The following is a 57671-nucleotide window of genomic DNA, read 5'->3' as shown; positions in this document are numbered from 1 at the left end:
CGGGAGCGACCCTGCATACGGGCGCGGGTTTCACGCAGTAACGCTTTCGCTTTGCGTCTGGCGACATCTGCCTCATCTTTCGCATCTGATCCCCAGGACTTCAGAACATCTTCCAGCGTGTCGGCTAATTTGCTGACATCGTTATGAATATCCTGAACGCCGTCATCCACATCATTTCGGTTTGATCTGTTAAACATACATTCCTCCCTTGAATTTGCGGTATTAAAGAGTTTAGTCCAGCTTTTTAATATCTGAAGTCTGTCACGGCATAATTGGCCGTTTATGGAATTTTCTGAAAGCACTGCTATTGCTGATTACGGTAAGGTTGCCGGGCAGGAAAAGATAATGAGGATTAAATATGTATTTACGACCTGATGAGGTTGCGCGCGTTCTTGAAAAAGCCGGATTTACTATGGATGCGGTAACGCAAAAAGCGTACGGCTATCGCCGTGGTGAAAATTATGTCTATGTAAACCGGGAAGCGCGTATGGGACGCACGGCGCTGATCATCCATCCAACGCTTAAAGACAAAAGTTTGTCTTATGCGGAACCTGCCTCAGAGATAAAAACCTGCGATCAGTATCAGCAATTTCCCCTCTATCTAGGCGGGGAAAGGCATGAACATTATGGTATTCCGCACGGGTTCAGCTCCCGGATGGCGCTGGAACGTTTTCTGACAGGTCTGTTCGGCGAACCGCAATAAAATCGCGACTGGCATCAGCCAGTCGCTGCATCCTGCGCTTTTACCGGGCTATACGGGCTGACCCGGAACAGGCGGCGGCAATAATCGAGAAAATAACCGTAAGCCGCACCCATCAGCATTGAAACCACAATATTTGAACTGACCGCGGCAGCAATCTGGTGCCAGTCAGCGCCCACCGTGAGCAAAATAGCGACATACACCGGCGACTGAAAGGTCACATAGGCCAGTACATCTGCCAGATTTTTCATCCAGCCCGTTGGGCTTACGCGGCGCGCATAGCGCATAATGGCATCGCGGTAAAAACCGTAAGGCCATGCAATAAGTATATTGACCGGCACCGCCACCAGCCTGGAAGAAAGCGACTGTTCAAAGCTCATCCCGGAGAGAAAGATCTCGATCAGCATGTTCACAACCGAACAGTAGACAACCATCGCAAAGGTGTCTGCTACCGCATGGCGCAGGCGAGACTGTCGAGAGAACATGTCAGAACTCCTTGGAAAGAGGGCTAAGAAGACGTCAAAGCAATGTTGCACGGTGCTTTAAGTTGCATTATTTTTCGCGTATAGATTATATCTCTGCCTGTTAACTCACAATTAGTGATTAATTTTTATTTGTTACGCTTTTGGCAACAAAATTCTCTAAAATTGGCGATTTTTGAACCTGGTCGTTATTTTGTCTCCTGCTGCTTATTTTGTTCTTTTAAAACAATAAGATAATCTTTAGCTTGCTGTGGGCTGACAATTGGCGTAGGCCCCATTAAACGGGATACGCTTTTCTGGTATGCAGGAGGGGGCGTCTGCGTGGATTGTTTCTGATAAGTGGAATAATAAGTAGGATATGCTGCCTGTAAGAAATGTATTTTATGCAGATAATCTGAATAGATATTCCATGGCGCGCTGTTTACTATATTTAACATTAATAAATAAGATATAAACCAGGTCGACAAATAAAGGACTAATGGTGGCGAAATACCCTGCCTATATTTTATTATCGGCAGGGTAGGCGGCATTAATTATAATTTCGTGCGCTATAATCTGGATGTTCAAAAGCAAATAGATTACTATCGGACGGTAAATGATATTTAAACGATTAGAAAAGGTCTTCATATTATATGACTTCGTTGTTACAGAATTTGAATAATATCCGTACGCTGCGCGCGATGGCTCGTGATTTCTCTCTCGAGGTACTGGAAGACATGCAGGAAAAGCTGCGTATTGTTATCGAAGAGAAGCGTGTTGAGCAGCTTGAAGCTGAGCAGCAGCGTGCTGAACAGCAGCAAAAAATAGCTGCTTTGCTGGAGCGTATGAAAGCAGACGGTATTTCCGCCGAAGATCTGCTGGGCTCTGAAGCCGCTATTGGCGCAGCACAGCCGAAAAAACGTAAAGTTCGTGCGCCAAAATACCGTTTTACTGATGCCGATGGTCAGGAAAAAACCTGGACCGGCCAGGGACGTACGCCTAAGCCTATTTCCGTCGCACTGGCGAACGGTAAATCGCTGGATGATTTTCTGATCTAATTCGTGCGCACCGGGCGGCACTCACCGCCCGGTAGCGTCTGCTTAGCAGACGCCGAAATCCCCTTCTTCCTGATACGGCGTCAGGTCTGCCGCTTTTACGGTAAAGCGCTCGCCCGCTTCGTTACTGGCTTGCACCACAACCACCTGATCTTCATTCACTTCTAAGACTTTCAGTTTTGGACCGCCCATACGCGGTTGCACAAGATCGCCGACAGAAAACATACTTACCTCCTCATTGTTATCGTGACCCTAACATTAGCCCAGCCGCCGTCAGGGGTACAGTCTAACCTTTGATCTGGCTTTAAATGGCCAGCATCAGTCAGTGTAAAGAGGGTAAAGGAGGGTAAAAGCGGGCGTCAAAAATGGCGATGCGCAGTAAACTCGCTACGCTTAGAGATAAATCTCTTTTTTTACAATGACCTGATTGCTTGCATGGAGAAATTATGGGTTTCTGGCGTATTGTTATCACCATTCTGTTACCGCCGCTGGGCGTGTTGCTTGGCAAAGGTTTCGGCTGGGCATTTATCATCAACATCGTGCTGACGCTGCTGGGTTACATCCCGGGCCTGATTCACGCCTTCTGGGTGCAGAGCCGCAGCTAGTCCCGCCACAGTAAATCGTTATAAATCCCGGTCAGCACCCCCTGGGGCTTAAACTGCTCTTTAATCCAGCGGGTCACCTGGCCGGTGGCCGCATGTTGCGTGGCCAGCAGCATGCGTGAGTCCTGGCGCGGATTATTAATCTTCCGCGTCACCAACAGGCCATCTCCTACCGCTTCGCGCGCCATGTATTCCGGTAAAAATCCAATCCCCTCACCCAAAATCTGACACTGGCACTTGGTATTGAAATCGGGAACCAGAATGGCTTCCTGCCCGTGCAACAGCCAGCCAACTTTTTTGTTGATGGTATGGGCGGTATCTTCCACCATGATGTTGGGATAGAGCCGTAGCTGACTTTCGGCAAGCGGCTCGGGGGCAAAGGCCAGTGGATGCGTGGGGGCGATGGCAAAGACCCAGCGAATCGCACCGATTTCGGTGTAATCAATGCCACCGCCGTCGAGCAGGGTGTCCGGCGCGCCGATGGCGATATTGGCCTGATTATTAATAATCGAATCCCAGACGCCGTTGTAGACTTCAGTCGTGACCGTAATCTGCGTCGTGGGGAATTGCTTTTTCAAGACCTGGAGAAGGCGAGCCGTGTGCCGTGGGGTATACAGCAGCTGATTAATGCAGATCCGCACCCGGGCTTCAATGCCCTGCGAGATAGTGTCGATGCTGCGCTTGATGGCATGAAAGTCATTTAGCAGATCGGTAGCTTTGCGGTAGAAATAGAAGCCCGATTCCGTCAGTTCAATACTGCGGGTGTTGCGCACAAACAGCACCACGTCCAGCCCGGTCTCCATTCGCTTGATGGTGTAGCTAATGGCAGATGTCGTCACCCCCAGCTCGTCTGCCGCCTTACTGAAGCTGCTAAAACGGGCGGCGGTAGTAAATGCCAGTAAGTTCTCTTCGGTAAAAATAGAATTCATCGCTCACCTTTCGGGCTTTTCGCATCGGTTGAATCTATTTATAAACCGCGTCAGCGGCAACCAGTTTTGAACAATATTTAACACTGCGCTTACAACTCATTTGAAGCAAATCACACTTCTGCGAATTTGTTGCGAGCCCCGCAGTGCAAGGGCTGACGAGATATAAGCAGAATGCTGTTTTAAGGCAGAAAAGGGCAGTAAACATAAGAAAAAGATTGCACAGACGCACATTATCACCGGATTGTTGAACGTTGTTTAATAATCACTCTCCTTACGATGAATGCTTTTTAAGCGGATTCTTTTCCGGGATCGCTGTTGCTATTCTCAACGCATCAGAAAGGAAAACCAGGAGTGTGAATATGTCTGCGAATGAACTCGTCACGGAATTTCTCGTTGCCGCTGAACAAGGTGATACCGAGGGGCTTAAAGCCTGTCTGGCGAAAGGGGTAGATATCAATGCCATTAATCGTCAAAAACGCACCGCCATTATCATTGCCAGTCTGAATAAGCATTATCCCTGCGTTGAACTCTTAATTGCTGCCGGTGCGAATATCGACCAGCAGGATCACACCTGCTTCAACCCCTTTTTAATTAGCTGCCTGACTAACGATTTAACCCTGCTGCGAATCGTACTGCCCGCAAACCCGGATCTGGATCGCCTCACCCGCTTTGGCGGCGTGGGCATTACGCCGGCCAGCGAAAAAGGGCATGTAGAGATTGTGCGCGAGCTGTTGGCGAAAACGGATATCAACGTTAACCATACTAATTTCGTGGGCTGGACGCCGTTGCTGGAAGCCATCGTGCTTAACGATGGCGGGGCGAAACAGCAAGAGATCGTCAAACTCCTGCTTGATCATGGCGCGAACCCTCACATGACCGATAAATACGGTAAGTTTCCGCTCGAACTGGCGCGCGAAAAAGGCTTTAACGAAATCGCCGAACTGCTGATCGCCGCAGGCGCGTAATTCAGCGCGGCCAGCTGTCCGGCTGGCCTGAAATAACAGAACCCTTTTTACCATCATGCCAAATGGCAGGATGGCGGCCACCCTTTTGCCCGAATTCGGGAGGAAATCATGCCAACCAAAATCGTTGTGAAAAAGAACAGTTATTTCGACTCTGTCTCGTTGATGTCGGTTTCAACAAAAGCCAATAAATTACCGGGCGTAGAGCAGGCCTTTGTCGCCATGGCGACTGAAATGAATAAAGGGGTATTACGCAATCTCGGCTTACTGACCCCGGAATTAGAGGCGGCCAAAAACGGCGATCTGATGATTGTCATTAAAGGCGATGCCTCCAACGACGACACCCTGGCCGCCATCGAAGCCCTCTTCGTCCGTAAAGAGAGCGCGGGCGCTCACGAAGCGCGCTATGCGACGCTAACCAGCGCCAAAAAACACCGTCCGGAAGCAAACCTTGCCGTGATCTCGGTAAATGGCACCTTTGCCGCCCGCGAAGCGCGCCAGGCCCTGGAAAACGACCTGAACGTAATGCTCTTTTCCGACAATGTGTCGCTCGACGACGAGCTGGCGCTGAAGCAGCTGGCGCACCAGAAAGGGCTGCTGATGATGGGGCCGGACTGCGGCACCGCCATCATCAACGGCGCGGGGCTCTGCTTCGCCAACGCGGTACGCCGTGGGCCAATCGGTATTGTGGGCGCCTCCGGCACCGGCAGCCAGGAGCTGAGCGTGCGCATCCACGAATTTGGCGGCGGCGTCTCGCAGCTGATTGGCACCGGCGGGCGCGATCTGAGCGAAAAAATTGGCGGCCTGATGATGCTCGATGCCATCGACATGCTGGAGGCGGATGAGGGTACCCAGACGATCGCGCTGATCTCCAAGCCGCCCGCCCCGGCGGTCGCGGAAAAAGTGCTGGCCCGCGCACGCGCCTGCCGCAAGCCGGTGGTGGTCTGTTTCCTCGGGCGCAACGATCCCCCGGCCGATGAAGATGGGCTGCAGTTTGCCCGCGGCACGAAAGAGGCGGCATTAAAAGCGGTACTGCTTACGGGTATTAAAAAAGAGTCTCTGGATCTGCATCCGCTCAACTGGCCGCTGATTGAAGAGGTGCGCGCCCGCCTGACGCCGCAGCAAAAATACATTCGCGGCCTGTTCTGCGGCGGCACCCTGTGTGATGAAGCGATGTTCGCCGCGCTGGAGAAATTTGACGACGTCTACAGCAACATTCAGCCGGATACGACAAAACGCCTGCGCGACATTAACGTCAGCCAGGCACACACCTTCCTCGACTTTGGTGACGACGACTTCACCAACGGCAAACCCCACCCGATGATCGATCCCACCAACCGTATCAGTCGCCTGCTGCAGGAAGCGCGCGATCCGGAGGTAGGGGTGATCGTGATGGACTTCGTCCTCGGCTTTGGGGCGCATGAGGATCCGGTCGGCGTGATGCTCGACGCCATCAAAGAGGCGCAGGCGATCGCCAAAGCCGACCATCGCCCACTGGTGATCCTGGGCTATGTACTGGGCACCGATCAGGATCCGCAGTCCCTGGCGCAGCAGTGCCAGTTACTCACGGACGCGGGCGTGATCTGGGCCAGCAGCAGTACCAACACCGGATTACTGGCGCGTGAATTTGTCTGCAAAGGGGAGAACGCATAATGACCACCTTATTCAACCAGCCGCTGAACGTGATCAACGTTGGCATTGCGATGTTCAGCGACGATCTTAAAAAGCAGCACATCCCCGTGACCCAGCTCGACTGGACGCCGCCGGGGCAGGGCAACATGCAGGTGGTGGAGGCGCTCGATCAGCTGGCGGATAAGCCGCTGGCCGAGAAGATCGCTGCCGCCAATAAAGTGGCCCTTGAGCGCATCATTCAATCTCATCCGGTGCTGGTGGGCTACGACCAGGCCATCAATGTGGTGCCGGGGATGACCCGCACCACCATTCTTCATGCGGGCCCGCCTGTAACCTGGGAAAACATGTGCGGTGCGATGAAGGGGGCGGTGACCGGGGCGCTGGTCTTCGAGGGGCTGGCGAAAGATATTGAGGACGCAGCGCGCGTCGCGGCTTCCGGCGACATCACCTTCTCGCCGTGCCATGAGCACGACTGTGTCGGCTCCATGGCGGGCGTCACCTCTGCCTCAATGTTTATGCACATTGTGGAAAACAAAACCTACGGCAACCGCGCCTTTACCAACCTCAGCGAGCAGATGGCGAAGATCCTGCGCATGGGGGCCAATGACCAGAGCGTGATCGATCGCCTGAACTGGATGCGCGACGTGCTCGGCCCGATGCTGCGCGATGCCATGAACATTATCGGTGAGATCGACCTGCGCTTAATGCTGGCGCAGGCGCTGCATATGGGCGACGAGTGCCACAACCGCAACAACGCAGGCACCACGCTGCTGATTCAGGCCCTGACGCCGGGGCTGATTCAGGCAGGTTATCCGGTTGAGCAGCAGCGGCAGGTGTTCAAGTTTGTCGCCAGCAGCGACTACTTCTCCGGCCCGACGTGGATGGCGATGTGTAAAGCCGCCATGGATGCCGCCCACGGTATCGAATACAGCACCGTGGTCACCACCATGGCGCGTAACGGCTACGAGTTCGGGCTGCGCATCTCTGGCCTGCCGGGGCAGTGGTTTACCGGCCCGGCACAGCAGGTAATTGGCCCCATGTTCGCCGGGTACAAGCCGGAAGACTCCGGACTGGATATTGGCGACAGCGCCATCACCGAAACCTACGGCATCGGCGGCTTCGCCATGGCCACGGCGCCGGCGATTGTGGCGCTGGTGGGCGGCACGGTGGAGGAGGCGATCGACTTCTCCCGCCAGATGCGCGAAATCACCCTCGGGGAAAACCCCAACGTCACTATTCCGCTGCTGTCGTTTATGGGGATTCCGACCGCCATCGACATTACCAAAGTGGCGGGAAGCGGCATTCTGCCGGTGATCAATACCGCCATTGCCCACAAAGACGCCGGTATCGGCATGATTGGGGCGGGCATCGTTCACCCGCCGTTTAGCTGTTTTGAAAAGGCGCTGTTGACCTTCCGCGATCGCTACATCCTATAAGGTAAGCATCCATGAAAAGCATGAAACTGGAGTGGAAAAGAGGTGACTGGGCGGCATATTTCGGGTTGATGACCAACAACCTGACCAATCTGCTGACCATGATGGGGCTGCTCATTTTTGTCGTCGGCATCCCGAAGGAGATTGTTTATGGACGCATTGCGCCAGCCTTCGGGCTGGCGGTACTGGTAGCGAGTGTCTGCTACACCTGGTTTGGCCTTCAAATGGCGCGCCAGACCGGACGTAACGACGTCACCGCGCTACCGTCTGGCCCGAGCGCACCGTCGATCTTCACCGTGACCTTTCTGGTGTTGATGCCGGTCTATCAGCAGACCGGCGATGCAGATTTCGCCATCCAGATTGGCCTGGTGTGGTGCTTCGTTGAGGCGCTGATCCTCGCGGGCGGTTCCTTCCTCGGGGAGACCATCCGCAGGATGATCCCGCGCACCGTGCTGCTGTCGTGCTTGTCCGGTCTGGGTCTGCTGCTGCTGGCGATGAACCCGATGCTGCAGGCCTTCGAAGCGCCGACTGTGTCGTTCATCGTACTGCTGCTGATCTTCATCAACTGGTTTGGCAAAAAGCCGATCTTTGCCCGTATTCCGACCGGCCTGCTGCTGTTGATCGCCGGTACGGTGCTGGCGTGGATCTCCGGCCTGCAAAGCCCGGAGGCGATCAGGGCCTCGATGTCGTCGTTCGGCTTTAACCCGCCGTCCGTCCATATCGACGGCTTTATGCAGGGCCTGCCGCACGCGCTGCCGTATCTGGCCTCCGCCGTGCCGCTGGGGCTGGCGAACTACATCTTTGACCTGGAGAACATCGAGAGCGCCCATGCGGCGGGAGATGAATACCCGACGCGTAAAGTGATGCTGGCCAACGGCCTGGCGTCGATGCTCGGCTGTCTGATGGGTAACCCTTTCCCGGTGACGGTCTACGTCGGCCACGCGGGCTGGAAGGCGATGGGAGCCAGCATCGGCTACACCCTGGCCTCCGGTGTGACCATGTTCATCGTGCCGCTGTTCGGGCTGGGAGCCTTTATGCTCGCCATCATTCCGATGACCGCCATCGTGCCGATTCTGGTCTTTATTGGCGTGGTCACCGCCAACCAGGTGGTGAGGGAGACGCCGAAAGTGGAGGTGCCCGTGATCTTCATCTGCCTGTTCCCGTGGATCGCCAACTGGGCGCTGACCATGATGAACAGCGTGATGGGGGCGGCGGGGACAAACGCAGCGAAAATTGGCACCGACGTGCTGCACAGCAAAGGGATCTATTACGAAGGTTTAGTCCATCTGGGCAGCGGCGCGCCGCTCGCCAGTATGCTCTGGGGCTGTATCGCTATCTTCGCCATCATCAACAAACCTTTGCGCGGCGCCGTTGCGGCGGCGGGTGGGGCGCTACTGGCACTATTCGGGGTGATCCACGCGCCGGTGGTCGGCTTCGCCGAAGGCAGTTCGCTGCTGTTCGTTACGGCCTACCTGATGATGGGCGGTATGTTCGTGGTGAAGCATGTGCTGGATAGCCGGGAAGCGGCAAGCGCGGCGGCACCGGTTTCTGAGTCCTGATAATGCCTGATGCCCTCACCCTAACCCTCTCCCACAGGGAGAGGGGACATGAACTCCCTCGCCCCCTTGGGGAGAGGGTAGGGGTGAGGGGAAAATATCGCACCGTTGCGAAGGAAAACAAATGAAAGAGCTCATGGTTGTCGCCATCGGCGGCAACAGCATTATCAAAGATAACGCCAGCCAGTCGGTGGAACATCAGGCCCAGGCGGTGAAAGCGGTGGCGGAGTCGGTGCTGGAGATGCTGGCCTCCGACTATGACATCGTCCTCACCCACGGTAACGGCCCGCAGGTGGGGCTGGATCTCCGGCGCGCTGAAATTGCTCACGAGCGGGAAGGGCTGCCCCTCACCCCGCTGGCCAACTGCGTGGCAGACACCCAGGGCGGTATCGGCTACCTCATCCAGCAGGCGCTGAACAACCGCCTGGCGGCGCGCGGCGAGCAAAAAGCGGTCACCGTCGTTACGCAGGTAGAAGTGGATAAAAACGATCCTGGCTTTACCCATCCCAGCAAACCGATTGGCGCGTTCTTCAGTGAATCCCAGCGTGATGAACTGCAGCAGACGCACCCCGACTGGCATTTTGTCGAGGATGCTGGCCGCGGCTATCGCCGGGTAGTGGCGTCACCCCTGCCGGTGCGCATTGTGGAGGCCGATGCCATTAAGGCGCTGACGCAAAAAGGCTTTGTTGTAATCGGCGCGGGCGGCGGCGGTATCCCGGTGATCCGCACCGAGGAGGGGGATTACCAGAGCGTGGATGCGGTGATCGACAAAGATCTCTCCACCGCGCTGCTGGCCCGTGAGATCCACGCCGACGTCCTGGTGATTACCACCGGCGTCGAGAAAGTCTGCATACATTTCGGCAAGCCCAACCAGCAAGCGCTGGAGAGGGTTAACGTGGCGCAGATGATGCGCTATATGGAAGAGGGCCATTTCCCGGCCGGCAGTATGCTCCCCAAAATTGTCGCCAGCCTGGCGTTCCTGCAGCAGGGTGGCAAACGGGTGGTGATCACCTCACCGGATTCCCTGCCTGCGGCGCTGCGCGGCGAGACCGGTACCCACATCGTGAAAGCGTAAGTAAAAGGAAAAAGACAATGAATGAGAATAAAAGCCGCCGTGAGTTTATTAGCCAGAGCGGCAAAATGGTCACTGCCTGCGCCCTGTTCGGGGCTACCGGCTCCGTCGCGTATGCTGCCGATACCGCCGCACCCACCTGTGAGACGGGCAAACCCATGAACATCACCGCCAGCCACTATTATCTGGATAACGTCCTACTGGAAGCGGGCTTCCAGTTTGACAATAACGTGGCTCTCAGCACCCGTACCGAGCTAAAAACGCTGGAGATCAAAGACGGCAACATAGCCGCACTGCGCGATAACAAAAGCCATGCGGATGCAGCCCTGCCGCACTACGATGCGGGCGGAAAATTGTTGCTGCCCGCGATGCGCGACATGCACATTCATCTGGACAAGACCTTCTATGGCGGCCCATGGCGTTCGCTGAATCGCCCGGCGGGGACCACCATCCAGGACATGATCCGACTGGAACAAAAAATGTTGCCAGAACTGCAGCCTTACACGCAAGAACGTGCGGAAAAGCTCATCGATCTGCTCCAGTCAAAAGGCTCCACCGTCGCCCGCAGCCATTGCAACATTGAACCGACCTCCGGCCTGAAGAATCTGGAAAACCTGCAGGCGGTCCTGGCGCGCCGACGTGCCGGGTTTGATTGCGAGATCGTGGCCTTCCCACAGCACGGTTTATTGTTTTCAAAATCGGAATCATTAATGCGAGAGGCGATGCAGGCCGGGGCGCACTACGTGGGCGGACTGGACCCCACCAATGTCGACGGCGCTATGGAAAAATCTCTCGATCTGATGTTCCAGATAGCGCTCGATTACGACAAAGGGGTGGATATTCACCTGCATGAAACCAGCCCTGCGGGCATTGCAGCGGTGAACTACATGGTAGAAACCGTGGAGAAAACGCCGGAACTGAAGGGCAAACTGACCATCAGCCACGCCTTTGCGCTGGCGATGATGGATGAAAAACAGGTGGATGCTATTGCTACGCGCATGGCAGCGCAGCAGATAACCATTGCCTCTACCGTGCCCATCGGTACCCTGCATATGCCGCTGAAACAGCTGCAGGATAAAGGCGTGTTTGTTATGACCGGTACCGACAGCGTGATTGACCACTGGTCGCCGTATGGCCTGGGGGACATGCTGGAAAAAGCCAACCTCTACGCGCAGCTCTATATCCGTCCCAACGAGCAGACGCTCTCCCGGGCACTGGCTATCGCCACTGGCAATGTGTTGCCGCTAAATGATAAAGGCGAGCGGGTATGGCCGAAAGCTCAGGACGAGGCCAGCTTTGTGCTGGTGGATGCCTCCTGCTCCGCCGAAGCGGTGGCGCGCATTTCACCGCGTAGCGCCACCTTCCACAAGGGCAACCTCGTCTGGGGCACCGTGGGCTGAAGTGCCTCTCTCCCTCTCCCACAGGGAGAGGGCTGGGGTGAGGGCAACAGGCCGCACTGACTTCATTAATACCCCACCTGATAGATCCGTCCGCTTTGCACCCCTTCTACGCTACGGCGATAGGCTTGCGCCACCTTCGCGGCGGGCACGCTTTCAAACCCCGGAAAGAAGCCGTCATAGGCCTCTGCGGATTCAGTGAGCACCGTGGGGCTAATCAGGTTAATGCGAATACCGTGCGGCAGTTCGCAGGCGGCGGCGCGGACAAAGCCCTCCAGCGCCGCATTGACCGTGGTGGCATTCACCCCCTGCGCAATAGGCTCGTGGGCGATAATGCCGCTAATCAACGTAATGGAGCCCCCTTCATTCAGATAGTGCTGGCCGGTCAGCGCCAGGCGCACCTGACCGAGCAGCTTATCCTGCAAACCCTGATTGAAATCGCTCGCTTTCATGGTGGCGAGCGGGCCAAAGTGCACGCCACCGCTGGCGGAGACAATCGCATCCACCTTACCGATAGTGTCGAACAGGGCCTGGACGCTCTCCTGCGAAGTGATATCCACCTGATAATCCCCCTGCGTGCGCCCCACGCGAATCACCTCATGGCGATCGCTTAACGCCTCAGTTACCGCACGACCCACCGTACCGCTGGCACCAATAATTACGATTTTCATAGCCGACTCCTCTTGTTGTGTGTCTCCATTCTTTAATAAATAAAAAGTCGGATAAACTGGGTTAAAGTTAGATGATTACTAACCAGAGGTTTGCAATATGGATAAGCTTCGCGGCATGGAGACCTTTATCGCGGTGGTGGAGAGCGGCAGTTTTATTGGCGCTGCAACGCGTCTGGAGATGTCGGCGGTAATGGTGGGCAAATACATTGCCCAGCTAGAAGCGCGTCTCGGTACACGTCTGCTGGAGCGAAACACACGCCGCCAGAGTCTCACCGACGCCGGACGCGTTTATTACGACGAGGCGAAACGCGTCATTGAACAACTCGGCATCGCCGAGAGCGCCGTCGAGCGCCTGCGCACCGCGCCGGCGGGCACGCTGCGGGTCAGTGCGCCCACCTCGTTTGGCGGTTGCGTTATTGCCCCGCTGGCGGCCACTTTTCTGCAAAGCTGGCCAGAGGTACGGGTAGAGCTGGATCTGACCAACCGGCTGGTCGATCTGGTGGAGGAGGGGATTGACCTGGCGATCCGCATCGGCGAGATCCATCAGCAGGATCTGGTGGCGCGATACCTCTGCGCCTACCGGATGGTGATCTGCGCCGCGCCGGACTATCTGGCGCGTCATGGCACACCGCAAACCCCGGCCGATCTGGTGGATCATCTCTGCCTGTCGCACACGGTCTGGACTGCCCGCAACGAGTGGCGCTTACCGGGTGTGGAAGGGGAGGTGCGCTGGAAGCGTGACGCCATTTTGCGCTGTAACGACGGATATGGATTACGGATGGCCGCGTGTGCCGGAGCCGGGCTACTGCTACAGCCAGAGGTGCTGGTGGAAGAGGAACTTAAAAACGGTAAGTTGATCAGGGTGCTGGAGTCGTTTACCCCGGCACCCAGGCCGGTTCACCTGCTCTGGCGGCAAGATTTGCGTCCGCTGCCGAAGCTGACGCAATTTATCGCCCATCTCACCGCCCAGGCGGGGGAACCGAATTAGAAGCGGTAACCTACGGTCAGGTTCCAGCCGTTGATGCCGTAGTCGTCGCCCAGGTCTGCATTGGTGCCTTCGTAGCCCACGCCAATCGCCAACTCCGGCGTTGGGTTAAACTGCACGCCCGCGCCGTAAGCGAAGGAGGTCGATTTTTCAGAGATGCTATCGCGCTGGGTGTAATTATCGCCGCCGTTAACCCAGGTGGTATGACCGTCGGCTTTCACACGCGCCACGCCGCCCAGCGCATACAGAGATACGTAGTCGTTAATACGGTAAGCCGGGCCAACCAGCAGAGAGTAATATTTCGCTTCAATATGGTTTTTTACGGAGTCAGAGAACAGATAATAATGTTCATCTTCGTCGCCGCTCATATAGGTGAATGAGCCCATCAGGCTGACCGGAGAGTCCCACTCATAGCGATACTGAACGTTTACGCCGCGGATATTTTTAAAGTCTTCGACTTTACTCTGCGCATAACCGACAGAAACGGTTTGGTTATCTGCCAGAGCCGCGCCACTTGCCAGACCCGCCGCAACCAATACCGCCAGAGATAGCTTTTTCATTTTCCGTAATCCTTGTTGTCGTTTTTTATGTGTAATGCCATATCTCCCCACCCGTCGGGCTGGAGATATTCCACTGCAAATTAAGGCGGTAGAATTGTTGGTTTTTTTACTGGGGGATAAAATAGGGAATAATCTTAAAGGCCGGAATAGTCCTGGAATTAGCCCCCCCTGTATTGGTAGGGGAGCACGTTTACTCATCATAACCATTGGTCATATTATTCTGGGTGTAATAATGCCGCAGATTAACTAAAAGGAGACGTAAAGGGTAACTGGCGAGCAAGGATTTTTTTCGCATCAGCAGGATCGGCATTAACCAATAATTGACCGATTCTGTTGTGCAGCTCGTCTAACTCGCTCAATTATTTATCCTGAGATTTCATGTAGTAGGTGAGTAGTGTCTGCTAATCAGAATATTTAAAATCAATAGTGATGTTGAGCTTTTCAACATCGGCCTTTATTTCACAGGCGTGCCAGAAAGAGGGCCGATGTGATGAGACGTTTTCCACAAAAATCTCCTCAGCTCAACCAGGAGATCCAGCAAATCTGCATTGGCTTGTGCGCCAGCAGTGAACCAGTTTGTCTCACCTGAGGTGCTGTCCACATAATCAAACTCACATTTGCAGTGGTCGCCTTCAGGCGACAGCTCAGCGCGCGCAATGATTTTTGCGGCACTATTGGGCGCTGCGGCTATTAAGATCGAGCCAATGTCATTATAAATATCCTGGGATTGACGCATCATTTTTCCTGACAGATAAATTAGTTCAAATGAGGCAATTTTTATGCCCGTAATCATCATATACCAGCCAGGCTAAAATTTGATAAAAAGCGTTGTAAATTATGCCGTTATGATTTTTCCATCAACGTTGCGTGGCACAGGTGATTATGCTCCGTATACTGAAGATGTATTGAGTGGTTCCCATATTCGTATTTTGACCATTCATTGATCCAGTCAAGGAGCATGTCGACTTTGCCTTCGCCAGACAAAGTGGGTTTTCCGAGCAATTTTATAATGAATGTCCTGTCCATCCCGCCTTTAATTCCCGGGATAAAATTGCCTGTAAAAGGTGAATACCCAGCTTCATTGCCAAAGTAAAAATGAAGATGACTTAAACAGTCTTTCCGAAACCCCATCTCGATACCAGAGTGGTAAAATTTATAGTACTTCGTTTTCCCACCAGAATCGTTATATTCGTCAGCATCAGCTGATATAACCGGGGATTCACCAATAGCCTGACACAGGTTAATAACTTCAACAGAATCTTCCCTTTTACCAAGGATATCTATAAAACTAGCCCATTCCACTGTCATTTTATAACTCCCCTCTGGCGTGTATTTCTTAACAATAATATCTTGTTTGTTAAAGCACAAATTCATAGCAAAAAAATTCCGCTAACCGAGTTCCAGGCAATTGTTAATTATCATAACAGGCTCTTCCCTGAGCTTGGTGTTCCACTTAGCACCAGACACGGCATAAATCTCATCAATGGCCTGGTTAATCAGCTTAGATGCTGCTTCCAGATCGCCTGCTTTGAGCGCCTTTTCCGCACCCTTAAAGGCTTTGCCCGCAACATCCCCTGCGCCATGAATGATGTCAATCGTCTCAGCCAGATAATCAAGCGCACTGTGAGCTTCCGCGAAGCTCTTGTTATCACTAAGACCGGGGCAAAATCTACGCCAAACAACGCCATCTCTTTCAGCGCTCATTCCGGCACAGTTTTCGCGCTTATAGCGTTCATTTTCGGCCTTCACCTGCTCTTCGGCCACTTACTTTGTAATTTTACCCTGCGCCAGCATCGCTGCGATGTTGCCCTCAATTATGTATAGAGGCTATCGTCGTAAGGCGCTTCAGCCAGAATTTTTTGAATGTCAACTCGCGCCTCCGACTCCCAGGCTGGGTTCATATTCGCCATTATTTCAATAAATTTTGGAAAAGCGATGCGCCGTCCATCCCTTCCTTCAACCCTGTGTTCTAACTCATACTGGTAGGCAATCTGATAGGCGAATTCGGACATTATCCAATAAAGCAGCGTATTCAAAGAGTGAGTGACTTTTCGGGAAAACTCATACCCTCTTTCTGAGTAAATATAATTATATGAATCTTTTTCGAATGAAATATAGGGAGTGCCGTCGCCATAGGGAGCAGAACACAGATTCACTGAATGTTTTGGAAAGCCAGCTCGTAAAATCATCTCATCAGCTTGTCTTTGTATTTCATCAATATTTACTAACATATTAGCGAACCTCGCGAATAGACTTATTCTTCAAAAGTCATTCTACACAGACGGATTGCCACTGGAACACTAACGTAATCCCAGCGTATCGGGAAGGGCTTTGACAAAGTCGGATTCATCCCCCCGATAGGCTTTCGCAATTTCTGCAAAGGAATCGATAATGCTCCCTTTCTCATCGTCCGTTAATAGCTTAAGCTCGGCGGCAATATGTTCCAGCATTTCCACAGCGGCATCTGGATTGAGCGAATTTTCGCCAGTAAATTCAAGGAAAATGGCCATATCGGCAATAACTTTAATTAAATGATGTGATTGTGTCATAGATTCTTTCCCCATAATAAAGTCAATTCTGCGTATCGGAAAGTGTTTTAACAAAGTCATTATAGGCTTATGAAGATGATAAAAATAAGCATCGGGCTCATCCTTAACAACCTCAAATCGTGCTAACAATTTAGTGAATAGCCCTTCGGGAACGGGATAATGTGTGGCTTCGTTTCTATCACAATAAGAATAAAAAAACGCCTTTTCAAGTTCCGGAATAGAAAGTCTTTCCGCCTGGCTATAAAGATACTGATACGCGAAACTCCATTCACTGGACAGTAGTAAGAAATCCAGTGCGGCTGATTTTAGTTCATCATTGACCTGGGACTGCTGCAAAAATCTCTGGCAATATTTTAGCGCCGTGGGTTGATCTTCCACGAGTGGCATGCCCAGATATTCCAGAGCATCATCATTCGGATCGTTAAATGAATCTGATTCGACATAGCCGTTTAATAGGTAGAGATCTAATCCTGTCTGTAGTTGATCAACTGATTTGGTTGTCATTTACAGGCTCCTGTCTTCACCGAAGATAATTGTTTCGTTTCATCTCCCGCCAGCAGGGACGGGAGGTGATTCACATTGCAACCTGTCCAGGTCTTTTACCGGTGATAAAAAAACCAGATGATCAAACCTGCAGGCAGCCCCAGCCAGGTTAACTCAAGACATATCAACACGTCTTTGAAAGAGAAGGGGAAATCCTCCTTCACATTCCATGCTAATCCCGCACCGACTAAACGGCCAAGGAGCGTCAGAATGAACACGGCCAGACCTGTCGCGCAGCACAGGTAAACAAGGTTAATAAAAGATTTAGTGCTGTTTTTCATTCTTGAGATTCCCATCTGCGAAAGCGGATTATTGTTCAGGAAAGAAGGTTAAACAGGTCGCGTCTGAGTTGATCGAATTCATCGTTTTCACTCATCAAAACCTTTCCGTTTCTATACAATACGAGATCGCTTAGTGACCCCATTCCGCTATACGTCTGTCAGCATGCTCCCGGCACAAAGGTCGGGGTTTGTCTATTTATTAAACAAATCAGGATTATACAGTGATGATGCCTGCATTTTGGGCTTTATTTCATCATGCCAGATGCCAATTGCCCACTGCCGCGATTTCCCGTTAATAATCGGAACCACCGCAAGATCAGTTTCAAAAGATTTTAATAACTGGCTGTAACAATGCATATAATCTTTTGATGATAAAGCGGAAAAATCTAATGTATCATCGAAGAGGTCATAGGTTTCATAAACTTTTTCCATAACCTCTGTACTTACTCCGGCAATATAAGGCCGCAGATAAGAAGCGATAAAATCAATCGCGGAAGATCCCAATGAGACACCATCTTGTCCTCCAAAATACAACCATCCAGCCATAACCACCTCATAAGGTTAACAATACTTCCTGATTTTATTGTAACCAAAAAGGTTCATCATTTGGACCTAATGCATTGTATTGCTCTGATGTTCTATTAATATCATCAATATAATGCGGCGCGTCGGTGAACCCCACTCTTACAGGTATATACTCATTAAAGCTTTGATAGTAAACCTCTGTACATTCTAATGCTTCATCAAAAGCTTTAAAGAATCGCTCAAAGACAGACAACAAACTCCTTCCTTCAAAATTTAATCGGGAGTGATTTTTATCTATCCCAAATGACGACCACTGAATATTATCAGGTAATATTGCTGAAAATTCATTTTTAATGGAGTCCAGCTCGTTTTTGACTTTGTAAAGATCATCATAAGCTAAAGACCCACGATAAAGCTTTTCCATTACCCAAGGATATTTGCTGCCGTTGGTGCCGTTTTCTAATAAAGAAAACACCACATTAAAAAAACCTTTCACATCAGACGCTGGCCCAACTTCTGCAAGAGTCATCGCTGCAAGTATTCCTACATTTTTCATTGTGTTTTAAACCTGATTGAGGAAGGAACAATTGCACCATTTTATTTTTCTACAATGCCTTTTACAATTGTCATTCTATCTACGGCTGTTACACTCTGCCCACGAATATCAATCACTACTTGCTGTTGCATTCCTTCAGGTAAATTCTTCTGTCGCTCAACAACCTGTTGTGCAACATTGTTAATCAATCCATTTTTGTTAGTCGTAATATTATAGTTTTTTACTTCAACACTACAAACATATCCTTGGCACCAGTCAGGACGAACTCCGCCTTTCGTACCATAAGGAACCTCTTTGCCGTCTTTGAAACTGACTTGTTCACGCCGTCCGTCACCGAGATCTTTACCTACATCTATTTCTGATTGCCTGCGGCTGGGACGTGAAGCAGTGGCTATCTCATCGTTGGCTTAGACGCTTTAACAACATCACCTTTAGCCAGTGCCTTCTCTGCTACTTTGAGCACGCCTGCAGCAACACGTCCTCCTGGAATTAAGGAAGTGGCTGCATTGATATAATCCAGTGCTGACTGTGCCTCCGCTACACTTTTTATAGTACCCACTACCGGAACAAAATCCGCTCCGAGCGAGGCCATCTCTTTCAGCGCTTCCCGACGCTTAGTGTACATTTTAATCGAGCAGGCTTCGGCGCTCATCCCACCACAGTTTTCGCGCTTATAGCGTTCATTTTCGGCTTTCACCTACTCTTCGGCCACTCAGGATGTGCGAGAGATTTAGAGAGTACTTGAGGGGGAGAGCCGAATTACGGCTACACTGAAAGGACAGCTTTGATAAGGTTAATAAACGATTTAGTGCTGTTTTTAATTTGGCTAAATGTTTGAAAAATACTCATAGCCCGATGCAAATGATCGGGCTGTTCTTTACCTGAAACGGGACATTCTGGCGTGCCGACACAGATTTCAGGATTTTTACTTTTTATACTCCACAAACTTTTCTTCTAAATAATTCACCCAGTTCTCCATTAAATGATTCATATTTTCCGTCTGAGAATGCGTGGATGGATCATATCCATCAGCAGGAGGCATATATTTAACAAAACCCTCTATTTCAGCGGGGTAGTCAAAATCTGCATAAATAATTTCAACTTCAGATAATGGATCTGAAAAACTAGCACGATTGTTCCAAAGCCAGCTTAGAACAATAAATAACCATTTTTGCCTGATCGTCGAGTCATTGTCTTGCTCAAACCCTGTGCACAACTTCTCTAAAAAGAGAGACACCTCATTTGAACTCTCAGGCATAAGGAATGATAATTCAAGTTCAGAATCAGTATAACTTCCCGTTAAGACTATTTGTTCCGCCATCTTTATGGGCACGTCTGATGCAATGAGATTATTTTCATAACCCCACTTCACATCACACCATGAAAGATGAGTATTTTTAACAATAAAATCATAGGGTACCGGGTATAACGTCATGTCACTTATCCTTCGGTGGCCGTTGATTAGGAAGACCGGTAATATTACCACCTTCAATAAATCTTTGGTGTGTAACGTTCCCTTGCTTATCATAGATATACTCGTATATACCTTTCTTATCATTAAAGGAACCTTCAGCCTGAAGAAGTTTTCTTTCTACACCATCACCCCCTTTGAGAGTGAAAACTTTCCCCTCCATCAATTGCTCCCGGCTCAGATAACTCGCCCCCCGATGAGTTGGGTCAGGTTTTAAACCACTACCAATTCTGTCTGCTTTAAGAATTTTATTAACAACCGAAGATTTTAATGCTGTTTCGACCATAGTCGTGGTTTTCACAACAATCTTCTCCGTGAGAACGACGCCGTTTTTTACCACGCCTGCACCACCAGCAAGCAGTCCAGCTATATCGGTAACCAGCTTGCCACCTTCGACCCCCGCATTAAACGAACCACTGGCACCAGCTTTCTGATACTCCGCCTCCATATGGTCAATACGATCTATATAGGACTGCTTTATCGCATCTGAAACGTTACCTAACACATCGCCACTGTTAAACAGTGATTTCAGCGCTTCGTAAGTTTGCTGCGGATTTGCCCCGACCTTCACGATACCGTCAATGGCATCATACAGTCCTGCCGGCACGCCTGCGATCATCCCTGCTGCAAAGCTGCCATCCTGTCCAAGGTCAATTGCAGTCCATTTAGCCTGTGCGCCTGCCTTACACGCTAAAGTCTGACATTCGGCAATTTCTTTATCTCTCTGAGCCTGTTGTTTCTGGCTTAGATAGTTATTCTCCACCGTCGTCTTACCCGCCTGCGCTCCCGCCACAGCGGAGGCAGAGCTGTCGCCCACCAGTCCACCGGACAGTCCCGCCGCCAGCGTCGCCAGGGCAGAGACCGTCTGCTTCTGGGTTTCGTCCAGCTCGTCGGCAGATTTCCCGTACATCTCGGTGGCGATCATCCCCACCAGCTCGCCCGTGGCGGCACCGGCGGCGCCCGCCAGCGCGTTTTGCCCCTGGGCGGCGGCCAGCGCGGCGTTGACCACCGCGTGCGCGGCCACTTTGCCCGCGTCGTTCAGGCCGCTGTAGTGACCAATCACCTCCGCCACGTACGGCGCAGCACCGCCAGCAAGGGCCGCGCTGAGATCGCTCCCGGCCAGGCCCTGAACCGCCGCCGTCGCCGCCTGAATCGCCTGCTGATACTGACCGCCGGTGCCAAAGCCCGAGGCGCTGAGCGCGTCGTTGTAGGCCGTCTGGTAGATCTGGCCGTTAATATCTTCCAGCGTCGCGGTTTTGCCCGGGTTGGCTTTTTCCCACGCGGCTTTCGCCTCCTGCAGATCCTGTGCGTTGACGTGATTCAGCTTCTCTTTCGCGGCGTTAGTGGCCCGGATGCTGCCTTCGGTGCGGGCAATATCCGCCACCTGATTACCAATCTCGCCGATCAGCTGTGCCTGCTGGAGTCGCTCCTGCTCTTTCTCTTTGTCGAAGATAGGGGAGAGCGTCTGGTTGGCATGTTCCACGTCGCGGCTGAGCTGGTTGATATCCTGCGTCTGACGAGTCGGGTCGCGGACGATCAGCGTACCGTCAGATACCGCCGCGTGCGTGGTGCTGCTGTCATGCCCGTCGCGGTTCGCGCCCACCAGCAGGCCGTTAGCCATGTTGCCAGCAAACTGGCTGCCGATGCTGCCCCCGGTGCTCATGCCCACGCTCTGGTGTTCCACTTCGAAATCTGCGCGGTTTTCAATATCGCTAAAGCCGATGGTGCCGGTATCGAGACGGTTTTTATCGGCGGTTGCCGTCGAGCCAATCACCGCCCCGTTGAGCTGGGTATGCTCGCCCACGGTCACGTCGTAGCCGCCTTTGCCCGCGAAGATCCCGGTCTGTTCCACCACCGAGTCGTAGTTGCTGTGCATCTTGTCGCGGCTGACGTTGACGCTGGCCGAGCCGGTCATGGAGCCGATGCTGAAGCTCCCGCCCGCGCTGGCGTTCTGCTGTTTCGAGTCGTAGCGATCGCTGTCCTGCTCGGAGGTGAGCGTCAGGTTGCGGCCAATATCCGCTTTCACGGTTTCGCCGCTCACCTGCGCCCCGGTCAGGGTGGCGTCACGTCCGGTCAGGAGATTCACCTGGCGGCCCGCGTCCACGGTAGTCTCGCTGTGGGTGGTGCCGTTGCCGCTCTCGTTGCCTTTGCCGCGGTTGACGCTGGCGGAGATGTTAAGGCCAAAGCCGCCGGAGCCCACGCCGATGCCAACCCCGACGCTGCCGCCCTTGCTCTCATTTTTGCCGTCCAGCAGCTGGGTGTTTTGCGCCGAGCGCAGGTACAGATCGCGGTTGGCGGCAAGGGTGATATCGTTGCCCGCCTTCAGCTGGCTGCCTTCTACGGTCAGATCTCCGTCCGCGCCGCGCGTGCCGCTGCCGGTAGCGATCACGCTGAGATCGCGCCCGGCGTTAAGGGTGCTGCCTTGAGCGGTGTTCTGCTCGCTGTACTGGGTCGATTTTGACGACTGGCTGCCGTAAGAGAGGCTAATACCCACCGTGTTGGTGTTAGAGGCATCCGCGCCCAGGGCCTGATCCATGCGCGCAGCCTGCGCGGCCTGCACGCCGGAGAGCGCCGCTTTCACGCCCTGCAATGCCTGCAGGCGGCTGCTGCCGGAGGATTTAGCCTGCTGGGAGGCCTCGACGGCGCTGTTCAGCGCGCTGCCGACGGTGCCGGAGAGCGCCAGCGTCAGCCCGGAGGTTTTTTGCTCCACCTCATGGGTCTGCTGGCTGCGGTTGTTCACCGCCGTGATATCGACGTTTTTACCGCTGAGGGCCATATCCTGACCGGCCACCAAATCGGAGCCGCTCACCGTCAGGCGATCGCCCGCCCGCAGGCTCAGGTCGCCATTGACGCTGCCCACCGTGCTGCCCGCCTGGGTGGCGTCCGCGCCGGTGTCGGTGGTTTTGATGCTCTGGGTGCCGACGCTAAAGCCGATCCCGCCCGAGCTTAACAGCCCCGATTTTTTCTCCTGCTTCTGGTGCAGTTCGTTATTACGTTCGGCCTGGGTCTCGACGGTCAGGTTGTTGCCTGCCAGCAGGGCGACATCGCCCGTACCCGCCACGTTGCTGCCGCGCACGGTGAGATCGTTTCCTGCGGTCAGGTTAACGGTGTCGCCGTTCAGCTCGCTGCTCTGCACCGTCTGGCGGTCAATCTGGTCGCGGGTGGTGGTGGTGGTTTTCGACAGGAAGCCGTTACCGCCCACCACTTTATGCCGTTCGTCCAGATCCTGCGTATTCTCGCCCGCCGTCAGGGTCAGGTTATTCCCGGCGCTGACGTTCAGCGCCTGGCCAGCGGAGAGGGCGGCTGCGCGGGCGTTGAGATCGTTCCCGGCGGCCAGAGTGACGTCACCTTTACCCGTCACTTCGCTGCCGATGCTGTTGGTCTGCCCCTGTTTCAGGCTGTTATCGCCATCCCACACCAGATTATCGCGGCTGGCGGTTTCCACCGTATTCAGGGTCATATCCCGCCCGGCCACCAGCTGCGCTTTGCCGTTCTCGCCGCTGGCGATCACCTGCGCCCCGGTCAGGGTGATATCCCGCCCGGACTGCAACGCCAGCTTGCCGTCGTCGCCCTGCACGTAAATGCCGGAGACGCTGTTGATAGTGGTGCGGGCAAAGCTGTTGTCACCGTTCACGCTGGAGGCGCTGGTGGTGGTACTGGTGAGGGTGATGTCACGTCCGGCGCGGGCCAGCACGCTGCTGTCGCCCACGATGGCGCCACCAATATTGTTGATATCGGTGCGGGCGTTCAGGTTGACGTCTGCCCCCTGAATGGTGCCGGTCTGGTTGGTGATGTTGTCGGCATCAAGCTGCAACACATTGCGCCCAGCAATCGTCCCGCGGTTAAACAGGTCGCCGTTGAGCTTAATGGAGACGTTGTTCCCGGCAATCAGCGCCCCGGAGCCGTCGATATCTCCCGGTTTCACTTTGGCGTAGACCTGCGGGACCAGTACGTTTTCCATTGAGCCGTTCGGCATCTTCACCTGGGTGTTAACCAGCCAGACGATATCCCCGGTCAGGAGCGCCATCTGCTCCGGCGTCAGCGCCACGCCGAGCTTCAGGTCATACTGCTTGCCGAAGGTAATGCCGCGATCCATGAGCGCTTTGTACTGCTCTTCGTCGTTGTTGTAGCCGTCGAGATAGCGCTGGCCGGTAATGCCAATCACCTGCTCGCGGATCAGGCGCTGCTCGTAGTAGCCATCCCCCAGCCGTTTCTGGGTGTTGTCGCCGTTAGCGGTAAAGGCGTCCTGCATATAGTCGCTGCCGAGCCACTGGCGCTCGTTGGTAAAGCGCGGATCGGTCTCCACCAGATACGGCACCTCCGCCGACGGATTCACCTTGAACAGGCTGTTATCCGGCAGGGTGGTATTCGGGCCGATAATGCGGATCGCGCCGTCGGCTGGGGTCACTTCAAACTGCTGCCCGGCAGGTGGAGTCACCGGCTCGCCCGGCGAAACGGTCTGCTGCGGCGTGGGTTTCACGCCCGCAGCCTGCCCAATCGCCACGTCCGTTCCCTGCAACACCAGCGGAGTGATACTGAGATTGCTCCCCTCGACGCTGCCGTTGCTGACCAGTTGGCCCGGTTTCAGGGCGATATCCTGAATGGTGGTTGGCGGGGTGTAGGCCGAGCGATCCCGCCCCTGCTCGTCGTCGCCTTTGTGGCGAATACGGTAGTAGTGGGTGACGGTACCCTCATCGGTGGTAAAGCGCTGGCCGGGCACGTCCTCGTTCTTCACGCTGCCCATCTGGTCAATCCCCAGGGTGCCGCCCGCGATCACCTGGCTCTTGTCGTTAAACAGTTTGTCGCCGGTCAGGAGCAGGTTGCCCCCGGCGAGGATCTTCGCCGGGTCGCTCTCTTTGATCCGGGTTTCGTCGATCGTGCGGGTGTAGTTGTACTGGTTGAAATTATCGTTGCCGTGGCCGGATCGCTCTGGGGTGTTGAGGTTTTTCAGGCCATCGGAGGAGTTGTCATCCACCCACACGCCTTGCTCAGTCGAACTCCAGCGGTTGGTTGAACCCGTGTGCTGGTAGTCGGTCAGATCCTCCTGCGACACTCGCACCACCTCGGTGGAGAAGTGGTCGTTGATGTTGTTGATCTGCCCGGCGGCAATCGCCATATCCCCGGCGGACTCGATGGTCGAGCTGTGGTTGTTAATGGTTCCCGCGCGGCCGGTGACGGCGCCGTTGTTGTCCAGCGCGCCGCCGATGATCATGCTGCCTGCGCTGTAGATCAAACCGTGGTCGGCGTTGTTCAGGGTCTGCACGCCGAGGTTCACACGCTCGCGCCCGGCCAGCGTCGCCGCGGTGCCGTTTTCGGCGAGGTTGTTGAAGGTATCCACATTGATCCCCACCGCATCACCGTAGATCCGCCCGGTGCCGATGTTGGTCAGGGTGTTCGCGTTGATGCGGGTGGCGATCCCGTCGATCAGACCGGTATTGCGTACCGTGCCGGTGGCCGTCAGGGTGGTGCTCCCGGCGTTGATTTCGCCGCTGGCGAGGTTGGTCAGGTTGGCGCTCTGCACATTGAGGGCGCTGCCCGCCATCAGCTGGCCGCTGTTGGTGAGATCCCCGTCGGTGGTGAAGGTCAGGTTGCCGTTGGCGATGGTGGTGCCGGTGTTGTTCACGCCGTTAGCGCTGTGGAGATCCATCTCCCCCAGCGACAGCAGCTGGCCGCTGGCATCCAGCGACGCCGCGTCTACGTTCAGGGTTTTACCCGCTTTCAGGGTGCCGCCTGCGTTGGTGAGCGCCAGGCCGCTACCGCTAAGATCCAGGGTGTCGCCCGAGGCCAGCGCCCCGGCGCTGTTGTTCAGCACGCCGCTGTTATCGATGCTCAGCGTGTTATTCGCCAGAATGCTGCCGCGCTGGTTATCCAGGGCACCTGTATTGAGCGTCAGGCTCTGGCCCTCCAGCCCCTGGTTTTCACCGAGGGTATCCTGGTTAACAAAGTTCAGGGCGTTGAGGGTCACGCTTTTGCCGCTGCGGATCAGCCCGGAAGCGTTATCCACCACGCCCCGGGCGCCGTCGAGGAGCAGTTCGCCCACCGACTGGATCTGCCCCCCGCCGTTTTGCAGATTCTGGCTGTGCAGGGCGGTATCGGCTTCGCCAATCACCCGCCCGCCGCTGCGGTTATCAAGATCCGTGGCTGCAATATCTGCCGCACCGCTGGCGGCCAGCGTGCCCGCCTGGTTATTGAGGCTGTCCGCCGAGAGGGCCAGCGCCCCCAGGCTATTAAGGGTGCCGTCGCGGTTATCGAGTGCACTTGAGGTGACGTTCACGCCGTCGCCCTGCAGCACGCCTCTGTTATTGATAATCTGCGTGGTAGCCAACGACAGGCCCTTTGCCGCCGCCAGCTGTCCGGCGGTATTGTTCAGCGTGCCGCCGTTAAAGGCGAGGCTCTCCCCGGAGAAGGTGGTGCCCTGGCTGTTATCCAGCAGGCCGCCGTTGAGGGTCATGGCCCCGACCGATTTCAGCGCGCCGCCGCTGTTGCTGAGCCTGTCGAAACCGGCGGTCAACGTGCTATTAGCGCCAATCTGGCCGTCGGTGTTGTCGACAGCGCCCGCGCTCAGGCTGAAGTCGCCGTCACTTGCCAGGAAGCCGCTCTGGTTGTGCAGCGCGCCGCTCTCAAGGCTGAGGGAACCCTGAGAGAGCAGGGAGCCGGCACGGTTATCAAACGCGCCGCCATTCAGGGCCAGGGTTGCCCCGTCGGCGATAATCACCCCCTGCTGGTTGTCGAGGCTTCCGGCGCTGATGCGCTGGGTTTTCGCCGCCTCGATACGGCCTCTGGCGTTGTTCACCGCCTGCTGGCTGGTAATTTCGCCGTCGCCTGCAGCGGCAGAGATCAGCCCTTGCTGGTTGTTTACCGTCCCGGCCTCCAGCCGGGTGTTACCCGTCACCGCCACGATCTGCCCGGCGGTGTTGTCGAGAGTGCCAGCCCTGAGCTGTACGCCGTTCGCCGCGCCAATCTGCCCCTGCTGGTTATCGAGGGTGCCCGGCAGATCCACTGCCAGGGTGCCGCTGCCGCTGTGGGCGATTTTGCCTTTCTGGTTGCTGAGATCGTGGGCGCTGACAGTCATCGTCTCCGCGCTCAGCGTGCCCCCGGCGTTATTGAGTAATTTCCCGGTGCGCAGGGTCATTTCGCTGGCGTTGACCTTCGCGCTGGCGGTGTTGAGATCCCCCGCGCCGCCGTCGAGCAGGAGGCGTTTGCCCTGGGTCTGGCTGCCGCTGAGGTCCACCCCCTGGCCGCGGGCGCTGAGGTTGCCGCCTGCCAGATTTTGCCCGTGGGCGCTGAGCTGGCCGCGGGTGCTGAGTTCCAGATCTCCCGCGTCGGCGAGCTTGCCGTCGCTTTTCACCCCGGCGGCCAGCACGTTCTGCTGGCTCCCGGTGAGGCTTGCCGCGCTCACCCGGACGTCTCTGGCGGCGGTGATCGCGCCGCTGTTGTTGAGTTCGCTGGCGGTTTGCAGGCTGGCGTTGTCGCTGGCACGCAGGGTGCCGCTGTTTTCAATGCGTCCGTCGGCGGAAAGGGTCACGCTGCCCGCCTGGGCGCCGATGGCCCCGGCGTTACGCACCCCGACGCCGCTCTCGGTGCCGACCATGCGGATCTTACCGGCATACATGCCACCGAGGCTGGCCACGTCCACCGCCAGCTGCGGGCGGGTGGCAGGGTCGTCGCTGCCTTTTTCGATCACCTCGTGGGCAGCATCCACCCTGTTGCGCCCGGTGGTGACCTTCAGGTCTTTAGCCCACAGCCCGGCGTTAACCTTGACCGAGCGGGCGATAATATCGGTGTAATCGGCGCCGGAGGTGTCCATCCCGGCCCCTTCGACCACCACTTCACCGCGATCCACTTTGAAACCGGTGAGGTTGCCATCTTTCATCTGCGCCTGACCGGTGGTCAGGGTAGCGCGGTTGGCGTTGATAAAGCCGCAGCCACTACAGGTGATGCCCGCCGGGTTGGCAATCACCACCTGCGCTTTTTGCCCGGCGACCTCAATCATGCCGTTCAGCTTGCTCGGATCGCGGGCGCTGACCTCGTTCAGGATCACTTTGGCTTCGCCGCGCGCCAGCCATGGATTGCCCGCCACCATGCCGCCCAGATTGGTCTGCACGTTTTTGTGGGAGTTATTGAGGATGGCCCCTTTTTTATCCACATCAAACTGGGTGTAACTGTTGCGTGAAACGCCTGCTTTCGATGGCGTCTGGATATTCACCTGCGGCGTGCCGTTGGCGCTGTTAATCACCGTCGGCTGTTGATTTTTTGGCGCGCCGGTATTGGCCACGATGTTGGCCTGTGCAGGCTGAATCGCCCCTATCGCCAGCCAGAGCCCAAAGCTGATGGCACTGACTTTGCCAATCAGTCGGCTATGGGTATGACCAATACCGGAAGCGCGGGACGAACCGGCGCGGCCAGAGCGGGCGATATCCGCCACCACCATCAGCATGCCGCGCGCTTTGTTAAAGACAATTCGGTAGAGGTTCTTATTCATGGTTCGTTCCTTTAAACGCTTCCGGCAGGTTAACGGCGAGCGGGTGTTGCTGTTGCCAGACTCTTGCTTGTTCCCGGCTGACGCGATCGCCGTGGAACGTCATCACGCGCTTGCCGCGCTCGGCGCCTCGGTGATAAAGCGCGCGCAAGACGTGATCGGGAAAAATATCGCGGCGGATCAGGGCTGACATCGCGGCGGTGTGCCCAAAGGGGGCAATCCAGTCGCAAAACCAGATTCGGTCGCCGCTATCCCAGTCCTCCTCCGGCATCTCAATGGAAGCGCGCGTCAGATAGCGCGCCTCTGACTCCTCGTTCAGCCACGCCCAACTGAGGAAGAAAACCGGCCGATCCCCTTCGGCGATCAGCACATACTGACGGCGCTTGATAATGGGTAAGAGCAACGTCGGCAGGGCATGCAGCGGGGCATCCCGGTGCATCGGGGAGTGCATCCACAGCCAGACGGTGGCCCCCAGCACTTCGGCTTCACTCTCTTCCCCGCCGAGGATCAGCGGCGCTTTGATCTCCAGGTTTCCGATGCGCATCACCAGCTCCAGTTGAGGTTAAAGCCGAGCGTGAGATCGCTGGTTTCAAAGCCGTCCGGCTTCGAGAACGGCGTACCGGCGAAGAAATCGTAACCGGTGTTAAACGCGCTCCCGCGCAGGCCGACGACGCCGCCCGCCAGATGGCGGCCAACCGGAATATCTGCGCTGTAACCGCCCACTTCGCCGTAGTCTGCGCCAAGATAGAGCTCCTGATTCGGCAGCGGCGTGCGCCAGGCCAGATCGTTACGCACGTACCAGCCGTGGCTGGCGCTCAGGGTGCGCTCACCGTCGAAGCCGCGCACGGTCCAGCGGTTACCGATGGAGAACTGATCCTGCGGCGTCAGCGGGGTGTTGCTCATCTGGCGCAGATACTGCACGTTGTAGCGGAAGTTTTGCGTTCCTATCTCAAAGGGCAGATCGAGCTGAGCGTTGAGCTGCGTGATTTTGCTGAGGGCGGTCGCCACGCGCCAGTACTCTTCTGGTGCCGGCTGGGCACCAAACCAGCGGGTACCGCGTTGATAGCTGATGCCCGCATCCAGCGTCGCCTGGCCGATGTAATGGCGATGATCCAGCCCTACGCGCCATGCCGCCGTCTGGCGGCGCTGGACGCCGACTTCGGTATCGTCGATAAAGTTGCGGGTTTCACGGGTCATCACATCGTATGTGAAGGTGGTTTTTTGTGAGCCGCTGCGGTGCAGCACGCGGCTGAGCTGTACGTCGAGGTTTTTACTTTTGCCGCTGTAGCGGTAATCGCCATTCAACCCGGCCACGGTCTGGTGGTAGTCATAGTCGCTACCGGTTACGCCCAGCATCCAGTAGCCAAAAGGCACCGAGTAGTGGGCGGTGTAGTTTTTACTGCCTTTGCCGCTCTTGTCATTGAGATCGTGGCTGGCAGAAAAATAGAGCAGGTCGCTAAGGGAGAAAGGGTTGTCCAGCGACAGGGTCACGCCGCCCTGGTAGCGGCCGGTGGTTTCGGTACCGGCATCGTCCAGCGACAGGCCCAGACGCCACATTTTGCGCTGCTTACGGGTAATCACAATATCGCTCTCGCCGGGTTTCTCCCCGGGCAGCAGCTCCATATTGGCTTCCACCGTCGGCAAGCGCTGTAAATTTTCCAGCCCCTGCTCAATGTCACGCAGATCCAGCAGATTGCCTTCGTGAGCCGGGAAGGCGCTGTAAAGCTGGATGTAGTCGTCGCTCTCGTCAGTGAGTTTCACGTGTCGCACATAGCCCGGCACGATCGTAAGTTTTAAGGTGCCGCTTTTCAGATCCTGCGAAGGGGCGAGCACGCGGGTCGTTATCCAGCCGTGGTCGACAATGCGGTTTTGCAGGGTACTCATCAGCAGGTTTATCCCTTTGCCACCAATACAGCGACCTTGCGCCTGACTGGCGATGCGCTGCAGCGGTAACCAGTGCGGCAGAGCCTCCTGGCCGCTTAGCGCTACGCGTTTAATCTCAAAGCAGGGCGTTTCGATGGGAAAGTCGATGCGGCCAAAGCCCGACGACGGCTCAGACAGGCGAACATCCGGTACCGGCGGCGTTAATTGTTGTTCTAATGCTCTCTGACGTTGCTGCTGAATAATGAATTGGTTTTCGGGGTCTGCCGCATGGGCAGGGAGCATTAAAGACAGGCCAGTGGCTGTCGTTATTATCAACGCGAGACTGTGTCGGGCTATCATGGGAAATCCGTGCCGTGTAAGGAAAAAGAATGCAATGTGAATTTGTGTAAAATTGTTTAAGGAAAGGGAGTCGAATGAAAGGGGGATTAATCCTAAAGCCCGGAATATTCCGAGTTTTAATCTCCTTAAATCTGGTAGGTAGAGAGCGGGAAGAATATATTCAACAGTAATTAGCGGGTATGGGAGAAATACCCGCGCAAGACTTAAGTGAAATTTGGCTTATTTCTGGATGTGGTCCACACGCACCACTGGCGGGTTCATTTTTTTATCCAGACTGCCGTTAATACTGATCATGTGATCGGGTTTTACCGTGCGTCCATCAAATACGGCTTGCGGAATAATGGTATCAATGGTGCCCGTTTTATCGCGGAATTTAAATTTATCGCCGCCTGAGCCATCAATCAAATTCCCGCGCAGCGAGATAGTGGCACCATCATGCATCTCTTTGGCCTGCGTAACGGTCATGATGCGGGCATCCTCTGTGCCACGATAGCCTTCATCCAGCGAGTGGGGCGCCGGGGGAGCAGCATCTTTCTTCAGTCCACCATTATCATCGGCCCAGGCCGCCGGGATTAAAAAACAACACAATAAGGGTGCGACGGATAATTTCATACTGCCTCCTTGGTTTAACCTTGCTTGACTTATTAAGTCTGGTTGCTATTTTTTATTTTGCAAACAAGAACAGTCTTAATCCAAATTATCTATAAAAATCATCTGGCTGCATAATTTTAATAAACGAGACGGTGAGGTGATAAATGACGAAAATAAAAGAAACTTCATCCCCCCTCCCCGGGGTTGATGAGGACCGCTTTGCGCTCCAGTTTGAGTCACTGTGTCACCGCTTCGGTTTAATTTTTTTGTTAATTATCGTTGTCGCCGCACTGGCCGGTTTTTTTTCCAACGGCTATTTTAGCGAAACGATACAAAAATCACCGAATAATATATTGCAGGTGCACTACGAACGTTTTGGTCGATTGCAAACCCCGGTACAGGTGAAAATTTCCCTGCATCTTCAAAATAACCAGCGCCTGACCCTCCGGCTGGGGCAGGATTATATGACCCATTTTGAAACCGAAAATATCTGGCCGCAGCCTGACGAAATGCGTAGTGACGGGACAGATATCGTGCTGGTCTATAACGAAGTCACCCCCCAGCAGCCCTTTACCGTCTGGCTCTACACCACGCCAGACCAGCCAGGAAAAGCCGTTACCACCGTCAGCGTTAATAACGAGCCAGGCATTCGCTTCTGGCAGTTTATCTATCCGTAGGGGGCCGAAATGGAGATGATTCTGAGGGCGGTGGCGATCTATCTGATCTTGCTGGTGGTCTTTAAAATCGCCGGGCGGCGCGCTCTGCTACAAATGACCAGCTTCGATCTCATCTTGCTGTTAATTATCAGCGAAGCCACCCAGCAGGCGCTGCTGGGGAATGATTTCTCCGTCACGGGTGCAATGTTAACCATTGTTACGCTGGTGGTGATCGATATGCTTTTTGGCGTGCTGAAAAAATATATCCATGGCGCGGAATCGGTGCTGGATGGCTCACCGGTTATTTTGGTGTCGCACGGGAAATTGCAAAATGACAAATTAAAGAAAGTCGATGTCTCCTGCGATGATATTTTGGTCTCCGCCCGCCAAAACCACGGAATTATTGAACTGAAAGAGATTAAATATGCCATCCTTGAACGTAATGGTCATATTTCTATTATTCCTGAAGAGAGTGCATCATGACAGAAAATATCTGGAACGAAGCGAAAACACTTAAGGAGCTCACCCGGCAGGTTGCGACTGTTTTACCTGACCTGGGCTGGTATCTCACCACGGCAGAGTCCTGTACGGGCGGCAATCTGGCGTCGGCGTTATGCGCCGAAGCGGATACCGCCTCCTTCTTCGACACCGGCGTGGTCACCTTTAGCGATGACGCCAAACATAAAGTGCTGGGGGTGAGTAAAGCGACGCTGGATAAGTACACCGCCGTAAGCGGACAGACGGTGAGTGAAATGGCACAGGGTGCGTTAAAGCTGGCGGCAGCGGATTTAAGCATCGCCATTAGCGGCTACGCCGGGCCCGACGGCGGCGATGATGGCACCCCCGCGGGCACCGTCTGGTTTGCCTGGGGGTTTCGCGGCGAGGTGAGTACGGCGGTGCAGCATTTTACCGGCGAGTGTGAAGACGTTATCGAAAAAGCGGTGCGTTATGCACTGTCGGAACTGTTGCGGCGCATTCCGCACTGGAAAAAGCAGCTGCACTAAGGAGAGCAAGATGGGTGTTGTGGTAATTACTGGCGCGACGGCGGGGTTAGGAAAGGCAACGGCGCTGCGTTTTGCCCGGGCGGGGTTCAATGTGGGGATCATTGCCCGCGATGACCACAGCCTTGCGGTTGCACGTGAAGAGGTGGCGCGTCATGGCGTGAAATGCCATACGGTGAATGCTGATGTCGCGGATGCGCAGGCCATTATGACGGCGGCGCAGGAGATGGAGCAGCATCTTGGCAGTATTGATGTGTGGGTCAACAACGCTATGTGTGGCGTCCTGGCGCCGTTTCGCGCCATGGAAGATGACGAGTTTCGTCGGGTCACCGACGTCACCTATCTGGGTTACGTCAATGGCACCCGGGCGGCGCTGGCGGTGATGACGCCCCGTGATTCAGGGATGATTATTCAGGTCGGCTCGGCGATGGCCTATCGCTCCATTCCCCTGCAATCAGCCTACTGCGGTGCCAAAGCGGCCATTCGCGGCTTTACCGACGCGGTGCGGACCGAGCTGATTCACGAGAGGATCAATATCCACCTGGCGATGGTCCAGCTGCCTGGACTCAATACGCCGCAGTTTGCATGGGCGCGGAATAAATTTGCCTTTTCTATGCGCCCGCTGGGCCCGGTGTATGAACCGGAAGTGGCCGCCGAGGCCATCTACAACGTGGTACAACGCCCGGTGCGTGAGCTCTGGGTTGGGCGCAGTACATTGCAGTCGATTGTCGGCCAGTTTCTCTTTCCCGGTCTGCTTGACCGCATGATGGTGAAAAAGGCGTGGGAGGGGCAGATGACCAATGAGCTGAATGCGCCCGATCGGGAAGATTATCTCTCGGGGCCGGTCAGCGGTATGCATCAGGTTCATGGCCGCTTCTCTTCAGAAGCGAATACCCGGGCGACGGCCATCACCTCTGGCGTACCGGGTAAGGTGCTGGTCGGTACGGTGGCAGTGGCCGCCGGTCTGCTGGTCGCCCGGCTGTTTACCGGTCGTAAGCGTTAATTAACGCCGCGGGGGCTGGCGTAACCAGACCCCGCGTTAACCCTTTCAGCCCTAATGAGATAAGAAGGCCGCCCCCACCCTGGCGCAGCTTAGTGATAGCCTTCATTACCGGAGATCTTGCCGCGAAACACGTAGTAGCTCCAGGCGGTATAGACGAGGATCACCGGGATAATCAACAGCGTCCCTACCAACATAAATAGCTGGCTTGATGGCGGTGCCGCGGCATCCCACAGGGTAATACTCGGTGGAATGAGATTGGGCCACAGGCTGATACCCAGCCCACTAAAGCCGAGGAAGATCAGCCCCAGCGTTAAGATAAAGGGCATTACATGGCTGTTGGGGTTCAGGCTGAGACGCCATATCCACAGGCTAAATACCCCAACCAGCAGCGGGACCGGCAAGAACCAGAAGAAATTGGGCAGCGAGAACCAGCGGTCGGAGACATACTGCCAGCCGAGAGGCGTCCAGATACTCACCACGGCAATGACTCCCACCAGCGCCAGCAGCACCCTGCGTGTAAGATGGCGCATATGGATTTGTAACGCCCCTTCGCTTTTCATGACCAGCCAGGTGGTGCCCAGCAGGGAATAGGCCACCATCAGACCCAGCCCGCAGAAGAGGTTAAAAGGCGTTAACCAGTCGAGGGAGGAGCCGACAAAACGACGTCCCTCCACCTCAAAGCCGTTGATCATCGCCCCAACCACAATGCCCTGGCTAAAGGTCGCCAGCAGCGAACCGCCTGCAAAAGAGTAGTCCCAGAATTTACGGTGTGACGGGGTGGCCTTGAAGCGAAACTCAAAGGCCACGCCGCGGAAAATAAGACCAATCAGCATGGCGGTGAGCGGTATAGTCAGCGCGTCAATAATCACCGCATAGGCCAGCGGAAACGCGCCAAACAATCCCGCACCGCCCAACACCAGCCAGGTTTCATTGCCATCCCATACCGGTGCGACGCTGTTTACCATCACGTCTCGCGACTGGGGATCGCGCTCGAAGTAAAAGAGCATCCCAATCCCCAGGTCGAAGCCGTCCATAATGATATACATCAGGGTGGCGAATACGATTATGGCCACCCAGATTACTGAAATATCGACGCCCATCAGGGTTTCTCCTCTTCCGGTACCGGTTCCGCCGCAGAGAGCGGACGTGCCGGCCTGCCATCGGTATGCAGCGTCAGCGCTTCGGTCGGCTGCGGCCCTTTTTTAATCAGGCGAATCAGGTAGAGCAAACCCACGCCAAAGACGGAACAGTAGACGAGGATGAAGGCCAGCAGGCTGATGCTCATCTGTAACGTACTGTGCAGTGACACGGCATCGACGGTTCGTAGGTAGCCATAAACGACCCACGGCTGTCGGCCCACCTCGGTGGTGATCCAGCCCGCCAGTACCGCCAGCACACCGGCGGGCCCCATGCAGAGTGCAAACCAGTGGAAGGGGCGCGACTGGTACAATCGCTTGCGGTAGCGCAGCCACAGGCTACCGAGGCCCAGGGCAATCATCAGCAGGCCAAGACCGACCATGGCCCGAAACGACCAGAAGACGATGGTGGAGTTGGGGCGATCCTCTTTCGGGAAATCCTTCAGCGCCGGAACTTGTTTGTCTAAGCTGTGCGTCAGGATCAGGCTACCCAGCGCCGGGATCTCAAGGCCATATTTGGTCCGCTCTTCCTCCATATCGGGCAGGCCGAAGAGCAGCAGTGGCGTCGCTTCGCCGGGGGGATTTTCCCAGTGTCCTTCAATGGCGGCAATCTTCGCGGGCTGATGCTCCAGCGTATTCAGGCCGTGCATATCGCCGACCAGCGCCTGAACCGGGGCAACCAGCAACGCCATCCACAGCGCCATTGAGAACATTTTGCGCACCGCCGGGGTGTTGTTGCCCCGCAGCAGATGCCACGCCCCGGAGGCCCCCACAAACAGGGCGCTACTCAAAAAGGCGGCGATGGACATATGAATAAGACGATAGGGGAAGGACGGGTTAAAGATAATGGCAAACCAGTCTTGCGGAATGACCTGACCATTTTCAATGCTGAACCCCTGTGGCGTGTGCATCCAGCTGTTGGAAGCGAGGATCCAGAATGTGGACATCAGCGTGCCCAGCGCCACCATGCAGGTGGCAAAGAAGTGCAGCCCCGGCCCAACCTTGTTCCAGCCAAAGAGCATCACGCCCAGGAAGCCAGCTTCGAGGAAGAAGGCGGTGAGCACCTCATAGGTGAGTAGCGGCCCGGTGATGCTGCCGGCAAACTGGGAAAAACCGCTCCAGTTGGTGCCAAATTGATAGGCCATCACCAGCCCTGAGACCACCCCCATACCGAAGTTGACGGCGAAGATTTTGAGCCAGAAATGGTAGAGCGATCGCCAGACGTCATTTTTGGTGCGCAGCCACATTCCTTCCAGCACCACAAGATAGCTGGCGAGGCCGATGGTTAAGGCGGGAAAAATAATGTGAAACGAGACAGTAAAGGCAAACTGCAGCCTGGCAAGATGAAATGCGTCGAGTTCAAACATGTGTTCTCTTCCCCATCAACGAATGCCCCGTGGGGACGGGGCATTTGGGTATGGCATAGTAGAAGGGGTTAAGCTTTTTTCTTACCGGCACCCAGTTCTGCGCCGGTGAGAGGGTCGGCTTTCGGATCCGACTCGGTACGTTTAGCCATCGCTTTAAGCAGGGCGCTTTGCTCTTTTGACAGAGACACAGACGCGCTGCCATCTCCCCCATCAACAGCAGGCTGCGGATTAGCGACGTATTCAAAGTTATTGTCGCTGTTCCAGCTGCCCCGTACTTCACCACCTTCAGACATATTGTAGTAGGTGTTAGCGTATTGCTCGATGGGTGGCAATTTCCCCGGTGGGAAATTATTGCGAATGGACTGCAACGCCTTCTCAAAGGAGAGCTGGTGCGCCGCTTCGCGGGTCATCAGAAAAGCCAGCGCATCTTTCACGCCCGGATCGTCGGTGACGTTAATCAGACGCTCATAAATGATTTTCGCGCGCGCTTCTGCCGCGATGTTGGAGCGCAGATCCGCCGTCGCCTCACCGATGGTGTCGATATAGGCCGCCGTCCAGGGGACGCCCGCGGAGTTGGTCAGCGGAGGACCACCCCCGTACAGGAGCGAGGTGATGTGGCTGTCGTTACCGTTAGCCGTTAGCGAACGATAAAGTTCAGCTTCACTTTCGGTCCCTTCTGCCAGTTCACCTTTGGCGCCTTTATTAAGCATGCCAACCAGCGTCCCGATAATCTCCAGGTGGCTAAGCTCTTCGGTGGCGATATCCATCAGCATATCTTTACGCCCTGGATCGTCATCCCCCAGCCCCTGGGTGAAGTAACGGCAGGCGGCAGCCAGTTCACCCTGAGGGCCGCCAAACTGTTCGAGCAGCAGGTTCGCCAGGCCCGGATTGGGCTCGGCGACGCGCACGGTATATTGCAGTTGTTTTACGTGTCGAAACATAGGCTCTCCTGTGATTTATTTTTTCGCTTCCACGCCATCGGCATCGGAGCGCAGGAGGAACTGTTCCGTGGTATCCGGAATATGACGGATCAGCCAGTCGGCCATTTGCTGCTCTTCGGCAAGAATAGATTCAATCGCAGGTACTGATGCGGTATCGCCAGCCTTCTTCGCTGCCGCCAGCAGAGAGGTATAACAGGCTATCTCGAACTGCTCGAAAACATAGCCGCTGATGGAGCCTTTAACAATCTCATCTGACGGGAACATACCGCCGATGGACTGACCCAGGGCTGCCATTTTACTCATGGAATCTTTTACCAGCGAGCGCGAGATATCATTGCGATCAAGGATCTCTTCCAGCACAGTAATTTGATGTTTGGTTTCGGTGATGTGCTGCTCAATACGCGCGCGTACATCGGGATAGTTGTCTATGCGGCTGGCCATCGATTCGAGCATGGATTCGGCTTGCTTTTCCATCGCGTGAGCATCGCGTAGCCAGTCATGGTAATGTTCTACGTGATTCATAGTCTGTTCCTCAGTGTGTTTGCAACGTTATTATTTACCGGCTTTCTGATTGATGTTGCCTACGGCCAAATCAGTCAGTTTGATATCTGTCGCTTTCTCTTCTTCCAGCGTTTCAGCCAACAGTTTTACCGCCTTGCGATAACCTAACTGTTCGGCGAGGGTCGCCAGGGTGCCGTAGCTGGCAATTTCGTAATGTTCAACTTTCTGCGCCGCAGCGATTAACGCCGCATCGCGGACTTCATTTTTCTCGGTGCTTTCGATGACTTCATTGGCTTCTTCAATTAAGCCTTCCATCGCAACACACTTCATTCGTTTGATTTTCAGGTTTGGTTCAGATTCCACGACCTGATCAATACGTTCGATCTGTCCTTGCGTCTCTTCAAGGTGCGCTTTAAAGGCGGCGCTCAATTTTTCACTTGAAGCCTCACGAGCAAGTTTCGCCAGCGCACGTGTCAGCTGCTTTTCTGCGCTGTAGGTGTCTGATAGCAGATGAATAAAAACATCTTCCATAGATTTCATATTCATAAGATCGCTCCGTTATTGATGACAGTAAAATACTGCGAGCCCGCAAGCCCGCAGCTCTCTCATTTTTCACTTCACTAGTAAGATGAAAAACTAATTAGGAGTTGTCAGATTTCCGTCCGCCACCATGGCTATTCTGACCCCCTTTTTTGCCAGCTTCAGAGGCACGCTGCGGATCGTTTTTAAAGTTACCGCCGCTTTGCTGACCACCTTTTTTCCCTGCTTCAGACGCTTTTTCACGGTCTTGAGAGAAATTACCTGAACCACCACGTTGATCTGCCATATTTCAACCCTCACATGTTGCATTTATGTCAGTTAAGATACGATTTGTTCGTATCAATATGTCGTTCAGGATTAAATTTAGTTTTTATTCGGCAGGAGTCAAATCGATGTTTTTAGATATTTCATTGATGGTTTTGTTTTTTTAACACATTATCGCTTCGGTTGTTTTTATAATAAACTGCGGCAAGATGATGTATTGCATCGCTCTTCCGCTTAAGCGCAGCGCTAAATTACTTTTACGTTGCGGTTCAGCATTGAGTTCCAGACGTGGCGGGGTTCTTTACGTAAGTTTACATAACTGCTTTAAGGGCTTATAGCCTATAAAAAAATAAAGTTGTTGAGACAATTCTTAATTATCTTGAAGGGACTAAAATAAAATAAATTTACCGTTTGGTAGGGGGGTGAAGGGCTTAAGCAATCATATCTCATGGATTATTGACCTCAGTCAATTTTCAATAGATATGTTTGAATTCTTATTGGCAAATATTTGTCGAATATATTTTGTTTATAAAGTGAGCTTGCCTGATGAGAAATATATTTAAAACCGTTTCCTTTTTAAGAAATATCCAGAAATGTCATCAGACTGTGGCAAGGAAATACAGGATACAGAGTGAGCCTGGTTAAAGTATGTGGACTGATGCAGTGCATAAGGACGCAAAATGAGTGTCGATGCTCACCGGGCATTGCCCCTTTGCCTGCAGTCTGTACCTATAAGCAAATGATCTATCGCAGTGACGTCATTTGTTGACGTCACTGCGGTGCGGTAGCTAGAATGATTACATGACAGGACGTCAACAGGATGCAGGATGATACAAGTCAGTGAACTCAATTCCAGACATCGTAAAACGTTTGATGACGTAATGACTGTGCCGCCTAAATCAGGCATCAAATGGGATGATGTCGTCAGTCTCATCCAATACCTCGGCGGTAAAGTCAAAAATGGCAATGGTTCAAGACGTCGTTTTGTCCTTTCAGGTTCACTCTGGCTGACGCATCAACCGCACCCGGGGAGTGTAATGGATAAAGGGGCGGTAAAAGGTTTACAGGCATGGTTCGAAGAGTCGGTAGGAGTTAATTATGATTAAAACCAGTAATATCATGATGATTATGGGGCAGCCTGCGGTAATAAATTTTGAGGCCGAAATTGGCGCTTTTCGGGGCAAATTTCTCAATGTTTCCGGCTATTGTGATTTTGTCGCTAATAGTATCGATGGCCTTCGCCAGCAGGGTGAAATCTCACTCACAGAATATCTTAAGGATTGCGCAGAGGAGGGCATTGAACCCTACTGTCAGGAGCATCTGGAGCGTCTGACATTGCGCGTTTCAAGCCGTCTGGGATCGCGTTTAACAGCGATAGCTAAACAACATGCCGTTTCAAAGAATCAGCTCATTGTTGATGTTCTGGAGCGCGAATTTGCTTGACTAAAAGGGCCAGTCTCAGGCCCTTTTACATTTTTGCTTACCGCTCTCTCAGCGCCTCTTTTGCGCGGTTGAACGGCTTGATCATATAGTCGAGCACCGACTTCTCACCGGTCTTAATATCCACAGTCGCAATCATTCCGGGCACAATCGAAAAGTGCCTTCCTGCCTTGTTCACCAGATAATCCTGATTGGTGCGGATAAAGACCCGGTAGTAGAAGACTTCGGGTTTGGCTTCGTCCTGAATCGTATCCGGTGAGATGGTCTCAACCACGCCTTCCAGCCCACCGTAGATGGCGTAATCGTAGGCGGAGATCTTCACCAGCGCCTTCTGGTCAGGGTGGATAAAGGCGATATCACGCGGCGAAAGACGCGTTTCGATCAGGAGATGATCGTCCACCGGTACAATCTCCATCAGCTCACCGTTGGGCGGAATAACGCCACCGATGGTTGTCACTTTGATGTTTTTCACAATCCCCCGTACCGGGGATTTGACCGTCAGCCGCGTCACTGAGTCCTCACGCCCCTTCAGAACCGCCGATACCATATCCACCTCGGCATTGGCTTTCGAGAGCGCTTCGCGGGCCTGCACATAATATTGCGAACGCACATCGGTAAGCTTCAGCTCCAGGTCGCTCTTCTGACGCTGTAAACGCAGCTCTTCCACATGGCTTGCAGCACCGGTTTTCACCAGCCGCTGGGTAATGGCGAGCTCTTTATTGGCCAGCGCCAGGGCCTGTCGCAACTCGCGCTGGGTATCTTCCAGCTGAGCGCGGCGGGAGTTATACAGCCGGGTTTCGCTGGCAGTGAGATCGGTCCACTTTGCCAGCGAAGGGGGGAACTTCAGCGGCAGGTCGTTCACCTCGGCATAGAGGCGGGCGCTGGAGGCCAGAGAGGCGCGATAACGCGCTGCGCTCTCCCCCACGTTGGATTCAGAGCGGGTAGGGTCCATCCGCGCCAGGACCTGGCCGGCCTGCACCTGATCCCCCTCATGCACCATCAGTTCAGCAAGGATCCCCCCGTCGAGCGACTGCAGCTTTTGCTCACGCGAGCTGGGGATCACTTTCCCGGTACCGGTGGAAACCTCGTCGAGGATCCCCCACCAGGCCCAGGCGCCCAGCACCACAAACAGCGCCAGCGTAAAGAGAATAATATTGCGCGCTCCGGTATAGCCGCTCTCGCTGCCGAGCGCGTTATCAAGGTCATCCATCGCCGCGGCGTCACGCTGACTGATTTTCATTTTTCCACTCCCGTCCGTTCGCCTGCTGCTGCATGCGGCTATTGCTTAATGCCTGTGCTTTCGGCGCGTCCATTACCAGCATCCCCTCTTTCAGGACCACCACCCTGTCTACCAGCTCCAGCACCGGCACCCGGTGGGTGGCGACGATCAGCGTGCGGTTGCCGAGCCAGGCCTGCAAATGTTGAATGAATTCGCGCTCGGTATGTTCATCCAGCGAGGCGGTCGGCTCGTCGAGCAGCACGATATTGGGGTCACGCAGGAACATACGTGCCAACAAAATCGACTGGCGCTGGCCGCCCGAGAGGCCCACGCCGTTCTCCATGATCGGGTGATCCAGCCCTTTTGGCAGTTTCTGGACAAAGGTCGCGGCACCGCACATGGTCAGCACCTGGAAGATCTCCTCGTCAGTAGCGCGCGGCGTGCCGAGGGTAATGTTTTCACGCAGGGTGCCGTAAAAGAGGCGGGCATTCTGGGTCATTAGCCCCACGTTACGCCGGAGATCGGCCACGTCGAGATGCGGCAGGCTGATGTTATCTATCCGCGATTCGCCGTCGATCAGATCCATGCCGCCGATCATCGCCTGCAGCAGCGTCGATTTGCCCGCGCCGTTGCGCCCGAGGATCGCCACTTTTTCGCCAGGCTTGATCTCCAGGCGGTTGATGCGCAGCGCCACACGCTGCTCCTCGCCGCCATAGCGGAACTGGGCCTGCTCAAACAGGTAGTGACCGCGCAACACATCCTGGCGGATAGGGGTCTCTTCACGCTGGTTCTCGGTGGGCAGCTGCATAATGCTGTCCAGCCCCTCTTTGGCGGCTTTCACCTGCTGCCAGCGGGCCAGCACGCCACACAGCGTGGCCATGGGCGCCACCATGCGAGAGGCAAGCATCGAGGCGGCCACCACGGCACCGGTGGTCATCTCCCCTTCGATCACCATCGGGGCACCCACCACAATCACGGCGGCGTACACCAGGCTCTGAATGGTCATTCCCCAGCTGATCAGGTTCTGCGTCAACTCGCGGGTGCGCAGACCGGACTCGGCGGTAATCTGGATGTAGCTGTTCCACTGCTGTAAAAACCGGTTCTCCGCCTGCATCAGCTTGATATCTTCCAGCCCCTGCACGCTCTCCACCAGTACCGCGTTACGCAGGGTTGACTCGTGGGCCGCCTGCTTCGCCAGCGCCGCCAGCTTTTTCTGTAACAGCAGCCCCGGCAGCACCATCAGCACCGCCGCCACCGGGGCAATCCACGCAAGCTGCGGGGCGATAATCGCCAGCACCACCACAAACAACAGGAAGAAGGGGAGATCGACAATCGTCGAGATCGTGGAGGAGGTGACCATCTCGCGGATCTGCTCCAGCTCGCGCAGCTGCGAGATAAAGCTGCCGGTAGAGCGGGGAATAGCACTATTGCGCAGGCGCAGGGCGTGCCCAAAGACGCGGTCAGAGACGCGTAAATCCGCGCGTTTACCCAGCAGATCCATGATGTGGCTGCGGGCCATTCGCAGTAAAAAACCAAACAGCGTGGCGATGAGCACCCCGATGGTCAGCACATACAGGGTGGGATAGGACTGCGCCGGAATGACCCGGTCGTAGACCTGCATCGAGAAGAGAATACCCGCCAGCGACAGGACGTTAACGAAAAGCGCCGCCAGCATCACGTAGGCATAGGGGCGCATGTCGCGCATGACCAGCCGATAGAGCCAGTCAGGACGATATTGCGAAATATAGGCATCCACGCGGCTGTCTTTCAGCGCCGACAGCGGGCGTAAGGCTACCACGTGGCGGATTTTAGGCAGCAGGGCGCTCATCGAGAGGCGATTGACGTGCGTTTTATCGTCGAAGAAGCAGACGTCGAGGGTATCTTCTCCGTCAAAATGTTCGATTACGCCGATATTGCCATCGTCCAGCTCCGCCACCACCGGCAAGCGCCAGCTGTTAATAGACGCCTGTTCGTTGCTCAGGAGCTTAAAGCTTAATCCTGCGTCGCGCGCCAGCCCGGTCAACGCCGGGATTTTAGGCTTATCTTTTAGCCAGGGGGCGCTGGCGACCAGCGCGCCGGGGGAGCAGGTGACCCGGTAGCGCGTCGCCACGTAGCCAAACGCCTGCGCCCACAGCTCCAGCGACTGCTGGCTGAGGGGCGCCTGTTGATCTGAATCGTTTTGCGTCATGGCTGGATCTCCACGGACTGAATAGTGCGGTTATCAAGGCTGAACGCGTTGCGCAGGCGCCCGGTGTTGTAGAGACAATTCAGCTGAAGCTGGTGCAGTTGTCCGGCGGTTTGCTGTTGGGTAAAGCGTGCCTGATAAACTTCCTGCTCGGCGTTCAGCACATCCAGTAACGGACGGGAGCCGAGGTCGAGGTACTGCTGTTGATAGAGTTCACGGGTGCGCTGGCTGAGCGTTTCCTGACGGGCCTGAATCTGCAGGGTGCTCATCAGGCTCAGCACCTGGCTGCGGGACTCCTGCAGATCTCTTCGCACTTCCAGACGCGTGCGCTGGATCGTTGACTGGGCCGCCTCGACCGCGTGACCAGCGGCGTTACGACGAGCGGTCAGGCCGCCCCCCTGATAGAGCGGCATCTGGACTTTCACCCAGGCCGAATACTGGGTGCGGTCGCGCACATCGTTGCCCGAGTAGCGATCGTTAAGGTAGTGGCGCACCTCCGGTTCCAGTGAAAGGGTCGGCGTCATCTGGGCATTAGCATAATCCAGGTTGGCCTGGGCGACGTTGGCCTGCGCCCAGGCGGCCAGCACGGCCGGAACCAGGCGGTCATCCGGCTCTGCCAGGTCGCAACTCTTTCCCAGCTTTTGCGGGAAGTCATTGCTCACCGTATTGAGGTTATCCCAGCCGAGGTAGCTCATTAGCGTGGCGCGGGAGCTGTCCAGGCTTGCCTGATACTGCATCAGTTGGGCGCGCGCCGCCTCGATGCGCGCTTCGGTCTGCACCACATCCGACAGCGAGCTGGCCCCTTCGTCATTACGCTGGCGTGCCAGCGTGCCGATGGAGGAGAGGGCATCGAGCTGCTCTTTCGCGGTCTCGACCATCTGCTGCCAGGTTTGCACCTGCACCAGCGCCAGGGCGGTGTCGTGGGCGATGGTATCGATGCTGACCAGGACGTTGGCTTGCTGCTGGGCCACACCGGCGCTTTCTGCCCGTACCTGGCTTGCTACCTTGCCAAAATCGTACAGCATCTGCGAAAGCGAAAGCACCAGCGAGGGGGTAAAACCGTTGTCGTAGCCGTCATGGGTATAGCCGTTTTCCATCCCGGCATTGACCTGGGGATAGTATTTCGATTTCGCGACATCCACCTGCTCTGTCTGTTCATAGAGCTTGCCCACCGCCTCGCGAATAGTCGGATGCCAGGTGACGGCGCGGGTGACGGCGTCCTGTACCGTTAGCGTTCCGGATGGCGGTTTAGTGGCTGGCAGTGCGACGCGGCCATTTAAGGCGGGGAGTTCCTGTTGTTCGCTTAAAAGCGCAGGATTAATAACGGCAGGCGATATCTCCGCGAAAAGCGGGGTGGAAAAAAGGCAGCACGACAGCCACCAGCAAGACACTTTATCCATGCTTTTATCCCTAAAAAATCAATATATACCCGTCATCATTCAGGCTGGCTTTATTACCCGATTCATTCCAGGGCCTTGTCCTGCGGGGCCGCTGCAGGGGACCTCAAAACGCGTCAGGCGTTTTGTCATGCAGCTCGAATGATGAAGGGTATAGCTCTATTGTGTTCAGCCCGGGCGGCACGCGCCCGGGTCTGTTTTTAGCGTCATTAGGTAATGATGTGATTCTGGGACACCAGCTCCTCATAGGTGGTTTGCACATTATCCAGCGTGACAAGCGTCGATTTAGCGTAGGCGGTTCCTGTGCCATCGCGGTCAATGGAGATCACCGTATTGTTGCCGCTGGTGCTCACCTGAATGTAATTACCCAGCGTCGAGCTCTGTCCGTTCCAGCCCACCAGCAGATCGCCGATATCAATCTTGTCGCCCTGCGTGAGCGAGAAGTTGGTCCAGTGATCGCCGCTGCTGTTGCCCCCGGTGGCATTGCCCGCCGTGTTGTTCAACACCTGGTAAATCAGGGTGTCGCCATACACGGTGCCGGTAATCTGATCATTATGTTCGGAGCTGATAAATTTCGGCGCCATGTTAATGGTCAGAGAGGCAGTGTCTGTTTTTCCACCCTCAGTCAGAGTGTAGTTGAAGACTTCCTTGGTCGTGATACTGGAGAGCGCAACACCGCTTTTAAGGGTATAGGTGTAATCCCCATCGGCGGCGATCGACAGAGTGCCGTAGCGCCCCTGTACGGTCACCGTGGCGCTGCTGGACTCGTACGGATCGATCGTAGAGGTCACGCCGTTAAAGCCGGTAATGCTCAGACGCGTATCCACCGAGTGCAGCTGATCCATCGCCCCCTGAGAGTCAGTACCGTCAAAGATATTGCCGTTAACGGTATGGCCGCTGGTGGAGTCGAACTGGGACAGCGAGAAGCTGGTGCCGGTTACGCTCGGGGTAATGGTGATATTCCCCACGCTCAGTGCACCTACTCGGCCGGTGTAGCTAAGTGTGTAGGTGCCCGCGTCCAGATCCAGGCCGGTCAGGTTAATAGAAGCGTTGCCTCCCAGCAGAATACCGCCGCCGAAGGAGCCGGTACGAATGGTGGTCCCGCCCTGAGAGAGGGTCCAGTTCACCGTCAGCCCGCCCAGGTTAAGCAGCGAGGCGACGTTGAAGTTCAGCACCACGTTGTGCAGCGCGGTATTTGCATCAACGACAAAGGTACCGCTGCCGCTGCCCTGGGTGGCGCCCAGCAGTGCCGATGTCCAGCTCGCAGAACCGACCGTGGTGTCTGAGTAAGCCGCGGTATGGTGGACCGAGGCTACGTCAACCGCCTGGCTCACATCATTCACCGCATCCAGCGGACGCGCCGTCGGGGTGATATTCAGTGAGGCGGTATCGGTCACGCCGGTCGGCGTACGCACGGTATAGACGAAGGTGTCAGGGGTATTAATCCCGTTGGATCCTACGCCGCTGCGCAGGGTATAGGTGTATTCCCCCTGAGCGTTAATACGTAAGGTACCGTACTCCCCTTCGATGGTGGTGACGCCAGTGGCGCTCACCGCCACGCCGTTCACCTGGCTGACCACCGTGCCGTTCGGCACGATGTCATCCGACAGCACATCACCCTGGGTGGTGGCCGACACGCTCTCTACGCTGTAGACATGATCCTGCAGCACGTTGAGGGTGTAACCGGTCAGGGCGGTGATCCCCGCCGCCGTGTTAAGCAGGAACAGATACTCCCCGGCCGGCAGTTGCAGGGTTAACTGCGGCGAGGTGCCGCCGAGCAGCGGGGCACGCAGCCAGTTAGCTACGGTGCGGTACTGCTCGAAGGTCTGCGTCGCTTCGTTGAACTTATAGACGTACAGATCAAAGGTGGAGGCCAGCGCCACGCCCCCTACCGAGGCCTGAATGGTCATGGTGCGGGTGGTGCCGTCTTCCACGTTGTAGATGATCGGATTGCTCAGATCGTCCAGCAGGTTCAGCCCCAGCGTCGAGCCAAGATTGATACCCACCACGGTGAAGCCGCCCTGCGAAGACGGGCCGTTATCTACCGCGCTGACGGTGGTATCGAAGGTCAGGGAGGCGGTGTTGTCCGTCGCCACCACGCCGTTACTGACGGTGCCCTGGCCAAGCGAAATCACCAGCTTCGCGGAGTCGGTGGTGCCGCCACCGGTAAGGGTATAGGTGAAGCTCTCCGTGCGACCCAGAACTGATGGACCGGCATTGCTGTTCAGGGCGTAAGTATAAGTACCATCGCTGCGGATAGTTAAGGTGCCGTACTGCCCCTGAACAACGGTATCGCCGGTGGCGTTAACCGCGACGCTCTGGCCAAGTGCGTTAGTTATGCTGGTGACCAGCGTCCCGATCGGGGCGGTGTCGCTGCCCGTGGTCGGATCCACGTCATCAATCACGTTCCCGCTCTGGGCCGTTTCACCGGTCAAGGTGCCCGCGCTGGTTTCGGTGATATTCACGTTCAGGCTGGTATACGAGCCTGTCGCCAGCAGGTTGGTGTTATAGCTCAGTACCCGGTACTGCCCGCCCGTCAGATCATTGAGGTTAAGCGTTACCCCGCTCGCCCCCAGCGTCAGCAGGTTGGCAAACTGCGGCAGGCCGGTATCCACTACCGTAGTCCAGGTGTTGTTGACCGCATCCCAGCGCTGCACCACCAGCTCAAGGGTATTGAGCAGCGAGAGCACCACCCCGGAGGCGTTAGCGTCGATGGTCATGTTGGCGCTGCCGCCCGCTCCGACGGTGAAGTCCACCTGAGCGGTGTCGTTGCCAAGCAGCGTCAGCACGTTACCCACCGCGCCCACCAGCAGGAACCCATAATCGCTGTACTGGGTATTGGTCACCGTAGCGGTCGTTCCCAGCTCCAGCTCAATCGCGTTATCGCTGGCAGAGAGCGGCAGAACCGGCGCCGTCACGGGGAACGTAGTGGAGACATTGCCCGCAGCATCGGTCGCCGTAACGGTAATCTGCTCCCCGTCGACCTGTTTTTGCTGGAAGGTGTAGCTGAAGGTCCCGTTAGCATTGGCGACCGTCGTGAACGAACCATTCGGCGTGTTGATGGTGACCGTACTGCCGGCTTCGGCGGTGCCGCTCAATATGCTGCCATCGGCGTTAAAGGTACCCTGCGGTGCATTCGGCGCCAGGGTGTCCACGATCACCGAGGTAGACGTCGACGCCGGGCCGGTGCCGGTGGCGTTACTCGCCGTGGCGGTGAAGGCGTGTGAGCCCTCCGTCAGCCCTGTCGTCGGCGTGAAGGTCCACGCGCCGCTGCCGTTAGCCTGTGCGGTGCCGATAGAGACGCCGTTATCATAGATGGTGACCGTAGAGTTTGGCTGCGCGGTACCGGCCAGCGTCGGGGTTGAATCATTGGTGGCCTGACCGTTGGTCAGGGTACCCGTCACCGGAGACTCACCATCGGTAACGGTGGTAATGACCGGCGCATTCGGCAGCGTCGTGAACGGTGCCGTCACGGCGGAGGTCGTGCCCGCGTTACCCGCCCGGTCGGTGGCGAAGACCTGCAGTGCTTCGCCGTTGGTCTGTGCCGGGGAGATGGTTGCGGTAAAGGTGCCGTCACCGTTCGCCGTGGCGGTACCGAGAACGGTACCGTTGGCGCTGGTGATCGTCACGGTGCTGCCCGCCTCGGCAAGACCGGTGACGCGGGTGCCGTTATTAACCACCGCCAGGCTGGTTGGCTGCAGCGGCGCAACGGTATCCACCACAATGGAGGTGATGGGCGAGGCGGCGCTGCTGTTACCCGCTGCATCGGTGGCGGTAACGGTAAAGTTATGCTGGCCTTCGCTCAGGGCCACGTTGGTTTGTGGCAGGCTCCAGTTGCCGTTCGCATCCGCGACGGCCTGGCCCACAACGGTGGTGCCGTCATAGATGGTCACCGTCGCGCCCGCTTCCGCGGTGCCGTTGAGGGTTGGCCGGTTGTCGTTAGTCGGTGTCGCGCTGGTGACCGGGCCGGTAATTGACCCGACGTCATCCACGATGGTGGTAATCACTGGCACCGCAGGTGCGGTGGCATCCACCACGATGGTAAAGCCACCGGTTGCCGTGCTGCTGTTACCCGCCGCGTCGGTGGCGGTGACGGTCAGGTTATGGCTGCCATCCGCCAGCGGTGTCGTTGGCGTGAAGGTCCAGTTACCGTTTGTGGCCACAACGGTGCCCAACAGGGTCGTACCGTCGTAGATACTCACCGTTGAGCCCGCCTCGGCCGTCCCTGCCAGGGTTGGTCGGTTGTCGTTGGTGGTCTGGCCGTTGGTCAATGGGCCGGTACCTGCCGGAACGTCGTCGGTCACGCTGGTCAGCACCGGCGTGGCAGGTGGCTGGGTGTCAATGTTGAGGGTAAAGGATGGCGATGGCGGGCTCACGTTGCCTGCCGCGTCGACGGCTCTTGCGGTCAGCACGTGCTGGCCGTCAAGGAACGCCGTTTCGACAGGCAGCGACCAGCTGCCGTCCGCGTTAGCCTGAGTCTGGCCGATGAGCGTGTTGCCTTCAAAGACGCGCACCACGGCGTTCGGTTCGCTGGTGCCGTTCAGCACCGGTTGCGCATCGTTAGTTGGCTGACCGCTGCCGATCGGGCCGGTAATGCTGCCCTGGTCATCGATAGCCTGGCTGATGAGCGGTGCCTGCGGCGGCACGTTATCAACCACCACCACGAAGCCCTGCGTCGGTGTACTGACGTTACCCGCCGCATCGGTCGCCGTAATGGTCAGCGTATGGCTGCCGTTGCTCAGCGCGGAATCAGGGGAGAATGTCCAGCGACCGTCTGACCCGGCCGTCGTCTCACCAATCTGCACGCCGTTATCGAGGATACGCACGATCGCACCGGCCTCCGCCGTACCTGCCAGCGTTGGCTGCTGATCGTTGGTGGCCTGTCCGTTGGTCAGGGTTCCGGTGTTCGGGCCCTGATCGTCGGTGACGCTGAGAAGCGTTGGGGTATTCGGCGCGGCGGTGTCCACCGTCAGGTTATAGAGCGTGGAGGTGACGCTGGTGTTGCCTGCCGCGTCGACGGCGGAGAGGCTGAATACATGCGGCCCGTCGGTCAGTGCGGTCGTCGGCGTAAAGGTCCAGGTGCCGGCAGCGCTGACCACGGCGGTGCCGATCAGCGCATCGTTGTCAAAGATCTGAATGGTGGCGCCCACTTCGCCGGTACCGTTGAAGGTAGGCAGGTTGTCGTTGGTCGAGGCCCCGCTGGCGAGGGTGCCGGTCGCCGGACCGACATCATCCACCACGCTGGTAATGGCAGGCGCGGCAGGCGGAGTGATATCTACCGTAATAGTAAAGACCGGTGAATTCGCGCTCACGTTACCGGCCGGATCGATAGCGTTGACGCGCAGGCTATGCGGCCCGTTTGTCAGCGCCGGTTCTGGCGTGAAGGACCAGGTGCCTCCCTCACCGACCACCACACTGCCAATCACCGTGTTGCCATCGAGGATACGAACAGTGCTTCCCTCTTCACCCGTACCGGTGAGGGTAGGGGTGGCGTCGTTGGTGAGCTGTCCGTTGGTCAGATTGCCAGTGCCCCCCTCCACGTTGTCGCTCACGCTGGTGATAACGGGCAGGGTTGGCGCAGTGGTATCGACCACCACCGTCCATGGCGTTGAGGCGTCGCTGACGTTGCCCTGCGGATCGGTGGCGATGACGGTGAAGTTATGTGTCCCTTCCGCCAGGGTCGGGGTGAAGGTCCAGGTGCCGCTTGCGTTGGCAATGGCGGTACCCAACACCGTGTTGCCATCGGAGATGGTGACCACGCTGTTAGGCTCAGCGGTGCCGGTCAGGGTCGGCGTGTTGTCATTGGTCACCCCGTTGGTAGGGATGGTTCCCTGAACGGGATCGACGTTATCCGACACGTTGGTGATGGTCGGCGTGAGGGAGACGGTATCCACCACCAGGGTAAAGGCTGCGGACGGATCGCTCTCGTTGCCCGCCGGATCGGTGGCGGTAATGGTCAGAGAGTGGTTGCCCTCGCCGAGCGCCTCGGTAGGGGTAAAGGTCCAGCTACCGGTGGCACCGACCAGTGCGGTGCCGATCGGGGTGTCATTGTCGTAGACGGTGATGGTCTCGCCCGGCGTGCCACGCCCGGAGAGGGTCGGTTGTGCGTCATTGGTCGTCTGGCCCGAGGTCAGCGGCCCGGTGCCCGGCGCGACATCGTCAGTCACCGCGCCAATCACCGGCGCGTTCGGCGCGGTCAGGTCGATCGTCACGCTTGCCGCAGGCGAAAGCCCACTGGTGGCGTCGTCCTGTGTCGCGCTGACCGCAAAGCTATGAGCCCCTTCGGTGAGTGCCGGGGCGACCGGCCATGTCCAGGTACCATCGGGGCCAGCTGTCACCGTCGCCACCGCCACAGGGTTGCCGTCCAGGAAGATGTTTACCGTGCTGTTTGCCGGTGCGGTGCCGTTCAGCGTCGGGGTAGGGTCGTCAGAGGTTTTCCCTTTCACATCCCCCGTTACCGCGCCCTCGCCATCAATAATGGTGGTAATGACCGGCACGTCCGGCAGATCCACCTCAAGGGTGACCTCGTAATCGGTGGAGGCGCCCGGGTTACCGGCCGCGTCGGTGGCGGTCAGGGTCAGGGTGGTCGGGCTGGTTTGCGCCGGTGACAGGGCGATGCTGAAATTGCCCTGCGCATCGGCTACGCCGCGGCCCAGTTCAACATTGCCCGGGCCGGTAATCACCACCGTGGAGCCCGCCTCGGCGGTGCCGGTAAGCGGCGTGCCTTCAGGGGCCAGGGCGGTCACCGTTGGTGCCCCTGGCGGGGTGGTGTCAACCGTCAGAGAGATCGGCTCGCCGGAAGTTGTGTTGCCGGCGGGGTCGGTAGCAACAATCTCGATGGTATGGGCGGCGTCAGAGAGGGCAAGATTGCCTGGTAAGGTAATCGACCAGGTACCGTCTGGCTGCACGGTCGGGGAACTTTCGAGCGCTGTGCCATCGATAGTCACTGTAATCCTGCTGCCTGGCTCGCCGGTACCGGTAATGGTTGGTGTACTGTCGCGGCTATAGAGTATGTCACCCACCAGGGTGGCGCCTTCTACCGCATCAATCTGCGGCACGGACGGGGCCAGCGTATCGATGGTGACGGTCACGACCGGGCTGGTGGCGCTCAGGTTGCCCGCCGCATCCACCGCGGCGGCGGTAAGGTTCAGCGGCCCATCTGGCAGCGCGGTCGTTGGGGTAAAGGTCCAGGCGCCGTCGATAATCGGCGCGCGGCCGATTTCGACCCCGTTGTTATAGATGATGACCTCGGTGGCATCGCCGTCTGCGTTCTCCAGGGTGCCGGCGATCGCAGGCGTAGTATCGTCCGTGGCACCGCCGTTACCGGCTCCGCCTACGGTCGTAATCACCGGAATTTCCGGCGCGCTGATATCCACAGTGACCGTGATACCGCCAGATGCAATGGATTCGTTCCCCGCCGGGTCGGTGGCGGTAGTGGTAAAGGTGTGGTCCCCTTCGGTGAGGTTGCCCTCCGGTCTCCAGCTCCAGTTGCCGTTAGCATCGACCGTAACGGTGCCGACCACGTTACCAGGATTGGCGGAGGCGCTGTCGTAAATGGTGATGACATCGTTCGCCACCCCGGTACCGCTCAGGACCGGACGCGGATCGTTGGTGCTGCCATTGTCCGCCACCGGGCCAGTACCCTGGGCCACGTTATCGGTTACCACCGGGACATCCGGCACCGCCGGTGGATCGGTATCAATAGTGATAGAGACCGCCTGCGACGGCGCACTGCTGTTGCCTGCGCCATCCTGGGCGGTCACCGTCAGGGTAAGATCGTAGGTGCCATCGTCCAGCGGCTCTGTCGGTGTCCAGGTCCAGACACCACCGGCCGGAATGGTCACCGTATCCAGGACTTCGTCACCGTTGTAGATGGTGATGATATCCCCTTCCGTACCGCTGCCGCTCAGGGTTGGGGTAGTGTCGCGCGTGGTACTGCCCGAGCTCAGATCCGTTGGCGTGGTCCCGTCCGGGTTGGCGGTGACCGCTGGCGCAGCCGGGGTCTCCGGCGCGGTGGTATCAATCACCAGGTTGACCGGGGTAGAGGTCGTGGCGGTGCCTGCCGGATTGGTCGCCACCACGGTAAGGGTGTGTGGCCCTTCCGTCAGCGGAACCTGCGGGGTAAAGCTCCAGTCGCCGTTCGGCTGAACCGTGGCGGTGCCGATCGGGTTGTCACCATCATAAATGGTGACGGTCGTGCCCGGATCGGTGGTGCCGGTGAGCGTTGGTGTGGTGTCGTCGGTGGCCGCGCCGTTGGCAATCGGCCCGGTGTTAGGACCCACATTGTCGGTAATGGTGCCGATTGTCGGTTGGCCCGGCTCCCGGGTATCGATGCTCAGGGTGAAATCAGGCGATGCCTCGCTGACGTTGCCCGCCGCGTCAGTGGCGACGGTGGTCAGCGTGTAATCCCCATCTGGGATCGGTGTCGTCGGGGTCCAGGTCCAGGTCCCGTTCGGCAGAACGGTCACGCTGGCGAACTCCTCGCCGTCCAGACGAATGCTGATGGTCGCACCAGGTTCGCCGGTACCGTTAATCGTAGGGGTGCCGTCGTTGGTGGGCTGACCGCTGGTGACGGTGCCTGCGCCGCCCTCCACGTTATCGATAATGGTGCCGATCGTCGGGGCATCAGGCAGAGCGGTATCAACGGTGATGCTCCAGCTGTTTGATAGCCCGCTGACGTTGCCCGCCGCGTCCTTAGAGGTTGCTGTGAACAGGTGCCCGCCTTCGGTAAGGGCGGCAGGCGTATAGCTCCAGCTGCCATTCTCCAGCACGGTGACGGTCGCCAGGAAGACGCCATTATTCAGCAGGGTGATAGTCGAGCCCGGCTCGCCGGTCCCGCTAATCAGCGGCGTATTGTCATTGGTGGTGGCCCCGTTATCCAGATTTCCGGTGTTGGCTTCCACGTTATCATTGACGCTCAGGATCACCGGCGCTTCCGGTGCCGTTGTGTCCGGCGCGTTCACCGATGCAGCCGGCCCAGGGTTGCCGGTCGGGTCGGTGGCGCTGACGTCCAGGCTTTCACCGTTGCGTTGCGGAGGAGTAATCGTGACAGAGAAATTACCACTGTCATCTGCCTTGCCGGTGCCGATGGTGGTGTCGCCATCTTTCACGGTGACGGTGCTGCCCGGCTCGGTGGTGCCGGTGACGGTGGTCCCGTCAGGGCTTACCGCCAGGTCACCCGGTGCGGCTGGTGGGGTAGAATCCGGCGCGTCGACCTGTGCCGGCACGCTGGTATTGTCATTTCCGTCACTGGCCGTGACGTCCAGCAGCTGGCCGTTAGTTTGCGGTGGATCCAGCGTCAGCTCGAATTTACCGTCGTTGTTGGCCTGGCCCTGGCCCACCACGTTGTCGTCCTGATCGCGAACGATGACGGTGCTGTTCGGTTCCGCATCACCGCTAATGCTGGCGCCATCGGGAGCCACCACCACATTTTGCGGGATCCCAGGTGCGGTGATATCTGGCGCGTTGGCATTGGTCACGGTGCTCGGGTTGCCCGCAACGTCTGTTGCCGTCACGGTAATGGCTTCGCCATTGACCTGAGCCGGTGAAATGGTGACGGTAAAGCGGCCATCCGGGCCCGCCGTCGCGGTGCCAATGGTATCGCCATCGGCATCTTTCACCGTCACGGTGCTGCCCGCTTCGGCCGTACCGGTCACCTGCGTACCGTTTCCGGAGACTTCAACGTCATCCGGCGCGGTCGGCGGGGCGGTATCAATGGTGAAATTCCAGGTCAGCGACGGTCCGCTGGTGCCGGCTGGGGTTGTCGCGGTGGCGGTAATTACGTAGTCGGCATCGGGCAGGGCAGGAGGCGAGAAGCTCCACTCACCGTTTCCGTTTGCCGTGATCGGGCCGTATGCGGTCCCGTTGATCAGCAGGTTAATCGTGGCGTTGGCTGCCGCAGTACCGCTGATAAGCGGCGTCGTGTCATTGGTCGGCTGGCCGTTACCAATGGCCACCGGATCCGCGCCGTTATTATTTTCCACACGCACAATCAGCGGGGAGTCCGGGAAGCCGGAGTCGGTGGCATCGAAGTTTACTGGGGTGCTACGGTTGCCCGCCGTATCTTGTACCACCACGTTCAGCTGTTGGCCGTCGGTTTGCGCTGAGTTCAGGCGCACGCTAAAGGTGCCGTCTGCACCCGCCGTAGCCTGACCCAGTAAGGTCGTTCCGCTATAGATAAATACGGTGCTGTTCGCCTCGGCCTTGCCGGTAACGAAAATGCCTTCTGGCGCCATCGGATCTAAGGTTGGCGCTTCCGGTGGCGTGGTATCAACGATGAAGGTAATGGGGGTGGAAGGCTGGCTGAGGTTGCCAGCAGCATCGCTCTCCCGCACGGTGATGGTGTGCGAACCTTCGTTCAGAGGGGCCGTCGGCTTGAAGCTCCAGGTCCCGTTTTGCAGTACCGTGACGTTGCCAACTACGACGTTATTATCGTAAATGGTGAGTTTGCTGCCCGGCACGCCGGTCCCGGTCAGGACGGGCTGATTCTCGTCGGTACTCTGTCCGTTTTGCACTACACCCACTACGCTGCCGCTCTGGTCATTGACGATGGCTGCGGTAGGCGCGGCAGGGGGGGTAATATCGACAATCACCGTAAAACCTGCGGAGGCCGGGCTGGTATTGCCCGCCGCGTCGGTCGCTTTCACGGTAATGTTATGGATCCCTTCACTCAGATTACTGCCTGGCGTAAAGCTCCAGCTACCGTCCGCGCTAACTTTAGTGGTGCCTATCTGCTTGCCATTATCGAAGAGGGTAATGGTAGCACCGGCTTCACCCTGCCCGCTGAAGGTAGGACGGGTATCATCCGTGCTCTGACCGCTGGTCAATGGCCCTTTGATGCTACCCACGTCGTCGTTTACCAGAACTATTGTTGGCGCGTCGGGGGCGACGGTGTCTGTCACCCCAAGCTGAGTCTCTTTACTGACGTTGCCCGCGCTGTCTGTGGCCGTGGCGGTAAGGGTCTCGCCAGCGTTAACGGGAGCGCCCAGGTCGATAGTGAATTTACCATCGCTCCCCGCCTGGCCTTTGCCGATAATATTCCCGTTCGCATCGCGAATGGTTACCGTGCTGCCAGGCTCCGCGGAGCCGGTGATGGTGGTGCCGTCGGTGGAGAGTTGCAGGTTGGTTGGTGCCTCTGGCGCAACGGTGTCGGTTACCGCAAGCTGGGTCTCCTTACTGACGTTGCCCGCGCTGTCTGTGGCCGTGGCGGTAAGGGTCTCGCCCGCATTAACGGGGCCGTCCAGACCAATGGAGAATTTGCCGTCGCTCCCCGCCTGGCCTCTGCCGATGATATTCCCGTTGGCATCGCGAATGGTTACCGTGCTGCCCGGCTCGGCAGAGCCCGTAACTGTGGTGCCGTCTGTGGAGAGCTGGAGGTTGGTTGGCGCATTGGGGGCTGTCGTATCCGGATCGCCCGGATTCGGAGGGAGGGGATTGTTGTTATCATCATCACCACCGCCGCCGCCACCACCACCGCTTGCGGCGATGGCAATCCCACCGGCAACCGCCAGACCACCCAGCACCCAGGGCCATACTGCTCCTTCACCTGCCGAACCGGTGGCACCACCGGCCAGCAGCGCCTCGGTTGAGGCGATTGACTCGTACTGTTCAGCCGCCAGCGGATCTTCAATCCACCACAGCGCACCGTCTGTCTCCTCCAGTACCAGCTGGCTGCCGTTGCCCGCCGCGTAGAAATTTTTCAGCGTAATGGTTTCACCTGACGTCAGGCGAACAATGAGATCGTCGTTGCTGCGGCTGTAACCTGCAATATCGGCGCGGCCCACGTGGAGCGTGACGATAGAGGGGTCATTCAGAATGACCTGAGTCCCCTCCATAGTGGTTTCTGATTTCGTCAATGTGGAGAGGACAGTGATCTTGCTCATTCGAAATACTCCCGTCAGAGTGCGTAGAAATGGCGCGCAGGTTGGAGCCATTCCTTCCCATAGATAAAAGGTATCCGCAGCGGCAAAACTATTATTTAAAATAGTTCAGCACTGAAATTGGTTAATAAGGCAATCAATACGTCTCAGGAAAAATAAGAGGTATTGCAATGTTGCACATGAGGTGCGAGTCGATATTAGTGTGCGTTTTTGGGCGTTTTTATTCCCTATAAACTATGGTGATATCAAATTATTGCGTATGAATTTGATATAGCGCTTAAGCGAGGAAAGCGCAAATTAAGGAAGCGTAAATAAATGGTAAGTGAAGCTAATTAAAAGTGCCTAATAACGCGTTTAATTCTATTTACCCTGCGTTCCACCGCTGTAGGCCTTGCCTGGCCTGCGATGGCGCGCACGGTGCGGGCTGTAATACGTAGGCCTTAAAGTGCGAGAAATTCGATCGTAATCACAAAATTTCATTTAAGTAATTGAGGGTTACTGTTTTAGTATTAGTTAAGTTAAGAGTGAATATATTATATTTAAGGGCGATTATTTTTATATATAAGTTTATTTGCCTGTATTACCAAAGACTGCTACTGACGCGGTGGTAAATAAAGTAAAGGATTTTGGCTTAATTTTCGCTGTTAATTAATGCTGGCCAGAGATATAGTTCCCAATACGTTGATATTTATCCGAAGTGCAGGGCACTTTTATGAAGACATAGCGCAACGGCAAAAGTCATGTAGCGTAAAAAGTATTGTTAAGCTTTTTGCTAAGCGGGCTCGCACAAAGCAACAAAAACGCAGGGCGTAACAAGATGAAAAGGGTATAGTTTATGGGTGCACACGTTTTTGATGAGCCGGAAATTATGTCACCTTCAACACCACCCATAAGCCAGACTGAGCCAAA

At 56.2% G+C, this 57671-nt stretch carries 47 protein-coding genes and 1 pseudogene (2 of these 48 cut by a window edge); 17 read left to right on the top strand and 31 right to left on the bottom strand.

Annotation, left to right across the window (positions count from 1 at the left end):
* A protein-coding gene (locus WFN75_RS20575) for a DUF883 domain-containing protein (RefSeq protein ID WP_336996741.1) crosses the window boundary here: on the bottom strand, positions 1-197 show its 5' portion. 130 nt of this gene lie to the left of the window's left edge; only the first 197 of its 327 coding nucleotides appear in the window; the start codon lies at positions 195-197; its stop codon lies off the left edge, out of view.
* Between the two features lie 161 nt (positions 198-358).
* On the opposite strand from WFN75_RS20575, the gene WFN75_RS20570 reads away from it, so the two are divergent.
* Entirely contained in the window at positions 359-703 is a 345-nt protein-coding gene (locus WFN75_RS20570; RefSeq protein WP_040074312.1) for a DUF2002 family protein, read from the top strand.
* Positions 704-717: 14 nt separating this feature from the next.
* On the opposite strand, the gene alaE is transcribed toward WFN75_RS20570, so the two are convergent.
* On the bottom strand, positions 718-1185 hold the full coding sequence (gene alaE / locus WFN75_RS20565) for an L-alanine exporter AlaE (protein WP_046886110.1): 468 nt from the start codon (positions 1183-1185) through the stop codon (positions 718-720).
* A 629-nt stretch (positions 1186-1814) separates the two neighbouring features.
* On the opposite strand from alaE, the gene stpA reads away from it, so the two are divergent.
* A complete protein-coding gene (stpA, locus tag WFN75_RS20560; protein ID WP_207292273.1) occupies positions 1815-2219 on the top strand; it encodes a DNA-binding protein StpA in 405 nt (134 codons plus the stop codon).
* Positions 2220-2261: 42 nt separating this feature from the next.
* Here stpA and WFN75_RS20555 read toward each other — a convergent pair whose 3' ends face one another.
* The gene (locus tag WFN75_RS20555) at positions 2262-2441 is read right to left on the bottom strand and encodes a hypothetical protein (RefSeq protein ID WP_040074315.1); all 180 of its coding nucleotides are present in this window, start codon (positions 2439-2441) and stop codon (positions 2262-2264) included.
* Between the two features lie 221 nt (positions 2442-2662).
* On the opposite strand from WFN75_RS20555, the gene WFN75_RS20550 reads away from it, so the two are divergent.
* Complete coding sequence (locus WFN75_RS20550) at positions 2663-2821, top strand: YqaE/Pmp3 family membrane protein (protein WP_040074316.1); 159 nt, start codon at positions 2663-2665, stop codon at positions 2819-2821.
* Here the strand turns inward: WFN75_RS20550 and WFN75_RS20545 are convergent.
* On the bottom strand, positions 2818-3747 hold the full coding sequence (locus WFN75_RS20545) for a LysR substrate-binding domain-containing protein (RefSeq protein WP_207292272.1): 930 nt from the start codon (positions 3745-3747) through the stop codon (positions 2818-2820). The genes WFN75_RS20550 and WFN75_RS20545 overlap by 4 nt on opposite strands.
* Positions 3748-4106: 359 nt before the next feature.
* Here WFN75_RS20545 and WFN75_RS20540 point away from each other — a divergent pair, with 359 nt between their 5' ends.
* From WFN75_RS20540 to WFN75_RS20515, 6 genes are all read left to right on the top strand, one after another.
* On the top strand, positions 4107-4712 hold the full coding sequence (locus WFN75_RS20540; RefSeq protein ID WP_336996740.1) for an ankyrin repeat domain-containing protein: 606 nt from the start codon (positions 4107-4109) through the stop codon (positions 4710-4712).
* Positions 4713-4820: 108 nt separating this feature from the next.
* Positions 4821-6362, top strand: a complete 1542-nt coding sequence (fdrA, locus tag WFN75_RS20535; RefSeq protein ID WP_336996739.1) for an acyl-CoA synthetase FdrA — start codon at positions 4821-4823, stop codon at positions 6360-6362.
* Positions 6362-7777 carry a DUF1116 domain-containing protein gene (locus tag WFN75_RS20530; RefSeq protein WP_336996738.1) on the top strand — a complete coding sequence of 472 codons (1416 nt, stop codon included), beginning with the start codon at positions 6362-6364 and terminating at the stop codon, positions 7775-7777. Before fdrA ends, WFN75_RS20530 begins: the two co-directional genes overlap by 1 nt.
* Before the next feature lie 11 nt (positions 7778-7788).
* Positions 7789-9333: a hypothetical protein gene (locus WFN75_RS20525; RefSeq protein WP_046886104.1), complete on the top strand. Its 1545-nt coding sequence runs from the start codon at positions 7789-7791 to the stop codon at positions 9331-9333.
* 121 nt (positions 9334-9454) lie between these two features.
* Complete coding sequence (locus tag WFN75_RS20520; RefSeq protein WP_286808174.1) at positions 9455-10405, top strand: carbamate kinase family protein; 951 nt, start codon at positions 9455-9457, stop codon at positions 10403-10405.
* Between the two features lie 17 nt (positions 10406-10422).
* Complete coding sequence (locus WFN75_RS20515; protein WP_336996737.1) at positions 10423-11802, top strand: amidohydrolase family protein; 1380 nt, start codon at positions 10423-10425, stop codon at positions 11800-11802.
* 65 nt (positions 11803-11867) lie between these two features.
* Here WFN75_RS20515 and WFN75_RS20510 read toward each other — a convergent pair whose 3' ends face one another.
* Positions 11868-12470, bottom strand: a complete 603-nt coding sequence (locus WFN75_RS20510; RefSeq protein WP_263617692.1) for a short chain dehydrogenase — start codon at positions 12468-12470, stop codon at positions 11868-11870.
* A 97-nt stretch (positions 12471-12567) separates the two neighbouring features.
* Between WFN75_RS20510 and WFN75_RS20505 the strand changes: the two genes are divergently transcribed.
* A complete protein-coding gene (locus WFN75_RS20505; RefSeq protein WP_207292265.1) occupies positions 12568-13458 on the top strand; it encodes a LysR family transcriptional regulator in 891 nt (296 codons plus the stop codon).
* Here the strand turns inward: WFN75_RS20505 and WFN75_RS20500 are convergent.
* The 16 genes and pseudogenes from WFN75_RS20500 to WFN75_RS20430 form a co-directional block, all read right to left on the bottom strand.
* Complete coding sequence (locus WFN75_RS20500; protein WP_040074328.1) at positions 13455-14015, bottom strand: Ail/Lom family outer membrane beta-barrel protein; 561 nt, start codon at positions 14013-14015, stop codon at positions 13455-13457. The two genes, WFN75_RS20505 and WFN75_RS20500, sit on opposite strands and share 4 nt — an antisense overlap.
* A 454-nt stretch (positions 14016-14469) precedes the next feature.
* On the bottom strand, positions 14470-14811 hold the full coding sequence (locus tag WFN75_RS20495; protein ID WP_253274062.1) for a hypothetical protein: 342 nt from the start codon (positions 14809-14811) through the stop codon (positions 14470-14472).
* Between the two features lie 47 nt (positions 14812-14858).
* The gene (locus tag WFN75_RS20490; protein WP_336996736.1) at positions 14859-15323 is read right to left on the bottom strand and encodes a hypothetical protein; all 465 of its coding nucleotides are present in this window, start codon (positions 15321-15323) and stop codon (positions 14859-14861) included.
* Between the two features lie 81 nt (positions 15324-15404).
* Positions 15405-15779: a hypothetical protein gene (locus tag WFN75_RS20485; RefSeq protein ID WP_336996735.1), complete on the bottom strand. Its 375-nt coding sequence runs from the start codon at positions 15777-15779 to the stop codon at positions 15405-15407.
* Between the two features lie 50 nt (positions 15780-15829).
* On the bottom strand, positions 15830-16246 hold the full coding sequence (locus WFN75_RS20480) for an Imm63 family immunity protein (protein WP_046886099.1): 417 nt from the start codon (positions 16244-16246) through the stop codon (positions 15830-15832).
* Between the two features lie 69 nt (positions 16247-16315).
* Positions 16316-17068, bottom strand: coding sequence for a hypothetical protein (locus tag WFN75_RS20475; RefSeq protein WP_336996734.1), 753 nt, complete (start codon positions 17066-17068; stop codon positions 16316-16318).
* 95 nt (positions 17069-17163) lie between these two features.
* Positions 17164-17388: a hypothetical protein gene (locus tag WFN75_RS20470; RefSeq protein ID WP_233800794.1), complete on the bottom strand. Its 225-nt coding sequence runs from the start codon at positions 17386-17388 to the stop codon at positions 17164-17166.
* Between the two features lie 35 nt (positions 17389-17423).
* Positions 17424-17540, bottom strand: a pseudogene (locus WFN75_RS22720) (DUF6966 domain-containing protein); the annotation flags it as partial.
* 40 nt (positions 17541-17580) lie between these two features.
* Complete coding sequence (locus tag WFN75_RS20465) at positions 17581-17934, bottom strand: hypothetical protein (RefSeq protein WP_336996733.1); 354 nt, start codon at positions 17932-17934, stop codon at positions 17581-17583.
* Positions 17935-17968: 34 nt separating this feature from the next.
* Positions 17969-18469 (bottom strand): Imm70 family immunity protein, encoded by a 501-nt coding sequence (locus WFN75_RS20460; protein ID WP_052953280.1) that lies wholly within the window; start codon positions 18467-18469, stop codon positions 17969-17971.
* A gap of 391 nt (positions 18470-18860) precedes the next feature.
* Positions 18861-19166 carry a hypothetical protein gene (locus tag WFN75_RS20455; RefSeq protein WP_336996732.1) on the bottom strand — a complete coding sequence of 102 codons (306 nt, stop codon included), beginning with the start codon at positions 19164-19166 and terminating at the stop codon, positions 18861-18863.
* A gap of 228 nt (positions 19167-19394) precedes the next feature.
* Positions 19395-19904: a DUF2247 family protein gene (locus WFN75_RS20450; RefSeq protein ID WP_046886096.1), complete on the bottom strand. Its 510-nt coding sequence runs from the start codon at positions 19902-19904 to the stop codon at positions 19395-19397.
* A 1-nt stretch (position 19905) separates the two neighbouring features.
* Positions 19906-28422 carry a hemagglutinin repeat-containing protein gene (locus tag WFN75_RS20445; protein WP_336996731.1) on the bottom strand — a complete coding sequence of 2839 codons (8517 nt, stop codon included), beginning with the start codon at positions 28420-28422 and terminating at the stop codon, positions 19906-19908.
* On the bottom strand, positions 28415-28963 hold the full coding sequence (locus WFN75_RS20440; protein WP_040074334.1) for a toxin-activating lysine-acyltransferase: 549 nt from the start codon (positions 28961-28963) through the stop codon (positions 28415-28417). Before WFN75_RS20440 ends, WFN75_RS20445 begins: the two co-directional genes overlap by 8 nt.
* Positions 28963-30585: a ShlB/FhaC/HecB family hemolysin secretion/activation protein gene (locus WFN75_RS20435; RefSeq protein WP_336996730.1), complete on the bottom strand. Its 1623-nt coding sequence runs from the start codon at positions 30583-30585 to the stop codon at positions 28963-28965. The genes WFN75_RS20440 and WFN75_RS20435 overlap by 1 nt, the downstream gene beginning before the upstream one ends.
* 276 nt (positions 30586-30861) lie before the next feature.
* Positions 30862-31254 carry a YdeI family stress tolerance OB fold protein gene (locus tag WFN75_RS20430; RefSeq protein WP_046886094.1) on the bottom strand — a complete coding sequence of 131 codons (393 nt, stop codon included), beginning with the start codon at positions 31252-31254 and terminating at the stop codon, positions 30862-30864.
* A gap of 143 nt (positions 31255-31397) precedes the next feature.
* Here WFN75_RS20430 and WFN75_RS20425 point away from each other — a divergent pair, with 143 nt between their 5' ends.
* From WFN75_RS20425 to WFN75_RS20410, 4 genes are read left to right on the top strand one after another with little or no spacing between them, the layout of a single operon-like run.
* Positions 31398-31910, top strand: coding sequence for a hypothetical protein (locus WFN75_RS20425; RefSeq protein WP_336996729.1), 513 nt, complete (start codon positions 31398-31400; stop codon positions 31908-31910).
* A gap of 9 nt (positions 31911-31919) precedes the next feature.
* Positions 31920-32372, top strand: coding sequence for a DUF421 domain-containing protein (locus WFN75_RS20420; protein ID WP_336996728.1), 453 nt, complete (start codon positions 31920-31922; stop codon positions 32370-32372).
* On the top strand, positions 32369-32893 hold the full coding sequence (locus tag WFN75_RS20415) for a 2-oxo-tetronate isomerase (protein ID WP_046886092.1): 525 nt from the start codon (positions 32369-32371) through the stop codon (positions 32891-32893). Before WFN75_RS20420 ends, WFN75_RS20415 begins: the two co-directional genes overlap by 4 nt.
* Before the next feature lie 10 nt (positions 32894-32903).
* Entirely contained in the window at positions 32904-33893 is a 990-nt protein-coding gene (locus WFN75_RS20410) for an SDR family oxidoreductase (RefSeq protein ID WP_207292258.1), read from the top strand.
* Between the two features lie 89 nt (positions 33894-33982).
* Here the strand turns inward: WFN75_RS20410 and cydB are convergent, their stop codons facing one another.
* From cydB to WFN75_RS20380, 6 genes are all read right to left on the bottom strand, one after another.
* Entirely contained in the window at positions 33983-34993 is a 1011-nt protein-coding gene (cydB, locus tag WFN75_RS20405; RefSeq protein WP_212476314.1) for a cytochrome d ubiquinol oxidase subunit II, read from the bottom strand.
* Positions 34993-36396, bottom strand: a complete 1404-nt coding sequence (locus WFN75_RS20400) for a cytochrome ubiquinol oxidase subunit I (protein ID WP_233800809.1) — start codon at positions 36394-36396, stop codon at positions 34993-34995. Before WFN75_RS20400 ends, cydB begins: the two co-directional genes overlap by 1 nt.
* Positions 36397-36464: 68 nt before the next feature.
* The gene (locus WFN75_RS20395) at positions 36465-37337 is read right to left on the bottom strand and encodes a manganese catalase family protein (RefSeq protein ID WP_207292256.1); all 873 of its coding nucleotides are present in this window, start codon (positions 37335-37337) and stop codon (positions 36465-36467) included.
* A gap of 15 nt (positions 37338-37352) precedes the next feature.
* Positions 37353-37859, bottom strand: coding sequence for a ferritin-like domain-containing protein (locus tag WFN75_RS20390; RefSeq protein ID WP_040074345.1), 507 nt, complete (start codon positions 37857-37859; stop codon positions 37353-37355).
* Positions 37860-37889: 30 nt separating this feature from the next.
* The gene (locus WFN75_RS20385; RefSeq protein ID WP_040074346.1) at positions 37890-38384 is read right to left on the bottom strand and encodes a YciE/YciF ferroxidase family protein; all 495 of its coding nucleotides are present in this window, start codon (positions 38382-38384) and stop codon (positions 37890-37892) included.
* Positions 38385-38478: 94 nt separating this feature from the next.
* The gene (locus tag WFN75_RS20380) at positions 38479-38664 is read right to left on the bottom strand and encodes a general stress protein (RefSeq protein WP_040074347.1); all 186 of its coding nucleotides are present in this window, start codon (positions 38662-38664) and stop codon (positions 38479-38481) included.
* Between the two features lie 805 nt (positions 38665-39469).
* Here WFN75_RS20380 and WFN75_RS20375 point away from each other — a divergent pair.
* Positions 39470-39748 (top strand): type II toxin-antitoxin system HicA family toxin, encoded by a 279-nt coding sequence (locus WFN75_RS20375; protein WP_046886088.1) that lies wholly within the window; start codon positions 39470-39472, stop codon positions 39746-39748.
* A complete protein-coding gene (locus tag WFN75_RS20370) occupies positions 39741-40085 on the top strand; it encodes a type II toxin-antitoxin system HicB family antitoxin (protein WP_040074349.1) in 345 nt (114 codons plus the stop codon). The genes WFN75_RS20375 and WFN75_RS20370 overlap by 8 nt, the downstream gene beginning before the upstream one ends.
* 37 nt (positions 40086-40122) lie before the next feature.
* Here WFN75_RS20370 and WFN75_RS20365 read toward each other — a convergent pair whose 3' ends face one another.
* From WFN75_RS20365 to WFN75_RS20350, 4 genes are all read right to left on the bottom strand, one after another.
* The gene (locus WFN75_RS20365; protein ID WP_154298883.1) at positions 40123-41292 is read right to left on the bottom strand and encodes an HlyD family efflux transporter periplasmic adaptor subunit; all 1170 of its coding nucleotides are present in this window, start codon (positions 41290-41292) and stop codon (positions 40123-40125) included.
* A 10-nt stretch (positions 41293-41302) separates the two neighbouring features.
* Positions 41303-43489: a type I secretion system permease/ATPase gene (locus WFN75_RS20360; RefSeq protein ID WP_040074351.1), complete on the bottom strand. Its 2187-nt coding sequence runs from the start codon at positions 43487-43489 to the stop codon at positions 41303-41305.
* Positions 43486-44886: a TolC family outer membrane protein gene (locus WFN75_RS20355; protein WP_040074352.1), complete on the bottom strand. Its 1401-nt coding sequence runs from the start codon at positions 44884-44886 to the stop codon at positions 43486-43488. Before WFN75_RS20355 ends, WFN75_RS20360 begins: the two co-directional genes overlap by 4 nt.
* Before the next feature lie 206 nt (positions 44887-45092).
* Positions 45093-56765, bottom strand: coding sequence for a BapA/Bap/LapF family large adhesin (locus WFN75_RS20350; protein ID WP_336996727.1), 11673 nt, complete (start codon positions 56763-56765; stop codon positions 45093-45095).
* A gap of 865 nt (positions 56766-57630) precedes the next feature.
* Between WFN75_RS20350 and WFN75_RS20345 the strand changes: the two genes are divergently transcribed.
* Positions 57631-57671 carry the 5' portion of a GlxA family transcriptional regulator gene (locus WFN75_RS20345; RefSeq protein ID WP_336996745.1) on the top strand. Its footprint extends 982 nt past the window's final position, so only the first 41 of its 1023 coding nucleotides appear in the window; its start codon is at positions 57631-57633; the stop codon falls past the right edge of the window.

Source organism: Leclercia sp. UBA7405 (assembly GCF_037152215.1).
GTDB classification, from domain to species: domain Bacteria; phylum Pseudomonadota; class Gammaproteobacteria; order Enterobacterales; family Enterobacteriaceae; genus Enterobacter; species Enterobacter pneumoniae.
This window is presented reverse-complemented; position numbering and strand designations above follow the sequence as displayed.

Bases quoted from the DNA above. Each gene is read 5' to 3' on its own strand.
- WFN75_RS20500 (WP_040074328.1), bottom strand. From the start codon at position 14,015: ATGAAAAAGCTATCTCTGGCGGTATTGGTTGCGGCGGGTCTGGCAAGT.
- WFN75_RS20395 (WP_207292256.1), bottom strand. From the start codon at position 37,337: ATGTTTCGACACGTAAAACAACTGCAATATACCGTGCGCGTCGCCGAG.
- WFN75_RS20530 (WP_336996738.1), top strand. From the start codon at position 6,362: ATGACCACCTTATTCAACCAGCCGCTGAACGTGATCAACGTTGGCATT.
- WFN75_RS20415 (WP_046886092.1), top strand. From the start codon at position 32,369: ATGACAGAAAATATCTGGAACGAAGCGAAAACACTTAAGGAGCTCACC.
- WFN75_RS20570 (WP_040074312.1), top strand. From the start codon at position 359: ATGTATTTACGACCTGATGAGGTTGCGCGCGTTCTTGAAAAAGCCGGA.
- WFN75_RS20475 (WP_336996734.1), bottom strand. From the start codon at position 17,068: ATGACAACCAAATCAGTTGATCAACTACAGACAGGATTAGATCTCTAC.
- WFN75_RS20350 (WP_336996727.1), bottom strand. From the start codon at position 56,765: ATGAGCAAGATCACTGTCCTCTCCACATTGACGAAATCAGAAACCACT.
- WFN75_RS20410 (WP_207292258.1), top strand. From the start codon at position 32,904: ATGGGTGTTGTGGTAATTACTGGCGCGACGGCGGGGTTAGGAAAGGCA.
- WFN75_RS20445 (WP_336996731.1), bottom strand. From the start codon at position 28,422: ATGAATAAGAACCTCTACCGAATTGTCTTTAACAAAGCGCGCGGCATG.
- WFN75_RS20390 (WP_040074345.1), bottom strand. From the start codon at position 37,859: ATGAATCACGTAGAACATTACCATGACTGGCTACGCGATGCTCACGCG.
- WFN75_RS20370 (WP_040074349.1), top strand. From the start codon at position 39,741: ATGATTAAAACCAGTAATATCATGATGATTATGGGGCAGCCTGCGGTA.
- WFN75_RS20420 (WP_336996728.1), top strand. From the start codon at position 31,920: ATGGAGATGATTCTGAGGGCGGTGGCGATCTATCTGATCTTGCTGGTG.
- WFN75_RS20430 (WP_046886094.1), bottom strand. From the start codon at position 31,254: ATGAAATTATCCGTCGCACCCTTATTGTGTTGTTTTTTAATCCCGGCG.
- WFN75_RS20480 (WP_046886099.1), bottom strand. From the start codon at position 16,246: ATGTTAGTAAATATTGATGAAATACAAAGACAAGCTGATGAGATGATT.
- WFN75_RS20525 (WP_046886104.1), top strand. From the start codon at position 7,789: ATGAAAAGCATGAAACTGGAGTGGAAAAGAGGTGACTGGGCGGCATAT.
- WFN75_RS20450 (WP_046886096.1), bottom strand. From the start codon at position 19,904: ATGACGTTATACCCGGTACCCTATGATTTTATTGTTAAAAATACTCAT.
- WFN75_RS20515 (WP_336996737.1), top strand. From the start codon at position 10,423: ATGAATGAGAATAAAAGCCGCCGTGAGTTTATTAGCCAGAGCGGCAAA.
- WFN75_RS20510 (WP_263617692.1), bottom strand. From the start codon at position 12,470: ATGAAAATCGTAATTATTGGTGCCAGCGGTACGGTGGGTCGTGCGGTA.
- WFN75_RS20520 (WP_286808174.1), top strand. From the start codon at position 9,455: ATGAAAGAGCTCATGGTTGTCGCCATCGGCGGCAACAGCATTATCAAA.
- WFN75_RS20505 (WP_207292265.1), top strand. From the start codon at position 12,568: ATGGATAAGCTTCGCGGCATGGAGACCTTTATCGCGGTGGTGGAGAGC.
- WFN75_RS20355 (WP_040074352.1), bottom strand. From the start codon at position 44,886: ATGGATAAAGTGTCTTGCTGGTGGCTGTCGTGCTGCCTTTTTTCCACC.
- WFN75_RS20375 (WP_046886088.1), top strand. From the start codon at position 39,470: ATGATACAAGTCAGTGAACTCAATTCCAGACATCGTAAAACGTTTGAT.
- WFN75_RS20380 (WP_040074347.1), bottom strand. From the start codon at position 38,664: ATGGCAGATCAACGTGGTGGTTCAGGTAATTTCTCTCAAGACCGTGAA.
- WFN75_RS20555 (WP_040074315.1), bottom strand. From the start codon at position 2,441: ATGTTTTCTGTCGGCGATCTTGTGCAACCGCGTATGGGCGGTCCAAAA.
- WFN75_RS20495 (WP_253274062.1), bottom strand. From the start codon at position 14,811: ATGATGATTACGGGCATAAAAATTGCCTCATTTGAACTAATTTATCTG.
- cydB (WP_212476314.1), bottom strand. From the start codon at position 34,993: ATGGGCGTCGATATTTCAGTAATCTGGGTGGCCATAATCGTATTCGCC.
- WFN75_RS20470 (WP_233800794.1), bottom strand. From the start codon at position 17,388: ATGAAAAACAGCACTAAATCTTTTATTAACCTTGTTTACCTGTGCTGC.
- WFN75_RS20460 (WP_052953280.1), bottom strand. From the start codon at position 18,469: ATGAAAAATGTAGGAATACTTGCAGCGATGACTCTTGCAGAAGTTGGG.
- WFN75_RS20365 (WP_154298883.1), bottom strand. From the start codon at position 41,292: ATGGATGACCTTGATAACGCGCTCGGCAGCGAGAGCGGCTATACCGGA.
- WFN75_RS20465 (WP_336996733.1), bottom strand. From the start codon at position 17,934: ATGGCTGGATGGTTGTATTTTGGAGGACAAGATGGTGTCTCATTGGGA.
- WFN75_RS20550 (WP_040074316.1), top strand. From the start codon at position 2,663: ATGGGTTTCTGGCGTATTGTTATCACCATTCTGTTACCGCCGCTGGGC.
- WFN75_RS20425 (WP_336996729.1), top strand. From the start codon at position 31,398: ATGACGAAAATAAAAGAAACTTCATCCCCCCTCCCCGGGGTTGATGAG.
- WFN75_RS20360 (WP_040074351.1), bottom strand. From the start codon at position 43,489: ATGACGCAAAACGATTCAGATCAACAGGCGCCCCTCAGCCAGCAGTCG.
- WFN75_RS20440 (WP_040074334.1), bottom strand. From the start codon at position 28,963: ATGCGCATCGGAAACCTGGAGATCAAAGCGCCGCTGATCCTCGGCGGG.
- WFN75_RS20400 (WP_233800809.1), bottom strand. From the start codon at position 36,396: ATGTTTGAACTCGACGCATTTCATCTTGCCAGGCTGCAGTTTGCCTTT.
- alaE (WP_046886110.1), bottom strand. From the start codon at position 1,185: ATGTTCTCTCGACAGTCTCGCCTGCGCCATGCGGTAGCAGACACCTTT.
- fdrA (WP_336996739.1), top strand. From the start codon at position 4,821: ATGCCAACCAAAATCGTTGTGAAAAAGAACAGTTATTTCGACTCTGTC.
- stpA (WP_207292273.1), top strand. From the start codon at position 1,815: ATGACTTCGTTGTTACAGAATTTGAATAATATCCGTACGCTGCGCGCG.
- WFN75_RS20435 (WP_336996730.1), bottom strand. From the start codon at position 30,585: ATGCTCCCTGCCCATGCGGCAGACCCCGAAAACCAATTCATTATTCAG.
- WFN75_RS20490 (WP_336996736.1), bottom strand. From the start codon at position 15,323: ATGACAGTGGAATGGGCTAGTTTTATAGATATCCTTGGTAAAAGGGAA.
- WFN75_RS20385 (WP_040074346.1), bottom strand. From the start codon at position 38,384: ATGAATATGAAATCTATGGAAGATGTTTTTATTCATCTGCTATCAGAC.
- WFN75_RS20540 (WP_336996740.1), top strand. From the start codon at position 4,107: ATGTCTGCGAATGAACTCGTCACGGAATTTCTCGTTGCCGCTGAACAA.
- WFN75_RS20545 (WP_207292272.1), bottom strand. From the start codon at position 3,747: ATGAATTCTATTTTTACCGAAGAGAACTTACTGGCATTTACTACCGCC.